This window comes from Pseudomonas sp. RIT-562, assembly GCF_026241895.1.
Lineage (GTDB): Bacteria > Pseudomonadota > Gammaproteobacteria > Pseudomonadales > Pseudomonadaceae > Aquipseudomonas > Aquipseudomonas mandelii_F.
The window spans coordinates 171,770-228,879 of sequence record NZ_JAPJIV010000003.1; the positions used below are offsets into that span (position 1 = coordinate 171,770).

At 60.6% G+C, this 57,110-nt stretch carries 52 protein-coding genes and 1 riboswitch (2 of these 53 running past the window's edge); of the genes, 17 read left to right on the top strand and 35 right to left on the bottom strand.

From position 1 onward, the window contains the following. From ORL50_RS05680 to ORL50_RS05730, 11 genes are all read right to left on the bottom strand, one after another. A protein-coding gene (locus ORL50_RS05680) for an adenylosuccinate synthase (protein ID WP_266010940.1) crosses the window boundary here: on the bottom strand, positions 1-427 show its beginning. Its footprint begins 863 nt before the window's first position; the window shows 427 of its 1,290 coding nt (coding positions 1-427); it begins with the start codon at positions 425-427; its stop codon lies beyond the left edge, outside the window. 54 nt (positions 428-481) lie between these two features. Continuing rightward, positions 482-1,669, bottom strand: coding sequence for an ATP phosphoribosyltransferase regulatory subunit (locus tag ORL50_RS05685; protein WP_266010942.1), 1,188 nt, complete (start codon positions 1,667-1,669; stop codon positions 482-484). 316 nt (positions 1,670-1,985) lie between these two features. After that, on the bottom strand, positions 1,986-2,855 hold the full coding sequence (gene hflC / locus ORL50_RS05690) for a protease modulator HflC (RefSeq protein ID WP_266010944.1): 870 nt from the start codon (positions 2,853-2,855) through the stop codon (positions 1,986-1,988). After that, entirely contained in the window at positions 2,855-4,027 is a 1,173-nt protein-coding gene (gene hflK / locus ORL50_RS05695; protein ID WP_122841560.1) for an FtsH protease activity modulator HflK, read from the bottom strand. The genes hflC and hflK overlap by 1 nt, the downstream gene beginning before the upstream one ends. A gap of 96 nt (positions 4,028-4,123) precedes the next feature. Beyond that, a complete protein-coding gene (gene hflX / locus ORL50_RS05700; RefSeq protein ID WP_266010946.1) occupies positions 4,124-5,425 on the bottom strand; it encodes a ribosome rescue GTPase HflX in 1,302 nt (433 codons plus the stop codon). A gap of 12 nt (positions 5,426-5,437) precedes the next feature. Beyond that, positions 5,438-5,698, bottom strand: coding sequence for an RNA chaperone Hfq (gene hfq, locus ORL50_RS05705; protein WP_007902656.1), 261 nt, complete (start codon positions 5,696-5,698; stop codon positions 5,438-5,440). Between the two features lie 94 nt (positions 5,699-5,792). Next, positions 5,793-6,764 carry a tRNA (adenosine(37)-N6)-dimethylallyltransferase MiaA gene (gene miaA / locus ORL50_RS05710; RefSeq protein ID WP_266010956.1) on the bottom strand — a complete coding sequence of 324 codons (972 nt, stop codon included), beginning with the start codon at positions 6,762-6,764 and terminating at the stop codon, positions 5,793-5,795. Next, a complete protein-coding gene (mutL, locus tag ORL50_RS05715) occupies positions 6,764-8,671 on the bottom strand; it encodes a DNA mismatch repair endonuclease MutL (protein WP_266010958.1) in 1,908 nt (635 codons plus the stop codon). Before mutL ends, miaA begins: the two co-directional genes overlap by 1 nt. After that, positions 8,668-10,095 (bottom strand): N-acetylmuramoyl-L-alanine amidase, encoded by a 1,428-nt coding sequence (locus ORL50_RS05720; protein ID WP_323055220.1) that lies wholly within the window; start codon positions 10,093-10,095, stop codon positions 8,668-8,670. The genes mutL and ORL50_RS05720 overlap by 4 nt, the downstream gene beginning before the upstream one ends. Further along, the gene (gene tsaE / locus ORL50_RS05725) at positions 10,096-10,566 is read right to left on the bottom strand and encodes a tRNA (adenosine(37)-N6)-threonylcarbamoyltransferase complex ATPase subunit type 1 TsaE (protein WP_266010960.1); all 471 of its coding nucleotides are present in this window, start codon (positions 10,564-10,566) and stop codon (positions 10,096-10,098) included. Then, complete coding sequence (locus ORL50_RS05730) at positions 10,554-12,053, bottom strand: NAD(P)H-hydrate dehydratase (RefSeq protein WP_266010962.1); 1,500 nt, start codon at positions 12,051-12,053, stop codon at positions 10,554-10,556. The genes tsaE and ORL50_RS05730 overlap by 13 nt, the downstream gene beginning before the upstream one ends. Before the next feature lie 63 nt (positions 12,054-12,116). Here ORL50_RS05730 and queG point away from each other — a divergent pair, with 63 nt between their 5' ends. Next, entirely contained in the window at positions 12,117-13,181 is a 1,065-nt protein-coding gene (gene queG, locus ORL50_RS05735) for a tRNA epoxyqueuosine(34) reductase QueG (protein WP_266010964.1), read from the top strand. A gap of 78 nt (positions 13,182-13,259) precedes the next feature. Here the strand turns inward: queG and ORL50_RS05740 are convergent, their stop codons facing one another. Beyond that, positions 13,260-13,871, bottom strand: a complete 612-nt coding sequence (locus tag ORL50_RS05740; protein ID WP_266010965.1) for a trimeric intracellular cation channel family protein — start codon at positions 13,869-13,871, stop codon at positions 13,260-13,262. Positions 13,872-14,082: 211 nt separating this feature from the next. Beyond that, positions 14,083-14,625: an oligoribonuclease gene (gene orn / locus ORL50_RS05745; protein WP_045061845.1), complete on the bottom strand. Its 543-nt coding sequence runs from the start codon at positions 14,623-14,625 to the stop codon at positions 14,083-14,085. A 107-nt stretch (positions 14,626-14,732) separates the two neighbouring features. Between orn and rsgA the strand changes: the two genes are divergently transcribed. The 4 genes from rsgA (at position 14,733) to ORL50_RS05765 (ending at position 17,825) form a co-directional block, all read left to right on the top strand. Next, complete coding sequence (gene rsgA / locus ORL50_RS05750; protein ID WP_045061846.1) at positions 14,733-15,764, top strand: small ribosomal subunit biogenesis GTPase RsgA; 1,032 nt, start codon at positions 14,733-14,735, stop codon at positions 15,762-15,764. Positions 15,765-15,963: 199 nt separating this feature from the next. Further along, positions 15,964-16,371, top strand: a complete 408-nt coding sequence (locus ORL50_RS05755) for a TIR domain-containing protein (RefSeq protein ID WP_266010969.1) — start codon at positions 15,964-15,966, stop codon at positions 16,369-16,371. Positions 16,372-16,374: 3 nt separating this feature from the next. Next, positions 16,375-17,334 carry a caspase family protein gene (locus ORL50_RS05760; RefSeq protein WP_266010971.1) on the top strand — a complete coding sequence of 320 codons (960 nt, stop codon included), beginning with the start codon at positions 16,375-16,377 and terminating at the stop codon, positions 17,332-17,334. Further along, positions 17,334-17,825 carry a toll/interleukin-1 receptor domain-containing protein gene (locus tag ORL50_RS05765; protein WP_266010973.1) on the top strand — a complete coding sequence of 164 codons (492 nt, stop codon included), beginning with the start codon at positions 17,334-17,336 and terminating at the stop codon, positions 17,823-17,825. The genes ORL50_RS05760 and ORL50_RS05765 overlap by 1 nt, the downstream gene beginning before the upstream one ends. Before the next feature lie 52 nt (positions 17,826-17,877). On the opposite strand, the gene motB is transcribed toward ORL50_RS05765, so the two are convergent. Beyond that, the gene (motB, locus tag ORL50_RS05770; protein ID WP_266010975.1) at positions 17,878-18,906 is read right to left on the bottom strand and encodes a flagellar motor protein MotB; all 1,029 of its coding nucleotides are present in this window, start codon (positions 18,904-18,906) and stop codon (positions 17,878-17,880) included. A gap of 3 nt (positions 18,907-18,909) precedes the next feature. Further along, positions 18,910-19,761, bottom strand: a complete 852-nt coding sequence (gene motA, locus ORL50_RS05775; protein WP_266010977.1) for a flagellar motor stator protein MotA — start codon at positions 19,759-19,761, stop codon at positions 18,910-18,912. 166 nt (positions 19,762-19,927) lie between these two features. Here motA and ORL50_RS05780 point away from each other — a divergent pair, with 166 nt between their 5' ends. From ORL50_RS05780 to ORL50_RS05795, 4 genes are all read left to right on the top strand, one after another. Further along, on the top strand, positions 19,928-21,466 hold the full coding sequence (locus ORL50_RS05780) for an HDOD domain-containing protein (RefSeq protein WP_266010979.1): 1,539 nt from the start codon (positions 19,928-19,930) through the stop codon (positions 21,464-21,466). Positions 21,467-21,508: 42 nt separating this feature from the next. Next, entirely contained in the window at positions 21,509-22,324 is an 816-nt protein-coding gene (locus ORL50_RS05785; RefSeq protein WP_266010981.1) for a rhodanese-like domain-containing protein, read from the top strand. 18 nt (positions 22,325-22,342) lie between these two features. Beyond that, positions 22,343-23,203 carry an archaetidylserine decarboxylase gene (asd, locus tag ORL50_RS05790; protein WP_045061852.1) on the top strand — a complete coding sequence of 287 codons (861 nt, stop codon included), beginning with the start codon at positions 22,343-22,345 and terminating at the stop codon, positions 23,201-23,203. A 121-nt stretch (positions 23,204-23,324) separates the two neighbouring features. Further along, a complete protein-coding gene (locus tag ORL50_RS05795) occupies positions 23,325-25,103 on the top strand; it encodes a cyclic-di-GMP receptor FimW-related protein (protein WP_266010985.1) in 1,779 nt (592 codons plus the stop codon). A 132-nt stretch (positions 25,104-25,235) separates the two neighbouring features. On the opposite strand, the gene serB is transcribed toward ORL50_RS05795, so the two are convergent. Beyond that, on the bottom strand, positions 25,236-26,450 hold the full coding sequence (gene serB, locus ORL50_RS05800) for a phosphoserine phosphatase SerB (RefSeq protein ID WP_266010987.1): 1,215 nt from the start codon (positions 26,448-26,450) through the stop codon (positions 25,236-25,238). A gap of 135 nt (positions 26,451-26,585) precedes the next feature. On the opposite strand from serB, the gene ORL50_RS05805 reads away from it, so the two are divergent. Further along, complete coding sequence (locus ORL50_RS05805) at positions 26,586-28,106, top strand: AhpA/YtjB family protein (protein WP_266010989.1); 1,521 nt, start codon at positions 26,586-26,588, stop codon at positions 28,104-28,106. Positions 28,107-28,329: 223 nt separating this feature from the next. On the opposite strand, the gene ORL50_RS05810 is transcribed toward ORL50_RS05805, so the two are convergent. The 9 genes from ORL50_RS05810 to ORL50_RS05850 form a co-directional block, all read right to left on the bottom strand. After that, on the bottom strand, positions 28,330-29,043 hold the full coding sequence (locus tag ORL50_RS05810; RefSeq protein WP_266010991.1) for a PqiC family protein: 714 nt from the start codon (positions 29,041-29,043) through the stop codon (positions 28,330-28,332). A 176-nt stretch (positions 29,044-29,219) separates the two neighbouring features. Continuing rightward, complete coding sequence (gene parC / locus ORL50_RS05815; protein ID WP_266010993.1) at positions 29,220-31,487, bottom strand: DNA topoisomerase IV subunit A; 2,268 nt, start codon at positions 31,485-31,487, stop codon at positions 29,220-29,222. A gap of 7 nt (positions 31,488-31,494) precedes the next feature. Next, positions 31,495-32,019, bottom strand: a complete 525-nt coding sequence (locus ORL50_RS05820) for a retropepsin-like aspartic protease family protein (RefSeq protein ID WP_266010995.1) — start codon at positions 32,017-32,019, stop codon at positions 31,495-31,497. After that, positions 32,016-33,002 (bottom strand): esterase-like activity of phytase family protein, encoded by a 987-nt coding sequence (locus ORL50_RS05825; protein WP_266010997.1) that lies wholly within the window; start codon positions 33,000-33,002, stop codon positions 32,016-32,018. Before ORL50_RS05825 ends, ORL50_RS05820 begins: the two co-directional genes overlap by 4 nt. Next, positions 33,002-34,906, bottom strand: coding sequence for a DNA topoisomerase IV subunit B (parE, locus tag ORL50_RS05830; RefSeq protein ID WP_266010999.1), 1,905 nt, complete (start codon positions 34,904-34,906; stop codon positions 33,002-33,004). Before parE ends, ORL50_RS05825 begins: the two co-directional genes overlap by 1 nt. Before the next feature lie 48 nt (positions 34,907-34,954). Next, positions 34,955-35,563 (bottom strand): YqiA/YcfP family alpha/beta fold hydrolase, encoded by a 609-nt coding sequence (locus tag ORL50_RS05835; protein WP_266011001.1) that lies wholly within the window; start codon positions 35,561-35,563, stop codon positions 34,955-34,957. Between the two features lie 67 nt (positions 35,564-35,630). Further along, positions 35,631-36,446: a 3',5'-cyclic-AMP phosphodiesterase gene (gene cpdA, locus ORL50_RS05840; RefSeq protein ID WP_266011002.1), complete on the bottom strand. Its 816-nt coding sequence runs from the start codon at positions 36,444-36,446 to the stop codon at positions 35,631-35,633. A 99-nt stretch (positions 36,447-36,545) separates the two neighbouring features. Next, positions 36,546-36,998 (bottom strand): DUF1249 domain-containing protein, encoded by a 453-nt coding sequence (locus ORL50_RS05845; RefSeq protein WP_045061863.1) that lies wholly within the window; start codon positions 36,996-36,998, stop codon positions 36,546-36,548. Then, entirely contained in the window at positions 36,989-37,606 is a 618-nt protein-coding gene (locus ORL50_RS05850) for an NUDIX domain-containing protein (RefSeq protein WP_266011006.1), read from the bottom strand. Before ORL50_RS05850 ends, ORL50_RS05845 begins: the two co-directional genes overlap by 10 nt. Before the next feature lie 205 nt (positions 37,607-37,811). Here ORL50_RS05850 and ORL50_RS05855 point away from each other — a divergent pair, with 205 nt between their 5' ends. Continuing rightward, positions 37,812-38,558 (top strand): RsiV family protein, encoded by a 747-nt coding sequence (locus ORL50_RS05855; protein ID WP_266011008.1) that lies wholly within the window; start codon positions 37,812-37,814, stop codon positions 38,556-38,558. On the opposite strand, the gene cytX is transcribed toward ORL50_RS05855, so the two are convergent. Together cytX and thiC are read right to left on the bottom strand one after the other, a co-directional pair. Further along, a complete protein-coding gene (gene cytX, locus ORL50_RS05860; protein ID WP_266011010.1) occupies positions 38,527-39,819 on the bottom strand; it encodes a putative hydroxymethylpyrimidine transporter CytX in 1,293 nt (430 codons plus the stop codon). The two genes, ORL50_RS05855 and cytX, sit on opposite strands and share 32 nt — an antisense overlap. 158 nt (positions 39,820-39,977) lie before the next feature. Next, positions 39,978-41,867, bottom strand: coding sequence for a phosphomethylpyrimidine synthase ThiC (gene thiC, locus ORL50_RS05865; protein WP_266011012.1), 1,890 nt, complete (start codon positions 41,865-41,867; stop codon positions 39,978-39,980). Between the two features lie 168 nt (positions 41,868-42,035). Further along, a riboswitch (TPP riboswitch) is annotated at positions 42,036-42,141 on the bottom strand. Between the two features lie 202 nt (positions 42,142-42,343). Here thiC and ORL50_RS05870 point away from each other — a divergent pair. Beyond that, positions 42,344-43,789: a TolC family outer membrane protein gene (locus tag ORL50_RS05870; RefSeq protein WP_266011014.1), complete on the top strand. Its 1,446-nt coding sequence runs from the start codon at positions 42,344-42,346 to the stop codon at positions 43,787-43,789. Between the two features lie 233 nt (positions 43,790-44,022). Here the strand turns inward: ORL50_RS05870 and waaA are convergent, their stop codons facing one another. Then, positions 44,023-45,300 carry a lipid IV(A) 3-deoxy-D-manno-octulosonic acid transferase gene (gene waaA, locus ORL50_RS05875; protein ID WP_266011016.1) on the bottom strand — a complete coding sequence of 426 codons (1,278 nt, stop codon included), beginning with the start codon at positions 45,298-45,300 and terminating at the stop codon, positions 44,023-44,025. A gap of 11 nt (positions 45,301-45,311) precedes the next feature. Then, a complete protein-coding gene (locus ORL50_RS05880) occupies positions 45,312-46,214 on the bottom strand; it encodes a LysR family transcriptional regulator (RefSeq protein ID WP_266011018.1) in 903 nt (300 codons plus the stop codon). A 102-nt stretch (positions 46,215-46,316) separates the two neighbouring features. On the opposite strand from ORL50_RS05880, the gene ORL50_RS05885 reads away from it, so the two are divergent. The 4 genes from ORL50_RS05885 (at position 46,317) to ORL50_RS05900 (ending at position 49,744) form a co-directional block, all read left to right on the top strand. Continuing rightward, a complete protein-coding gene (locus ORL50_RS05885) occupies positions 46,317-46,649 on the top strand; it encodes a DMT family transporter (protein WP_015093202.1) in 333 nt (110 codons plus the stop codon). 109 nt (positions 46,650-46,758) lie between these two features. Then, positions 46,759-47,934 carry an NAD(P)/FAD-dependent oxidoreductase gene (locus ORL50_RS05890; protein WP_266011024.1) on the top strand — a complete coding sequence of 392 codons (1,176 nt, stop codon included), beginning with the start codon at positions 46,759-46,761 and terminating at the stop codon, positions 47,932-47,934. After that, positions 47,931-48,743: an aldo/keto reductase gene (locus ORL50_RS05895; protein WP_266011026.1), complete on the top strand. Its 813-nt coding sequence runs from the start codon at positions 47,931-47,933 to the stop codon at positions 48,741-48,743. Before ORL50_RS05890 ends, ORL50_RS05895 begins: the two co-directional genes overlap by 4 nt. Positions 48,744-48,775: 32 nt before the next feature. Next, on the top strand, positions 48,776-49,744 hold the full coding sequence (locus tag ORL50_RS05900; RefSeq protein ID WP_266011028.1) for a metal ABC transporter ATPase: 969 nt from the start codon (positions 48,776-48,778) through the stop codon (positions 49,742-49,744). Positions 49,745-49,808: 64 nt separating this feature from the next. Here ORL50_RS05900 and hldE read toward each other — a convergent pair whose 3' ends face one another. The 3 genes from hldE to ORL50_RS05915 form a co-directional block, all read right to left on the bottom strand. Next, positions 49,809-51,230: a bifunctional D-glycero-beta-D-manno-heptose-7-phosphate kinase/D-glycero-beta-D-manno-heptose 1-phosphate adenylyltransferase HldE gene (gene hldE / locus ORL50_RS05905; RefSeq protein ID WP_266011030.1), complete on the bottom strand. Its 1,422-nt coding sequence runs from the start codon at positions 51,228-51,230 to the stop codon at positions 49,809-49,811. 111 nt (positions 51,231-51,341) lie between these two features. Continuing rightward, positions 51,342-53,147 (bottom strand): lipid A export permease/ATP-binding protein MsbA, encoded by a 1,806-nt coding sequence (gene msbA / locus ORL50_RS05910; protein WP_266011032.1) that lies wholly within the window; start codon positions 53,145-53,147, stop codon positions 51,342-51,344. A 15-nt stretch (positions 53,148-53,162) separates the two neighbouring features. Next, on the bottom strand, positions 53,163-54,335 hold the full coding sequence (locus ORL50_RS05915) for an O-antigen ligase family protein (RefSeq protein WP_266011034.1): 1,173 nt from the start codon (positions 54,333-54,335) through the stop codon (positions 53,163-53,165). A gap of 150 nt (positions 54,336-54,485) precedes the next feature. Between ORL50_RS05915 and ORL50_RS05920 the strand changes: the two genes are divergently transcribed. Next, on the top strand, positions 54,486-55,052 hold the full coding sequence (locus tag ORL50_RS05920; RefSeq protein ID WP_266011036.1) for a lipopolysaccharide kinase InaA family protein: 567 nt from the start codon (positions 54,486-54,488) through the stop codon (positions 55,050-55,052). Here ORL50_RS05920 and ORL50_RS05925 read toward each other — a convergent pair. The 3 genes in view from ORL50_RS05925 to ORL50_RS05935 are tightly spaced (at most 55 nt apart) and all read right to left on the bottom strand, a layout consistent with a single transcriptional unit that may run on beyond the window. Continuing rightward, on the bottom strand, positions 55,047-56,141 hold the full coding sequence (locus tag ORL50_RS05925) for a glycosyltransferase (RefSeq protein ID WP_266011038.1): 1,095 nt from the start codon (positions 56,139-56,141) through the stop codon (positions 55,047-55,049). The two genes, ORL50_RS05920 and ORL50_RS05925, sit on opposite strands and share 6 nt — an antisense overlap. 48 nt (positions 56,142-56,189) lie before the next feature. Next, a complete protein-coding gene (locus ORL50_RS05930; RefSeq protein WP_266011040.1) occupies positions 56,190-56,951 on the bottom strand; it encodes a glycosyltransferase family 2 protein in 762 nt (253 codons plus the stop codon). A 55-nt stretch (positions 56,952-57,006) separates the two neighbouring features. Further along, positions 57,007-57,110: the final stretch of a glycosyltransferase family protein gene (locus ORL50_RS05935; RefSeq protein WP_266011042.1), read on the bottom strand. 853 nt of this gene lie beyond the right edge of the window; only the last 104 of its 957 coding nucleotides appear in the window; its start codon lies off the right edge, out of view; its stop codon occupies positions 57,007-57,009.

The following is a 57,110-nucleotide window of genomic DNA, read 5'->3' on the forward strand; positions in this document are numbered from 1 at the left end:
CGACCTTGTCTTCGTACGCCGGGCCGATGCCGCGACCGGTGGTACCGATCTTCAGCTCGCCACGGGCCTTTTCACGGGCCTGGTCCAGCGCTACGTGGAAGGACAGGATCAGCGGGCAGGAGGGGCTGATGCGCAGGCGCTCGCGCACCGGCACGCCCTTCTCTTCCAGCTTGGTGATCTCACGCAGCAGGGCGTCCGGTGCAACTACCACACCGTTGCCGATCAGGCACTGCACGCCTTCGCGCAGCACGCCCGACGGGATCAGGTGCAAGACGGTTTTTTCGCCGTCGATCACCAGCGTGTGGCCCGCGTTGTGGCCACCTTGGTAGCGCACTACGGCGGCAGCATGTTCGGTCAGCAGATCAACGATCTTGCCTTTGCCCTCATCACCCCATTGGGTGCCCAGGACTACGACATTCTTACCCATAACACTTGTCCTCTTCGCGCAAACTTGGTGCCGGCCACGGGCCGACAGGAAAACTCAAGAAGCCAGTGGCGATACTTGCCACAGCCCGTTCTGCTGAATCAATTGCCGGTCGCAGTCCGCTTCACGGGCGGCGGCCAAAGGTTGTCCAGGCAAGGCCTGAACGACACGCTGACCCTCACTGCGCAACTGGCAAACCTGCTGCCAGAGTGCCGCATCCGTACTGTCAGGCATCCAGATACCGCCAGACGGTAGCTCGATCTCAGCACGCCCCAGGGTCACCAGGGTTTTCAAATCGGTAGAGAAGCCGGTAGCCGGACGAGCGCGACCAAAGTCAGCACCGATATCGTCATAACGGCCGCCCTGGGCGATGGACTGACCAACACCCGGAACGAACACGGCGAACACCACACCAGTGTGGTAGTGGTAACCGCGCAACTCGCCCAGGTCGAAGTACAGCGGCAAATCCGGGAAGCGCACGGACAGCCGCTCGGCGATTGCCAGCAGATCATCCAGCGCCGCCAGTACTGGCGCCGGCGCATGGGCCAGGCGCTCACGAGCAGCTTCCAGCACTTCACGGCCGCCGCACAGGTCAACCAGTGCCCGCAGCAGGCCCGACAAATCGGCAGGCAAACCTTCGGTCAAGGTAATGACCTCGTCGATGGCCTTGCGCTGCAGCGCATCGAACAACTGCTGCTCGACTTCACCGGACAAACCGGCGGCGCGCGCCAGGCCACGGTAGATGCCGACATGCCCGAGGTCCATGTGCACATCCGGCACATCGGCCAGTTGCAGCATGGCCAGCATCAGGCTGATGACTTCCACGTCGCTGCTCGGACTGCCGTCGCCATACAGCTCGGCGCCCAGCTGGATCGGGCTGCGTGAGGACGACAAGGCGCGCGGCTGCGCATGCAGGACGCTGCCGGCATAACACAGGCGGCTCGGGCCTTCGCGACGCAGGGTGTGCGCATCGATGCGCGCCACCTGCGGCGTGATGTCGGCACGAAAGCCCATCTGCCGGCCCGACTGCGGGTCGATGACCTTGAAGGTACGCAGATCGAGGTCCTGGCCCGCGCCGGTCAGCAGGGATTCCAGGTACTCGATATGGGGAGTCACGACAAACTCGTAACCCCAGCTCTGGAACAGATCCAACACCTGGCGGCGCGCTACTTCAATGCGCGCTGCCTCCGGTGGCAGTACTTCTTCGATGCCATCTGGCAGCAGCCAGCGGTCTACCGTTGCCATTACGCCATTCCCCTATGATCCGGGCGGCCAGCCGTTGGGCGAGCCTTGAGTGAAGCAGAAAATGGCCGGCCCATGCGCAAACCAGCGCGCATGGACAACAGGGCGAAAAGCCTGCAATCGGCTTCGCCTGCCATTTCCCTCGAAAAACCTGTCGAGTTGTTCAACTCGAGTGCCTGCATAAAAACCGCAATCAAACGTGCAGACGCAAAAAAGCCGGGAATTTCCCGGCTGCCGCATCATACACACGTTTTCCGAAAGGATCACCCCGCCCGAGGTTTTAGCCGCCAGGCGGGGGATGATTCAGGTCAACGCCGTATCAAGGCTTGGCTTTTTCCAGGTAACGGAAGAAGTCGCTGCTTGGGTCGAGGACCATGACGTCGGATTTGTTCGCGAAGCTTTCACGGTACGCGCGCAGGCTACGGTAGAAACCGTAGAACTCCTGATCCTGGCCGTAGGCCTTGGCGTAGATCGCTGCCGCCTGGGCGTCACCATCACCGCGAACCTCTTCAGATTCACGATAGGCTTCAGCCAGCAACACGCGGCGCTGACGATCGGCGTCTGCACGAATGCCTTCAGCCAGCTCGTTACCTTTGGCGCGGTGCTCGCGAGCTTCACGCTCACGCTCCGAACTCATGCGCTCGAACACGCTGCGGTTAACTTCCTTCGGCAGGTCAATGGCCTTGACCCGAACATCGACGACTTCGATGCCCAGCTCTTTCTCGGCCATCTTGTTCAGCGAAGCGGTGATGTCAGACATCAACGCATCACGCTCACCCGAGACAACCTCGTGCAAGGTGCGCTTACCGAACTGGTCACGCAGGCCCGATTCCAGTCGACGGGAAAGACGTTCGTCAGCGATCTGCTTGAGGCCGGAAGTTGCGGTGTAGAAGCGCTCGGCATCTTTCACGCGCCACTTGGCGTAGGCATCAACCATGACGGCTTTCTTTTCCAGCGTGAGGAAGCGTTGTGTCGGTGCATCCAGTGTCATCAGGCGAGCATCGAATTTGCGCACCTGGTTAACATAAGGCACTTTCACATGCAGGCCCGGCTGAACATCAGCCTGGACCACGCGACCGAACTGCAGCAACACCGCACGCTCGGTCTGAGCCACGATGTAGAAGCAGTTCCAGGCAGCGATCGCCACGACGACCACGACAATAAGGGCGATCAGCGATTTATTGCTCATCAGCGACTCTCCCTGGTACGTGCCTGCTGTTGCTGCAGGTCAGCTGCGGCACGCGCATTCGCTTCATTGCTGGTGGCTGCTGCGCCAGTCACCGGAGCGCTGGTACTGCGACCACTGTCAATCATCTTGTCCAGCGGCAAGTAGAGCAGATTGCTCTGGCCATTCTTGTTGCCGGTCACGAGGACCTTGCTGGTGTTGCTGAAGACTTCCTGCATGGTGTCCAGGTACAGACGCTCGCGGGTAACTTCAGGAGCCTTGCGGTACTCGCTGACCAGTTTGGTGAAGCGATCGGCCTCACCCTTGGCGCGCGAGACGGTTTCGTCACGGTAGCCATTGGCATCTTCAAGGATGCGCTGGGCCTGACCACGGGCTTCCGGCACGACGCCGTTGGCGTAGGTTTCAGCCTGGTTGCGCGAACGCTGCTCGTCTTCACGGGCACGGATCACGTCATCGAAGGCTTCCTGCACTTCACGCGGTGCCGCTGCGCTTTGTACGTTGACCTGGGTGACAGTGATACCGGTGCGATAGGTATCCATGAAGCGTTGCAGACGCTCCTTGATCTCGCTGGCCATCAATTCACGACCTTCAGTCAGCACCTGGTCCATCGCGGTGGAACCCACCACATGGCGCAGGGCACTTTCAGTCGCGTGCTGCAGGCTGATTTCAGGCTGATCGACGCTCAGCACGAAGTCCTGCAGGTTGCTGATCTTGTACTGCACGGTCAGCGGCACTTCGACGATGTTCTCGTCTTCAGTCAGCATTTGACCCTGCTTGGTGTAGGCACGCTCGCGCGTGACGTTTTCCAGGTACTTGCGATCGATCGGCGGGAAATAGATATTCAGACCCGGGCCGACGGTTTCGTAATACTTGCCGAAGCGCAGCACCACGGCTTGCTCCTGCTCGTCGACTACGTAGACCGCGCTATACAGCCAAACGGCCGCCAGCACGACGAGAACGACACCAAGAATGCCGCCGAAGCCGCCACTCTTGCCCGAACCGCCGCCGTCATCACCACGTTTCTTACCACCACCGAACAACCCGTTCAGGCTTTCCTGCAGCTTTCGGAAGGCCTCGTCGAGATCCGGTGGTCCCTTGCGGTCGCCGTTATTGCGGCGCTTGCCACCCCAAGGATCCTGATTATTCGAGTTGCCACCCGGCTCATTCCAAGCCATAGCGCTCTCCATCTGATAAAGCAAAGACGCACCCACGGCGCGCCGACCAATGCTACAGAATGCCTGTCACCACGGCACAACCGCTTTCTCAGGCTTTTATTGCAAAGTGTGTTGTTCGATGAACTCTGTCGGCACAACGCCTTCACGGCTGACCAGCCGATTGAGCTCCGAGCGCGGCAATCGAACGGCCAGCAAGCTGACACCTTCTTCGTCGTGTTCTTCTTTCTGCACCGCTCCGAGTTCGAAGAACTGCGCACGCAGTCGAGCGAATCGTTGCGGCAAGCGCAAGGTACCGATAAACAACTCACTGCCCAACAACTCGGCAATGGCTTGCTCAAGCAATTCCAGGCCACTGCCATCACGCGCCGAAAGCCAGACCCGTTGAGGCTTGCCGTTTTCGTCGCGCTGGATTTGTGGCTCAACGCCTTCAAGCAAATCGAGTTTGTTATAGACCTCGAGGATCGGCAAGTCCTGGGCACCAATCTCGCCCAGTACCACCATCACCTGCTCGATCTGCAACATGCGATCCGGTTCGGCCGCATCGATGACGTGCAACAGCAGGTCGGAGTTGCTCGACTCTTCGAGGGTAGACCGAAATGCCTCGACCAGCTTGTGCGGCAAGTGACGAATGAAACCCACAGTGTCGGCCAGGACAATCGGCCCCAGGTCGTCCAGTTCCAGACGGCGCAAGGTCGGGTCCAGCGTGGCAAACAGCTGGTCTGCCGCATACACGTCGGATTTCGTCACGTTATTGAACAGCGTGGATTTGCCGGCGTTGGTATAGCCCACCAGGGACACGGTAGGAATATCCGCGCGGGTACGGCCACGTCGCGACTGTTCGCGCTGGCTGCGTACTTTTTCCAGCCGTCCCTTGATTTGTCGCAGGCGAACCCGCAGCAGACGGCGGTCGGTTTCGAGTTGGGTTTCACCCGGGCCACGCATGCCGATACCGCCACCTTGACGCTCAAGGTGAGTCCAGCCACGAACCAGGCGGGTGCTCATGTGGTCAAGCTGGGCCAGTTCAACCTGGAGCTTGCCTTCATGGGTACGGGCGCGTTGGGCGAAAATATCGAGAATCAGACCGGTGCGGTCGATCACGCGACACTCGAAAACACGTTCGAGGTTACGTTCCTGACTGGGCGTTAGCGTGTGATTGAAGATCACCAGGTCTGCCTCTTCGGCATGGACCAGGTCGCGTAGCTCCTCGACCTTGCCGCTGCCGATAAGGAATTTGGCGGTTGGCCGATGACGCGGCACGTTAAAAAACGCAACGGTCTCGGCGCCGGCCGAATTAGCCAATTCCTGAAACTCCTGCGGATCTTCGCGCGCCTCAGGGTCCTGTCCATCCAAGTGAACGAGGATTACTCGCTCACCACCACCGTGGCGCTCAAAGAACAAAGGAGACTCCTATCAGGCGTTACCTGGCTCAGCGTCACCCGCTTCGGATTCGGTTGCGCTAGGCAGACGAATTGGACGAACCGGCACCACTGTAGAGATAGCGTGTTTGTAGACCATCTGGCTTACGGTGTTTTTCAGCAGGATGACGAACTGGTCGAAAGACTCGATCGTGCCTTGCAGTTTGATCCCGTTGACCAGGTAGATGGAAACCCCAACTTTCTCTTTACGTAAAGTATTCAGGTAAGGGTCTTGTAGCGAATGCCCTTTTGACATGTGCCGCACTCCTTTAAGGATTCAATATAAAAAATAGGTAATCAGATGGCTTGTGGCCGTCACACCCCCAAGGATAGACGGCAATTGCAAGGACTCAGCTCAATATGGAGATGGTCCCCAGGTATTTCAAGGCGCGCGGCAGATTGTCGCAATCCAGGCTGTCCAACCAGTGTAAATCAGCCCAGCTGCGCAGCCAGGTGAACTGGCGCTTCGCCAACTGGCGCGTGGCAATGATTCCACGCTCCTGCATCTCGGCTTGCGTCAGCTTGCCATCCAGGTAATCCCAGACTTGTCGGTAGCCTACTGCACGTATAGACGGCAACCCGGCATGCAGGTCACTTCGCTTACGCAGGGCTACGACCTCGTCAATGAATCCCTGTTCCAACATTAATGTGAATCTTTGTTTAATCCGCTCATGCAGTACTTGGCGATTTGTTGGAGCAATGGCCAAGTTCGCGACAGTATAGGGCAATTGTTGCCGCCCCGAAGCGGCTGCTTCAGTACTTTGCGCAGATTGTTGCAAGCGTAGCGCAGTCATGCTCTGACCGCTCACCCGGTAAACTTCCAACGCTCGACTGAGGCGCTGAGGATCGTTCGGATGAATACGCGCTGCAGACTCCGGATCGATGATCGCCAACTGGTCGTGCAAGGCTTGCCAACCCAGGCGCGCGGCCTCTTCCTCGATCTGCGCGCGAACTTCAGCATCGGCCGCTGGCATGTCTGCCAAGCCGTCCACCAAAGCCTTGTAATAGAGCATCGTGCCGCCGACCAGCAGGGGAATTTTTCCGCGAGCAGTTATGTCAGCCATGGCCTCGAGGGCGTCGCGACGGAAATCTGCAGCAGAATAGCTCTCGGCCGGATCAAGGATATCGATCAGGCGGTGCGGGTATTGGGCCAGTAATTCCCTGGAAGGCTTGGCAGTCCCGATGTCCATGCCGCGGTAGACCAACGCCGAATCGACGCTGATCAGTTCACACGGCAAGACCTTGGTGAGCTCGATGGCCAGGTCGGTTTTGCCGGCAGCGGTCGGCCCCATGAGGAAAATCGCAGGAGGGAGCTGGCTCATCAACGACCGCGCAAGAACAGTTTGTCCAGATCGTCCAGGCCCAGCTGGGTCCAGGTCGGTCGGCCATGGTTGCATTGACCGCTACGCTCGGTATTTTCCATATCGCGTAGCAGACCGTTCATTTCCGGGAGCGCCAGGCGCCGATTGGCGCGAATAGCGCCGTGGCAGGCCATGGTGCCGAGCAATTCGTTCAGGTGCGCCTGGATGCGGTCACTGGTGCCGTACTCCATCAAGTCGGCCAAGACATCGCTGACCAGCCGATTGGCTTCCGCTTGCTTGAGCAAGGCTGGAATCTGCCGAATGGCCAGTGTTTCCGGGCCAAGGCGCTGCAATTCAAAGCCCAGGCGTTGGAACCAGGCGATGTTCTCTTCCGCGCAATCGCCTTCGCGCTCACTCACCGCCAGGGATTCGGGAACCAACAGCGGCTGGCCACTCAGGCCTTCGCTGGCCATGGCAACTTTCAGCCGTTCGTACATGATCCGCTCGTGCGCGGCGTGCATGTCCACCAGCACCAGGCCCTGGGCATTTTCGGAAAGAATGTAGATGCCTTTGAGCTGGGCCAATGCATAACCCAGCGGAGGGATATCGTCCTGCCCGGCCGGCAGGGCAACAGCATTGGCTTCCGGCAACGGCGCAAAAAACTCACGATACGCTGCCTGGGCTTCAGCTGCAGGCACGCCGGACTGCGGCCGCGGGGTGTATTGATACTGATAGCCGGCGCCAGCGCCGGAGCCCGCCGTATTGAACGCCGGTTGCGCCTGAGGTTGCTCCAGCAGCGCATTGGCGGCCAGGCGCATTTCGCCTTGCGGACCGAATTCGCCGGCATCAATACCGCTCGGGCGAACGCTGGCCGTCGCCAACGGCGCTGCCAGATGGTCATCCGGGCGCACGTCGCCCAAGGCGCGGTGCAACGTGCCATAGAGGAAATCGTGAACCATGCGCCCATCGCGAAAGCGCACTTCGTGCTTGGTCGGGTGCACATTGACGTCAACGCCAGCCGGATCGACTTCGAAGAACAGCACGAAAGTCGGATGCCGGCCATTGAACAGCACGTCGCGATAAGCCTGGCGTACGGCGTGAGCCACCAGTTTGTCGCGCACCGCGCGGCCATTGACGAAGAAATACTGCAGGTCGGCCTGGCTGCGGTTGAACGTCGGCAAACCGACCCACCCCCACAGATGCAGGCCATTGCGCTCGATTTCGATCGGTAGAGCCTGCTCGAGAAAGCCCGAACCACAAATTGCCGCCACCCGACGCGCACGGGCCGCGTCGTCGTGGGCCTCGTGCAGGCTGAGGATGGTCTTGCCGTTGTGGCGCAGATGGAATGCCACGTCGAAACGCGCCAACGCCAGGCGCTTGATCACTTCCTGCAGGTGATCGAATTCGGTTTTTTCGGTCTTGAGAAACTTGCGGCGGGCCGGGGTATTAAAAAACAGGTCGCGCACTTCCACCGAAGTGCCCACCGGATGTGCCGCCGGCTGCACCCGGGGCGACATGTCGCGACCTTCGGTCTCCACCTGCCAGGCCTGATCGGCTTCGCGGGTGCGCGAGGTCAGCGTCAGGCGCGCCACGGAACTGATCGATGCCAGGGCCTCGCCACGGAACCCGAGGCTCATGACCTGCTCAAGGTCTTCCAGGTTGCGAATCTTGCTGGTGGCGTGGCGAGCCAGAGCCAAAGGCAGGTCATCGGCCGATATCCCGCGACCATCGTCACGCACCCGCAGCAACTTGATGCCACCGAGCTCGACATCGACGTCAATGCGTTTGGCGCCGGAGTCGAGGCTGTTTTCCAACAACTCCTTGATTACCGAAGCCGGGCGCTCGACCACCTCGCCGGCGGCAATCTGGTTCGCCAGGCGTGGGCTGAGCAGCTCGATACGAGCATCGTTGGCGACGACCTGATTCATTCCTTGGCCGCCAGTTCGGTGCCAGGAATGGTCAGGTGCTGACCCGCCTTGAGGTCGTCAGTCTTCAGATTGTTCGCGCTGCGCAAGGTGGCCGGGGACACCTGGTAACGCACGGCAATCATCGCCAGCGTCTCACCGGGGTTGACCCGGTGATCGCGTGGTCCTTGGGCGATCCCGCCGGAATCACGCAACCAGGCGATGTAAGTGCCTGGCGGAGGATTCTGCTGGAAGAACTGGCGTACGCCGCTGCTGATAGAGCGGGCCAGCGCTTGCTGATGGCTCGACGCGGCGAGTTTCGATGCTTCGTTGGCATTGGAGATAAACCCGGTTTCCACCAGGATCGACGGAATGTCCGGAGATTTCAGTACCATGAACCCGGCCTGCTCCACCCGCTGCTTGTGCAGCGGGGTGACGCGACCAATGTTGCTCAGGACTTTCTGGCCGACGTTGAGGCTGGAGGTCAGGGACGCCGTCATCGACAGGTCGAGCAATACGCCAGCGAGCATGCGGTCCTTGTCGTCGAGACTCACGTTGCCGGCACCGCCGATCAGGTCGGAACGGTTTTCGCTGTCGGCCAGCCAGCGGGCCGTCTCGGAAGTGGCTCCGCGATCAGACAGGGCGAATACCGAAGCGCCGAATGCCGCCGCCGATGGGGCCGCGTCGGCATGGATCGAGACGAACAGGTCAGCACCCTTCTTGCGGGCAATTTCGGTTCGGCCGCGCAGCGGGATGAAATAGTCGCCCGTACGGGTCAGTTCGGCGCGGAAGCCCTTCATGCCGTTGACCTGGCGCTGCAGCTCGCGGGCAATGGCCAGCACCACGTCTTTCTCGCGCTGGCCACGAGAGCCCGAAGCGCCCGGATCTTCGCCACCGTGACCGGCATCGATGACCACAATGATGTCGCGCTTGCCTGCCGGGGCTGGCGGTAACTTGACTGGCGGATCGATTGGCGTGACCGGCACCGGAGCTACCTTGGCGACGTTGGTCTGTACGGGAATAGGCGCAGCGTCGGCGGCGTCATCGAACAGGTCGACCACCAGGCGATTGCCGTATTGGGCATTCGGCGCCAGGGTGAAGCTTTTCGGCGTGACGGCTTTCTTCAGGTCGATAACCACCCGCAGGTCGGTCGGCGTGCGCTGGGCCGAACGCATGGCGGTAATCGGCGTGTTCGCCGAGTTGACATTCAGCGGGGCACCCAGGGATGCGCCATTGATATCAATGACCAGTCGGTCTGGCGCAGTCAGCGTGAAAACGCTGTGCTGCACCGGCCCTGTCAGGTCGAACACCAGCCGTGTGTTGTCCGGCGCTCGCCACAAGCGAACACTGTTGACCTTCGATTCGGCCACAGCGTTGACGGTTACCGCCAAAAGCAACAATCCTACGGCAGCTACCATCGCGCGAAAGCGCATACCTGACCCCATCATCTAATTGGATTCCAATGCCAAAGCGGCACACCACGACTCGCCGCGCGAGCCTTGGGACAAAATTTTCAGCGAACGCCCGCTGTCTTGCGGGCTAATGGTAATGGTCAGGTCGGGCTTTGGCAAAAAGCCTGCACCCTTTTCGGGCCATTCAATAAGACACAGAGCGTCATCTTCGAAATAATCCCGAATGCCCAGGTACTCCAGCTCTTCCGGATCGACCAGCCTGTAGAGGTCGAAATGGAAAGCCCGGACCTCGCCAATCTCGTAAGGCTCGACCAAAGTGAATGTCGGGCTCTTGACCGCACCGACATGTCCCAGCCCCCGAATGATGCCCCGCGACAGCGTGGTCTTGCCCGCCCCCAGATCACCCTCGAGAAAAATCAGACCATGCCCACCAGTGGTTCGTGCGATGCGTGCACCCAATGCAGTCATCGCCTCTTCATCAGCCAGGTACAGGGTTACTTCAGACACGGTGCTTGCTCCTCCAACAACTGACGAATGGCCGGGATCAGATCACTGGCCGCCAGCCCACGGCCCGATTTACCTTCCTGCGCGCCAGCATTGGCGTGCAACCACACCCCCAGGCAGGCCGCGTCGTATGCGTCCATGCCTTGGGCCAGCAAAGCGCCGACCAAACCGGCCAGCACATCGCCCAAACCCGCAGTAGCCATCGCCGGATGGCCCTGATGACACACCGCCAGACGCCCGTCGGGGTTAGCGATCAGGCTGCCGGCGCCTTTGAGAACGACGACGGCTGTATATTTTTCACTCAATGCACGGGCCGCCGCAGGGCGGTCAGCCTGAACCTCGGCCGTCGACAGGCCCAACAAGCGCGCAGCCTCCCCCGGATGCGGAGTGATCACGCAACCCTTGGGCAAGCGGACATGCGCCTCGGCCAGCAGGTTCAGCGCATCGGCGTCCCAGACTTGCGGCAGCGGTGCGTTGGAGGCAGCGGACAATAGACTGCGTCCCCAGGCGGTCTGCCCCAAGCCTGGCCCCACCACCAGCACTGACACCTTGCCCAGCAATCCCATCAGCTGATTCGCCGACGAAGTACCCAGCACCATCGCCTCGGGAATCCTCGCCAGGGCGGCGGGCACGTGTTCGCTGCGTGTTGCCACTGAGACCATCCCCGCGCCACTGCGCAGCGCGCTTTGCGCACTCAGGAGAATAGCCCCGCCGAAGCCGCGATCACCGCCGATCAGCAGCACGTGGCCAAATTGACCTTTATGGGCAACAGGCGCCCGGGATGCCAGGCGCGGCAGATTCGCGGTGCTCAGGCGCCGGGCACTGATAGCCGCGCCAGCCAATAGTTGAGGATCTGCCTGCAGATCATTGAATACCAGGTCGCCCACGTTATCCGCTGCATCGCCAGTGAACAGCCCCAGTTTCAGGGCGATGAAGGTTACCGTCAGGTCAGCACGGACCGCGCAGCCGAGGATTCGCCCCGTGTCGGCACACAAGCCTGAAGGAATATCTACCGCAGCGACTGGCAGGCCGCTGGCATTGATGGCGGCGATAGCACTGGCGTAGGGCTCACGCACTTCACCGCTCAGCCCGGTCCCCAGCAAGGCGTCCAGCACTATTGCGCGCAAGGTGGACTGCGGACTCCAGGCTTCGATGGACACATTTTCCGCAACCGCCTCGGCATGAGCCCGCGCCGCATCACCCTGCAAACGCTGGGGATCAGCCACGGCCAATACGCGTACCGACCACCCTGCGCGCCTGGCCAACACGGCCACCAGATAGCCGTCACCGGCATTGTTGCCATGCCCGGCCAGCACACTCAGTTCGTTCGCCGACGGCCATTGGCGCACCAGCGCGCGCCAGGTCGCCCGGGCCGCACGCTGCATCAATTCGAAGCCTGGAGTGCCCGCCGCGATCAAGCTCGCATCAAGCCCACGGACTTGCGCGGCGCTGTACAGCGCGTCGGGTAATTCATCTTTAGTGTGCGGCATGCGTCTTCGGGCTCCGATGTCTGGCAGAATTATACTCACCTCAGCTCCGGTTTCTCTCGCCTCATGCCCGCTATTACCACAGACCTGTCCGCCCTCGCCCAATCCATCAAGGACTGGGGCCGCGAGCTGGGCTTCCAGCAAGTCGGCATCAGCGGCCTCGACCTGGCCGAGCATGAACAGCACCTGGAGCGCTGGCTGGCAGCCGGCTACCACGGCGAAATGGAATACATGGGCGCCCACGGCAGCAAACGCTCGCATCCAGAACAACTGGTACCCGGGACCCTTAGGGTGGTTTCCCTGCGCATGGACTACCTGCCGGGGGACACCGAAATGGCCAAGCGCCTGGCTGAACCTGAAAAAGCTTACGTCTCGCGTTATGCCTTGGGCCGCGATTACCACAAATTGATCCGTAAACGTGTGCAACAACTGGCAGAAAAAATCCAGGCGGTCATCGGCCCCTTCGGTTATCGCGCCTTTGTCGACAGCGCCCCGGTGCTGGAGAAGGCCATTGCGGAAAAGGCCGGCTTGGGCTGGATCGGCAAAAACACCCTGGTATTGAACCGCAAGGCTGGCAGCTATTTCTTCCTCAGCGAGCTCTTCGTTGATCTGCCGCTGCCCGTAGACCCACCCCACAGCACCGAACACTGCGGCCGCTGCACCGCGTGCCTGGATATCTGTCCCACCAATGCGTTTGTCGGCCCCTATGTGCTGGACGCCCGACGCTGCATTTCTTACCTGACCATCGAGCTCAAAAGCGCGATTCCGGAAGAACTGCGACCACTGATCGGCAATCGGGTGTTTGGTTGCGACGACTGCCAGATGGTCTGCCCATGGAATCGGTTTGCCCGCCCTTCGGGGGAAAGTGACTTCAAGCCGCGGCACAATCTGGACAATGCCGAACTGGCCGAGCTGTTCATGTGGGATGAAGAAAAATTTCTCGGCAGCACCGAGGGCTCGCCGTTACGTCGGGCGGGTTATGAGCGCTGGCTGCGTAATCTGGCGGTGGGCTTGGGCAATGCGCCGTCGAGTATTCCGGTGCTGGAGGCGTTGAAGGCTCGACGCGAATATCCATCCGAACTGGTTCGCGAACACGTGGAATGGGCCCTGAAACAACACGGCCTGGCGTAGGAGCTGCCGCAGGCTGCGATCTTTTGATCTTAAAAATCAAAAGATCGCAGCCTTCGGCAGCTCCTACAGGGGACCGCGTCACGCCTCGTCGTTATAGACGAACTTGGGCATTTCCCAGTGGAATCTGATCGCCAGCAACCGCAGCAGAAACCCGCCAAACAGCGTCACCAGGATGGCCTGCTCGCCTGGCATCTGCAGATAAATGCACAGCATGTAGCACCAGGCCGCCGCGAACGAAACGCTGGCGTACAACTCCCGGCGGAAAATCAGCGGTATATCGTTGCAGAAGATGTCCCGCAGGATGCCACCGAACACCCCGGTGATTACTCCGCTGACCGAAGCCACCAGCATGCCGTGGCCCATTTCCAAGGCGGTCATGCAGCCGATCAGGGTGAACGCCACCAGCCCCACGGCATCCAGCACCAGGAATAACGAGCGCAGGTGACGCATCCAGCGGGCAGCGAAGACAGTGAACATGGCGGCGAACGAGGTCAGCACCAGGTATTCCGGGTGTTTGACCCAGGTCAGCGGGTAATGACCCAGCAGCACATCGCGCACCGAGCCACCGCCCAGGGCCGTGACGCAGGCGATCAGCACCACGCCAAACCAGTCCATGCCGCGACGCCCGGCGGACAACGCGCCAGTCATGGCTTCGGCGGTGATGGCGATCAAGTAGAGCATCAGCAACATGGCAGCGGTCCTTGCGGGAAGGCGCGCAGTCTAGCCACTTCGGCGCGGCACCAAAAGAGGGCACTGGTTACATAAGACTGCGTCGCCTGCATCGCGGGCAAGCCTTGCTCCCACAGGCATACGCAGATCCCGTAGCAGCCTGCTTGCTGGCGATGGTGTCCTCAAGGGCCCTATCGCCGGCAAGCCGGCTCCTACAGGTCGATTTCCAGCTTTAGAATTTTATAAAATGCTTGCGGTAGTGCTGCAGCTCGGCGATGGATTCGCGGATATCGTCCAGGGCCAGGTGAGTGCTGCCCTTCTGGAAGCTGTCACGCACTTCAGGGGCCCAGCGCGCAGCCAGTTCCTTGAGCGTCGACACGTCAAGGTTGCGGTAATGGAAATAGCTTTCCAGGGATTTCATGTGGGTGTACAGGAAGCGACGATCCTGGCAAATGCTGTTACCACAGATCGGCGACTTGCCTTTTGGCACCCATTTCTCCAGAAATGCGATGGTCTCGGCTTCGGCTTCGGCCATGCTGATACGACTGTCGCGAACCCGTTGAGTCAGACCCGAGCCGCCATGTTGACGGGTATTCCACTCATCCATGCCGGCGAGAATTTCATCACTGTGGTGGATGGCGATCACCGGGCCTTCGGCCAGGGTGTTCAAATCACTGTCAGTGACAATGGTGGCCATCTCGATGATGACGTCCGTATCAGGGTTCAGACCGGTCATTTCCAGGTCGATCCAGATCAGATTCTGTGGGTTTTGCATGTGTCGGCTCCTAGGCAATGCTGCGCAGTTTAGCTTAGAGAGGTGGCCGGGCGTGCTAAACTCGCGACCGTTTTACCTAATCGCTGCATTCTTGATACGGAACACCCATGGCCAAACGCCAACTCAATCGTCGTCAAAACTGGCGCATCGAAAAGATTCAGGGCGAGCGCGCTGCCCGCGCCGCCAAACGCGAGTCCTCGGCTGTCGAGGCACTCGAAGGTGGCGACCTAGGTCCGGAACAAACCGGCCTGGTGATCGCGCACTTCGGCGTGCAGGTCGAAGTCGAGGCCCTTGATGGCGATTTGGCCGGCCAGGTATTCCGCTGCCACTTGCGGGCCAACCTGCCTGCGCTGGTAACCGGCGACCGGGTTGTGTGGCGGGCCGGCAACCAGGGTATCGGCGTGATCGTCGCGCAACTGCCGCGCAACACCGAGCTCTGCCGCCCCGATAGCCGTGGCCAGCTCAAGCCGGTGGCAGCCAACGTCGACATGATCGTGATTGTCTTCGCCCCGCTGCCCGAGCCTCACGCCAACCTCATCGATCGTTATCTGGTCGCCGCCGAGCACGCGGGCATCCGTCCGTTGCTGCTGCTGAACAAATTCGACCTGATCGACGAGCAGAACGCCCCGGCGCTGAATGCTTTGCTGGCGGTCTACCGCACGCTGGGTTATCCGGTGCTGGAAGTCTCGGCCCACCACGGCAACGGCATGGAACAGCTGCAGCAACAGCTGGACGGGCGCATCAGCGTGTTCGTCGGCCAATCCGGCGTCGGCAAGTCCTCGCTGGTCAACAGCCTACTGCCGGAAGTCGACACCCGCGTCGGCCCACTGTCGGAGCTGTCCGGTCAGGGCACCCATACCACCACCACCGCGCGCCTGTTCCACTTCCCCGGTGGCGGTGAGCTGATCGACTCACCGGGTATCCGTGAGTTCGGCCTGGGCCACGTCAGCCGCGCCGACGTCGAAGCCGGCTTCATCGAGTTCAATGACCTGATCGGCACCTGCCGCTTCCGCGACTGCAAACACGACCGCGAACCCGGTTGCGCCCTGCTCAAGGCCCTGGAAGACGGCCGCGTGCAACAGCAACGGATGAACAGCTACCGCTCGATCATCGCCAGCTTGCCTGAAAGCACCTACTAAACAGCCGCCCCCGCCCCCTCGACACCGAGGGGGCGGGCTTGCTGCTGCCTGCCTGTAAAATCCGAAGACCATTAAACGTCAGACATTTCTGTAGGGCTTGCACACGCCCGCTGTAGGACATTTCTCTTTATCCACCAAGACCTTGTTACCGCCCAGCTGTTGCCTACATTCAAGCCCTCTGCAATCTGAGGGATCTTTCATGCAAACCTATCACCTGTTCATCAGCCACTCGTGGAACTACGCCGACAAACACGATCGCCTGGTTGAAATGCTCGCCGCGCACCCGACTTTCACTTTCAAGAATTTTTCGGTACCACCGCACAATCCGATCATTGGCGCGCTGAATGACCAGCAGCTGGAAGCGGCCATCGAAAACAAGATTCGGCCATGTTCGGCTGTGCTGATCATGGCCGGCATGTATTCCACCTATAGCAAGTGGATCAACAAGGAAATCGCGATCGCCAAGCGCATGGGCAAGGTCATCATCGCGATCAAGCCGTTCGGCGCCGAGCGCATTTCCACGGTAGTCCGCCAGGCCGCGCATGCGGAGTGCGCGTGGAATACCCTCAGCATCATCAGTGCCATCCGCACTCACGCGGCGGATTGAAGCATGCGTAAAGGCCTGTTTATTGGAATCAACAATTACCAGCATGTCTCCTCGTTGAACGGCTGCAACAACGATGCAATGGCCATGGCTTCGGTGCTCAAGACCAATGCCAATGGCGATCCGAATTTCAAGAACGTCGTGCTGACCTCGGCCGAGGACTACCTGAGCCGCGAGAAGATCGAAGATCAGATTCGCGAGTTGTTTTCCGGCGATTGCAACGTTGCCCTGCTGTACTTCGCCGGTCACGGCGCCTACGACTCGGATACCGACGAGGGCATGCTGGTGCCCCAGGACTACAAGTCCGCCAAGGACGGAATCCGCATCAGCGACATCCTCAACTGGGCGTCCAAAGCAACCAAGATCAAAAACAAGGTAGTCATCCTCGACTGCTGCCAGGGCGGCTCCGCCGGCGAGGTCCGCGCCTTGCGCAGCGAGAGCAGCATGGTTGGCGAGGGCATGACCATTCTCACCGCCTGCAAGAAAGAGGAGCCGGCCATGGAGGGCGCAAATCATGGCGTGTTCACCGGCTTGCTGCTCCAGGCCTTGCACGGCGGCGCCGCCAACATCCTGGGCAAAATCACCCCCGGCAGCCTTTACTCGTTCGTCGACAATGCACTCGACGCCTGGGAGCAGCGACCGGTGTTCAAGACCAACGTGTCGCAGTTCATTTCACTGCGGGAAGTCTCACCGCTCATCCCCAAGGAAATCCTGCGCAAGCTGCCCGACTGGTTCGCCGAGGCCGAGTCGGTCTTCGCGCTGGACCCGAGCTACGAACCCACCGAGGCCAGCTTCGATCCCGCCCACGGCGAAGTGTTCGCCCAATTGCAGAAGTGCAATCGCCACAGCCTGGTCGAGCCAGTGGACGCCGAACACATGTACTACGCCGCCCTCCACTCCACCGGCTGCCGCCTGACAGCGCTCGGCGCCTATTACCGCGAACTCGCGATCAAGGGACATTTCTGATGCCAGTGTTTATCAGCTACCGCCACGTGGATCGCGCCCATGCGATGCACATCAACACCCGCCTGATGCAGGCAAACATCAAGACTTATCTGGATGTGCTGGACCCGGAATCCCAGACCACCGAGGACATTACTGAGGTCATCACCAGAAATATCAGCGAATGCACGCATCTGCTGGCCGTGGTCTCGGAAAGAACCGCACAGTCGTGGTGGGTGCCTTTTGAAATCGGCGAAGCAACTATCAGCAACCGGCGCATCTGCTCGTTCAAGACCGGACCCACCGAGTTGCCGCTGTACCTCGACAAGTGGCCGAAACTGACCACCGGCAAAGACATCGACTTCTTCATTGAGGCGTATAAAAACGAAGTGATACTCAAACGCTCGGCTGCGCTGGATTCGATCACCGGCAACCAGTCCACACGCAGCTTCAATAAAACCAACGCCGAGCGCTTCCACGCTGACCTCAAGAACCGCATCCGCCGCGGTATTTGAGCCAGGCAACAGCGACAAAAAAGCCGACATAGATGGTCGGCTTTTTCGTGGTTTATGGTTTGGCCGGTTCAGCCGGCTTGGGCGCGGCATCCTCGAACAGATTCAACCGTTCGCGAATCTCATGCGCCGGTATCGGCTGCTTGTCCGCCGGCAAGGCATTCGGGTCGACCGGGGTGGGCGGGACTTCGCCCGGTGCACCCTGGCCCTGGGGTAGCGCGCCTGAAGGGTCGGCACCTTGCGCTCCTTCAATCGCTTCCTGGGCCTTTTTGGTCAAGACCACGATGTCGATACGGCGGTTGACCGGATTGAACGGTTTCTCCCGATCGAACAGGGCCGAAGACGCATAACCGACCACGCGTGCCACCTGCGACTCCGGATAACTGCCGGCTACCAGTGCGCGCCGCGCAGCGTTGGCGCGGTTGGCCGACAGTTCCCAGTTACCAAACTCGCCGGTGCCAGTGTACGGCGTGGCATCGGTGTGGCCGCTGATGCTGATCTTGTTCGGCACCGCCTTGATGGTGTCAGCCATGGCCAGCAGGATGTCTTCGAAGTAAGGTTTCAAACGGGCGCTGCCCGAGTCGAACATCGGCCGGTTTTCCGCGTCCATGATCTGGATGCGCAAGCTGTTCGGGGTGATCTCGAACAGGATCTGATCCTTGAATTTCTGCAGCTGCGGGTTCTCGTCGACCTTGTTCTGCAGCTCTTGCAGCAACAGTTCCAGGCGCTCTTTCTCGACCTGCTCGGCCATGCCTTCGACCTGCTCGGTATCGATGGTCACCTTGTCCGGCTGCGGCTGAGACTTGACTTCAGGATTGAGGGTGTTCTCCGGCGCCAGGGTCGGCGAGCCGCCCAGGTCGATGATGTAGGGCGTGCCGCTTTCGGAAAAACCGATCGGGTCCTTGAAGTAGCCGGCGATGGCGATTTTCTGCTCAGGCGTCGCCGTGGACAGCAGCCACAACACCAGGAAGAACGCCATCATCGCCGTCGCGAAGTCGGCGAAGGCGATTTTCCAGGCGCCGCCGTGATGCCCGGCGGCGATGCGCTTGACGCGCTTGATGATTATCGGCTGGTTGTTTTCCATGACTCAGCGTCCGCGAACCGCTTGTTCCAGCTCGGAGAAGCTCGGACGGTGCGCCGGATACAGCACCTTGCGCCCGAACTCCACCGCCAGCGATGGCGGCATGCCGGAGGCCGAAGCGACGAGCGAAGCCTTGATGGCCTCGTATACGTTCAACTCTTCCTTGGCATCGTGAGCCAGGGAATGGGCCAATGGGCCGAAGAAACCGTAAGCCGCGAGAATACCGAAAAAGGTCCCCACCAGCGCCGCGCCGACGTGCATGCCGATGGCTTTCTGGTCGCCTTCACCGAGGGAGGCCATGGTCACCACGATGCCCAATACGGCAGCCACGATACCGAATCCCGGCATGGCGTCGGCGATGCCGTTGACGGCGTGGGACGGGTGTTCAAGGTCTTCCTTGAGACTGTAGAGCTCCATGTCGAACAGACCTTCGAGCTCATGGGGCGCCATGTTGCCGGAGGACATGATGCGCAGGTAGTCACAGATGAACGCGGTCATGCGCTCATCTTTGAGAACAGTCGGGTATTTGGCGAAAATCGGGCTCGCCGCCGCATCCTCGATGTCGCCTTCGATCGCCATCATGCCTTCACGGCGGCTCTTGTTGAGGATCTCGTAAATCAGACCCAGCACTTCCAGGTAGAAGGCATGACTGAAGCGCGACCCGAACATGCTCAGGGACTTCTTGAGCACGTGCATCGTCATATAGCCAGGGTTGGCCTGCAGGAATGCGCCAAGCGCTGCACCGCCAATGATCAGTACCTCGAAAGGCTGGATCAGGGCGGCGATTTTGCCGTGGGAAAGCACGTATCCGCCGAGCACGCTCGCGAATACGACAATGATGCCGATTATTTTAGCCATAGGTAGGAGAGCACTTACTGAGTCGGGTTCAAGGTCATATTCGGAAGTTAAAAAATCTCTTCTTCTACTTATCGGCAAAACTGCGCCAGACTATAGCCCGTTCAGGCGAAAAGCCACTTTGGCTCATTCAGCGCGCAGGTAATGCAGACGATGATTACGTCCAACCATGGCTAATGAAACGCACGTTCCAACCCCACAACCCACGACTCTCGAAGGCTGGACCAAGCTTCTCGATAGCGTGCGCCTGCCCGTTCCGCAAGCCAGTCACGACCGGGTGTGCCAGGCGATTCGCAATAACCGCAGCTCGTTGCGCGATATCGCCGAACTGATCCAGGGCAGCCCGGCCCTGGCGCTGAGCGTGATACGCGAAGCCAACCGGCAGGCGCGCAGCGGCATGAGTGAACCGGCGGAAAACCTCGAGGTGGCGATCACTCGGCTCGGCCTGAAACGTACTGAAGAATTGCTCGCCCGCCTGCCGACGCTGCCCCAGCTGGAAATACCCCCGGCCTTGCGCCAGTTGCAGCTGATCAGCCAGCACGCGAGCCAGCAAGCCAATGGCTTTTTTGCCAGTCGCCTGGCGCGGCTGTGGCAGGACATTCATTGGGGCAGCCTGCTGTTTTTGTCACCGCTTTGGCCGATGGCGCTGACCTCCCCGCAATTGCTTGAAGAGTGGGAACGGCGGGTGATTCATAAAGGCGAATCGGCGCGCAAGGTCGAACTCCAGCTGTTCGGCGTGCGTTTGCTGGAAATCTGCCAGGCTTTGGTTGATCTGTGGCGTCTGCCGATCTGGGTCGAGCAGGGTTACCGCCTGTTGCTCAATGAGCAGCGGGAACTGGTCAAGGTCCTGCGCATTGCTCGCGACAGCGATCATCCGTTGCGCCAGCAGAATCGCCTGGACGACGACCCAACCCTGCGTCGCTGGCTCAATCAGCCTGCCAACACCGTACTGCTAGCCAATGGCCTGGCGCTGTCGGCGCAACAGGCCTGGGACAGTCCCCACAGCAAACGCTGGCAGTACCTGACCAGCCTGTACCTGCAAGAATCGATGGACGAGGTGCAGCAACAATTGCACCAGCAAGCCGCCAACAGCGCCAGGCTGCATGCCATGCCTGACCTGTGGCACCCGGCGGTGTCGCTGATCTGGCCGTGGGACACCAGCCGCCTGCAGGCAGGTTTGCAGCCGACCGCCCCGCCGACTGCGCAAGACCTGGCCAAGTGGCGCAAGGTGTGTGCCGAGTTGCTGGTGGAACCGAGTCGCTTCGCCAATGCGATGCACCTGACCACGTCCGCCAGGGATGCACTGCTCGCCTGCGGCATGCGCCGGGTGCTGATCCTGATGGCCGATCGCAGCCACGCCAATTTGCGCGTGCATCAAAGCGCCGGACTACCCAAGGACGTCGCCAGCCTGAACCTGCAGGTCAGCCAGAGCACCGTGCTGCAACGCCTGCTCGCCCAACAGGCCCAGGTGCGCCTGACTCCGCAAAACAATGCCCAGCTGTCTGGTTTACTGCCGGCCAGCCTGCGCTCGCTATTTTCCGGCGAACACTTGCTGCTGCGCTCACTGGTCAATAACGGCCGGGTGATTATGCTCGTGGTGGCGGACCAGGGTGGCGGGCCTTTCTCGGACATCACCGTGCAAGCCTTCGGCAAAACCGCGCAATGTATCGAGAAGGCGCTGCACAGCTTTAGCCACCGTGGCCAATGAGGCTGCGTTACAATCCTCCTTTTTGTGCTCTGGAGACCTCACATGTCTGACTTCTCTGGCTTGGCGCTGGTCATCGAGCCAGGCGACCTGCTCGCCCGTCTCGACGCGCGCAATCTGATTCTGGTGGACCTCACCAGCAGTGCCCGCTACGCCCAAGGGCATATACCTGGGGCGCGCTTTGTCGACCCCAAGCGCACGCAACTCGGTCAGCCTCCCGCTCCGGGCCTGATGCCGCCGCACGCTGCACTTGAAGCGTTGTTTGGCGAACTGGGCCACAACAAGGATGCGGTGTACGTGGTGTATGACGACGAAGGCGGCGGCTGGGCCGGGCGCTTCATCTGGTTGCTCGACGTGATCGGTCACAAGAACTACCACTACCTGGATGGCGGCCTGCTGTCCTGGCTGGCGGAAGGCCTGCCGGTCTCGACCGAGGTCCCGGTTTCGGCGGGGGGTCCGGTAAGCCTGACCTTGCACGACGAGCCCACCGCTACCCGTGAATACCTGCAAAGCCGGGTTGGCGCCACCGACCTGGCGATCTGGGACGCGCGCGCCCCGCAGGAATATTCCGGCCAAAAGGTCCTGGCGGCCAAGGCCGGACACATTCCCGGCGCGATCAATTTCGAATGGACCGCCGGCATGGATCAGGCGCGCAACCTGCGCATCCGCACTGATATGCCGCAAATCCTCGAACAACTGGGGATAACCCCGGACAAAGAAGTTATTACTCACTGCCAGACTCACCATCGCTCTGGCTTCACTTATCTGGTGGCCAAGGCGCTCGGTTATCCGCGGGTCAAGGGTTACGCCGGCTCCTGGGGCGAATGGGGCAACCATCCCGACACCCCCGTAGAGATCTAAGGTTTTTAAGGACAGTTAATGAACAAGCGTCTGTTTATCCTCAGCCAATACCTGCTGCCTCATCACTTGCTCTCGCGACTGGCCGGCTGCATTGCCGAATGCCGCGTGCGCTGGTTCAAGAATGCGTTCACCGCCTGGTTCGCCAAGCGTTATCAGGTGGACATGTCCCAGGCGCTGGTCGAAGACCTGACAGCCTACGAGCATTTCAACGCATTCTTTACCCGCGCCCTGAAAGAGGGTGCGCGCCCACTGGATGAAACGCCCGGGGCGATCCTCAGCCCAGCCGATGGCGCAGTCAGCCAGCTTGGCCCGATCGAGCACGGTCGCGTGTTCCAGGCCAAGGGCCACAGTTTCAGCGTGCTCGAATTGCTGGGTGGCGATGCGGCCAACGCTGCGCCGTTCATGGGCGGTGATTTCGCGACCATCTACCTGTCGCCGAAAGACTACCACCGCGTGCACATGCCACTGGCCGGTACCTTGCGTGAGATGGTCTACATCCCGGGTCGCATCTTCTCGGTCAACCAGACCACCGCCGAAAACGTTCCGGAGCTGTTCGCCCGTAACGAGCGCGTGGCATGCATCTTCGACACCGAGCGCGGGCCGATGGCCGTGGTGCTGGTGGGCGCGATGATTGTGGCGTCGATCGAAACCGTCTGGGCCGGCCTGGTCACTCCGCCGAAGCGTGAGCTGAAAACCTTCCGCTACGACGAAGCCGCCCGTGCGCCGATCCACCTGGAAAAAGGTGCGGAATTGGGACGCTTCAAGCTGGGTTCGACTGCTGTCGTGCTGTTCGGGCCGGATCAGGTGAAATGGGCTGAAGGCCTGGGCGCGCTGTCCCCGGTGCAAATGGGTCAGGCGTTGGGTTTGCCTAAGGCCTGATAGCCAACCTATCCCCGTAGGAGCTGCCGCAGGCTGCGATCTTTTGACTTTGTTATTAAAATCAAAAGATCGCAGCCTCCGGCAGCTCCTACACGGTCTGATTCCTGCTATGGTTTTTGCCATGAATGAGACCAGCCCACTCCAGTTGTTACGTGCCCCGCTTCCCCAGCAGTCGCGCCTGTCGTTCTGTGAACCGACCCCGCGTGACCTCAAGCGCTGGATCGCCAACCTGCCCAAGGCCAACATTGGCGAGACCGCCCGCCTGCTCTATCAGGGCCTGGGCGAACTCAACCAGCTGCTAACCCCCAGCGACAATCGCCTGCAACTGCTCGAGCTGTTGCGACCCGAGGTGTACTACGTCTGCAAACACCTGGAGCGGCACTTCCTGCACCAGGCGATCGTGCTGGACGAGCGCTCGCGCAAGATCGCGAATCTGTGCCAGGCACTGCAAAGCCACCTGGCGATTGGCTACAAACAGATCGTCCTGCGCATTTCGCCGCGTTTCAGCAAGGACCGCGCCCCGCTCCTGACTCAGGCACTGCAACGAGCGATTCATTGCCTCAACGGTCCACTGATGCGAGCGACGCAGCTGTATTGCCCGGCGCCGGAAGGTCTCTGGCTGGAGCTGCATCAACTGTATCGAATCGCCTGCTCGCACCAGCTCCAGCGCCAGAGCGTGCGCGACGAACTGGCCAGCCAGACGCAAAACCTGAGCGTCGAGCAGACTTATGTTACGGCGCTGCTGATGGGTGCCGCACGCTGCAATCAACTGCGCCAGAACCAGATCGCGCGCCTCGCCGAGGTGCTGGAGTCATGGAGCTCGCTGATTACGCTGCAGCCACGCAAATCGGTGGAGGGGCTGTTCGCCGTCGCGCCGATGCTCGATACGGCACCGCGGTATCGCTCCAAGTTCAGGAGCGAACAACAGGGCGAGTTATTGGCGATTGATACCCAGCCGCTGGTGACTGCCCTCGACGCTCACCTGCTCAAGACCGTCTCGGCGAAACCGCTGCTGGTGCCAACCGGCTTGAGCCTGGATACCTTGCAACACCTGAGTGCCGCCTGGGGCCAGGCAGCCGAGCGCAGTTTTCAGCGCACGCCCAGCCAGGGCCAGTTGACCCTGTGCGTTGGCATGAGCGCCCTGCACTTCTATCTGGGCGGGCAGCGCTCGTTCAGTGACTTGCTGAAAAACCACGGTGGCCGCCAGGCGAAATTTTCCGCGCAGGCGTCGGCAAACAAGGGGCAGGACCAATGGACTCACGCCTTTGATGCCGCCCCTGATGGCAACGGCCAAGACTTGCTGCCCTACGAAGAAATCGAATATCCCCAGCTGCAGAACGATGACAGCAATGAGGCTGCAGACAGTAACCGACATTTCCCAACCTATGTCTTGCCGGTGGTCAACCACAGCCCTGGCGGCTATTGCCTGGCCTGGCCCGGCGAAGTGCCCGCCGAGCTCCAGGCGGGCGAGATGGTCGGCATCGAGGACATCGCCGGCCAGGGCTGGAGCATCGCAGTGGTACGCTGGATTCGTCAGGTGCGTGGCGGTGGAACACAGATGGGGATCGAGCAGGTTGCCCCCTATGCCGAGCCATGCGGCCTGCAACTGGTGCGCACCCGTGATGACCACAGTCACTACCTGCGCGGCCTGTTGCTACCCGCGATCAGCGCGGTCGACCTGCCAGCCACGCTGCTTGCGCCGCGCCTGCCGTTTCAGGAAGGACAGAAGGTGATGATCAATACCAACGGCGAGGAACACCGGGCAGGGCTGGATCGACGGGTGGCGAGTACCAACAGTTTCAACCAGTTTGCTTACCGGTCTTTGGAGGCGGGCAAGAGCGACAACGCCGCGGGTGGCGGCACTGAGGAGGATTTTGATTCTTTGTGGAAGTCGCTTTGAGCATAGGCATGAAAATAGTGGTGCGGCCATCGCGGGCAAGCCTTGCTCCCACAGGTCAGTGAAGCTCCCAGGTGGGTGATTTTGTGGGAGCAAGGCTTGCCCGCGATGAGGTCTGATCAGGCGACTAAAATCTCAGAGCTGCCCATCACGATCCCGAAAGCCCAGCAGATACAGCACCCCATCCAGCCCCAGGGTGGAGATCGCCTGTTTCGCCGACTGCTTGACCAGCGGCTTGGCGCGGAATGCCACGCCCAACCCGGCAATCGCCAGCATCGGCAAATCGTTGGCGCCATCGCCGACGGCAATCGTCTGTTCCAGCCGCAGGCCCTCTTTGTGCGCCAGCTCCTTCAACAGGTCCGCCTTGCGCTGAGCATCGACGATCGGCTCGACCGCCACGCCAGTCACCTTGCCGTCGACCACTTCCAGTTCATTGGCGAACACGTAGTCAATGCCCAGCTTGGCTTGCAACTGCTTGGCGAAATAAGTGAAGCCGCCGGACAGGATGGCGGTCTTGTAACCCAGGCGCTTGAGTTCGGCGAACAGGGTTTCGGCGCCTTCGGTCAGACGCAGTGACGCGCCGATCGAATCCAGTACGCTAACATCCAGCCCCTGCAGCAAGGCCAGGCGTTCCTTGAAACTTGCGCGAAAATCCAGCTCGCCGGCCATCGCTCGTTCGGTGATCGCCGAAACCTGCTCGCCGACACCGGCGGCCTTGGCCAGCTCGTCGATGACTTCGGCCTCGATCAGCGTCGAGTCCATGTCGAATACCGCCAGGCGCCGGTTGCGGCGGAACAGCGAGTCTTCCTGGAAGGCAATATCGACGTTCAGGTCCTGCGCCACGCTCAGGAACTCGGCCCGCAGCGCCTGTGGGTCGGCCGCTTCGCCACGCACGGAAAACTCGATGCAGCCCTTGCCCTTGTCGGCCGGCGTATCCAGCGGCATGCGCCCGGACAAACGATCGATATGATCGATGTTCAGCTCATATTTGGCGGTGATCGAGCTGACGGCCTGCAGTTGCTCGGCCGTCACTTTGCGGGTCAACAGGGTGACAATGTGGCGTTTCTTCCCCTGATTGCCGACCCACTGCTGGTAATCCTCTTCGGAAACCGGAGTGAAGCGCACCTGCTGATCCAGCTTGTAGGCCGTGAACAGGATGTCCTTGAGGACCGACTTGCCTTGCTCGGTGTCGGGAATTTCAACCAGGATGCCGAACGACAGGGTGTCGTGGATCACCGCCTGGCCGATGTCGAGAATGTTTACACCACCCTGGGCCAGAACGCCGGTAATGGCCGCAGTCAGACCCGGACGGTCGACTCCCGTGATGTTAATCAGGACGATTTCGCGCAAGGCGCACCCCCGCAAGTGGAAAAAAACCGCATTCTACCCACATTCAGTGACCATCGGGCACCGTGAGCGCTTTGCCGGTCTGGGGCCTGTCGCTATACTGCGCGTCAACTTCACGGACAAAAGAGCCGAGCTCAAGTGAACCGGCCCACGCCAGTAAAAACCGATAACTTCTTTCTGCTGATCTTCCGGGCACTGCGCCATCGCCGTGTACCGATTGCATTACGCATTGCCAGCCATAACGTGATCCTGGTCGCTCTGGCCCTGGTCATCTACGCCTGCGTGATGGGTTTGCAGTTCAAGCAGGCCATGCACGAGCAGGCGGATGCGCTGGGCGAAAGCCTGACTACGCAAACCGCCACCTCCGCCACCGAGCTGCTGGTGTCCAACGACATCCTCAGCCTGAATGTGCTGCTCAACAACCTGACCAAGAACAAGCTGGTGGCTCACGCCGCCATCTATAGCGTGGATAACCGCATCCTCGCCGAAGCCGGTCAGCGCCCCAAGCACAGCCTGCTGGGCGAAGCCGAGGGCATGTACCAGAGCAAGATCACCTTTCAGGACGTGACCGCCGGGCAACTGCGCATCAGCCTGGACATGGATCAATTTCAGCAACCGATGACCATCAGCCTGCAGAGCATGGGCATCCTCAGCGCCATTCTGCTGGCCTTGTCCCTGGCCCTGAGTCTGCGCCTCGGTCGGCACATCTCCACGCCGCTGCTGCAACTGCGGGTGTGGCTGCGCAATATCGACGAATACACCCCGGCCACCGAGCGTCAGGACGAGATCGGCGACCTGGCGCGCCAGCTGCACGCCAACTTCGCCCCGGAGCCTGTTGAACCCGAGCCCGAACCAGAGCCCGAGTTCGACGAGGTAGAAGAGGACGACGAACCGGCTTTCGAGGTCCGCAACCTGCGCGACCCGAGTTTCGACGAAACCCGGCCAGTAGCCGGCTTGAAGCCTGCACCTCGGCAGATCGTCAGTACTGTGGAAGATGATGACGACGAAGACCCTTTTGCCGATCTTCGTGACGAGACAGTCACCAGCGAACCTGCACCAGTGGTTAAAGCGCGGGCCTCCAACGTGCCGCAGCACAGCGCCGTACTGGCCGTGCAACTGGGCGCCCAGGATCAACTGCGTCGCCTGCCCCGCACTCGTCTGGAGGAGTTGCTCAAGCGTTATCGCGACTGCCTCGACCAGGCCGCTTCGCTCTACCAGAGCGAGCTGCATACCCTGAACGACGGCAGCACGCTGATGCTGTTCCACACCGAAGACAGCGGCGAAGACTACCTGACCAATGCGATTTGCTGCGGCGAGTTGCTGCGTGCGCTGGGTCATCAGTTGCAGATCGAAGTGGCCGACTCGGGCATTACCCTGCAACTGCAGCTGGGTCTCACCTTGGGTGACGAGCTGTACGGCCTGAGCCAGATCGACCTGCTGCTGACCGAGTCGGCCCAGGATGCCCTGGCCCTGTCACAACACAGTCGTAATCTGCTGCTGGTGGAACGCAAGATCAGTGACGACGTGCTGATCCGCCAACGTGCGCGGATCCGTCCGATCGCCAGCCCCGAGGGCGCCTGCTGCGTGGAGCGGTTGATGGAGCCGTACCCATCGATGCTGGAGCGGCAACTGGCGCGGATGCATGAACGCCGGGCTTAAGCCCTGATGTGAAAAAGCCCGCAGATGAGTGATTGTCTGCGGGCTTTTTTGTTGGCTGTAAGGGCCTCATCGCGAGCAGGCTCACTCCTACAGTGGGGGACAACACCGATCCAATGTAGGAGTGAGCATGCTCGTGATGAGGCCGGCAGCAACACCGTAAATCTCCAGGGCAAAAACAACAAAGCCCGCACAAGGCGGGCTCTGTTATGGGTTCACCCAGGCTTCAGAACCTGAATACTTCCATATCCGTGCGAATCGGCGAAGCCATCGGGATCTTTGGCTGCTTGTCCTTTTCTGCCGCAGGCGCCACCGGCTTGGCTGCCGGTTTCTTCGGCGCCTCGGCGATTGGCGGCTGGTTAGCCAGGGGCTTGAGCGCTACCGACAACTGCTCCGCCAGCTTCTGCAGCAACACGCCCTGGGCCTGGACCTGAGCCGCAGTACCACCAGCGTGCTGCTCTTGCAGATGAATGATGCGATTGTCACGAACCTGGCCGCGACGGTCGATCAAGCGCCATTGCGCATCGAGGATCGCTGGCTGCGACTCACCCGAGTCCAGGCGCGTAATGGTCAGCAGCACCTGCACATCCGGCGTGAAACCCAGGGTCGCCGGCGCCAGCACTACGCGCTGGCTGTCCAGATGACCAGATACCTGGCGCAACAGCAATTGGTCGATGTCCGAAGACAGGCTCCCGGCCCAGCGACCATCGGTCGAAGCCTGGAGGCTGCCATCGGGTTGACGCTGCAGCAGGGTTTCCCGTTGCAGGTAGTCGGCAATCGTCACCGGCCCCAGCAATACGGCCATGCCGGCACTTTGTGCGGGCTGAACCGGATTGCCACTGTCCAGCTGATACAGCGACACCGGTTGGTGAACGCTGCAACCCGCCAGGCCAAGAACGCCAGCGAGCATCAAGATAAAAGGAAGGCGCAGAGCAGTCATCGTCCCATCCAGGTGGTTGCCACACGGCTAACCACAGTGAAAATACTCAATAAATATGAAGATCGCTCGGCCACGCCGGCGCTTGAAAGGCCGTATCATCCGTGAATATGCGTCCCGACTCCAGCGCGAAAGCGTCGATCTACGCGTTAAATCGCAGATCGAGCGCTCTAGCACGCCTAATTGAGGTTTTCGACGAACAGCGCATCCACCCTCTGGAAGCCACGTGGCAGTTTGTTACCACGGCGCCCACGCTCACCTTTGTAGTGTTCGAGGTCGTCCGCCTTGAGCGACAAGGTACGTTTTCCGGCCTGCAGCACCAGTGTGGCGCCATCCGGCAGTACCGCGATGTCCGTGACATATTCTTCGCGACTGGCGACTCGCTCACCGGGAATACCGATGATCTTGTTGCCTTTGCCCTTACCTAATTGTGGCAGATCGCTGATCTTGAAGATCAGCAGGCGACCTTCGGTGGTCACCGAGGCCAGCCAGTTATGCTCACGATCAGCCACGGGCCTTGGCAGAATCACCTTGGCGTTGTTTGGCAGGCTCAACAGTGCCTTGCCCGCCTTGTTCTTGGCCTGCAGGTCTTCGCCCTTGACCACAAATCCATATCCGGCGTCCGAGGCGATCACGTACAGCGCATCGTCCTCAGGCATCATCACGCATTCGAAGGTGGCGCCTGGCGGCGGCGTCAGGCGGCCGGTCAGGGGTTCGCCCTGGCCACGGGCCGACGGCAAGGTGTGCGCCGCGACCGAGTAGCTGCGACCAGTGGAGTCGATAAAGACCGCAAACTGGTTGGAGCGCCCGGCGGCCAGGGCCTTGAAGCCATCCCCGGCTTTGTACGACAGCCCGGTGGCATCGATTTCGTGGCCCTTGGCCGAGCGTATCCAGCCTTTTTCCGACAGCACCACCGTGACTTTCTCGTTCGGCAGCAGATCGTGCTCGGTCAGGGCCTTGGCTTCAGCGCGCTCGACAATTGGCGAACGACGATCGTCGCCATAGGTTTCGGCGTCCTTGATCAGCTCGGTACGCACCAGTTTCTTCAGCTTGGCTTCGCTGCTCAACAGGGCTTGCAGCTTGGCTTGTTCTTTGAGCAGCTCATCCTGCTCGCTGCGCAGCTTCATCTCTTCCAGTCGCGCCAATTGACGCAGGCGGGTGTCGAGGATGTAGTCGGCCTGGATCTCGCTCAGAGCAAAGCGCTCGATCAGCGCGGCTTTCGGATGCTCCTCGGTGCGGATGATGTGAATCACTTCATCCAGGTTGAGGTAGGCAATCAACAAGCCGTCCAACAGGTGCAAGCGACGCTCAACCTTGTCGAGGCGGAATTGCAGGCGGCGCCGCACGGTCTGCACGCGGAATTCCAGCCACTCCACGAGCAACGCCCGCAGGTTCTTCAGCTGCGGCTTGCCGTCCAGGCCGATGATGTTGATGTTGACGCGGTAGCTCGACTCCAGCTCGGTGCTGGCGAACAAGTGCTGCATCAACCCATCGTGGTCAAAATTCTTCCGCGCACCCGGGATAATCACAATGCGGCACGGGTTCTCGTGGTCGGATTCGTCGCGCAGGTCAGCGATCTGCGGGGCCTTGGACGGCTTGGCCTGCATCATCGCGGCGATCTGCTCCAGCACTTTGGCACCGGAGACTTGATGGGGCAGTGCGGTGACGATGATATCGCCGTCTTCGATGTGATAAACCGCACGCATGCGCACGGAGCCGCGACCGGTCTCGTAGATTTTCAGCAGGTCAGCCCGCGGCGTGATGATCTCCGCTTCGGTCGGGTAATCCGGGCCCTGGATGTGTTCACACAGCTGTTCGACCGTGGCTTTGGGTTCATCCAGCAGGCGCACGCAGGCGGTGGCCACTTCACGCAGGTTGTGCGGCGGCACGTCGGTGGCCATGCCCACGGCGATGCCGGTGGTGCCGTTAAGGAGAATATTCGGCAAACGTGCAGGCAACACCAGGGGTTCGTCGAGAGTTCCGTCGAAGTTCGGCCCCCAGTCGGCTGTGCCCTGGCCCAGTTCGCTGAGCAGCACCTCGGAATAACGCGACAGCCGCGCCTCGGTGTAACGCATGGCGGCGAACGACTTGGGATCGTCCGGCGCACCCCAGTTGCCCTGGCCGTCGACCAGCGTGTAGCGATAGCTGAACGGCTGGGCCATCAGTACCATCGCTTCGTAGCAGGCAGAGTCACCGTGGGGGTGGAACTTACCGAGCACGTCACCGACGGTTCGCGCCGATTTCTTGTGCTTGGAATCGGCGTCCAGCCCCAACTCGCTCATCGCGTAGATGATGCGCCGCTGCACCGGCTTCAAGCCGTCGCCGATATGCGGCAAGGCGCGGTCCATGATCACGTACATGGAGTAGTTGAGGTAGGCACTTTCGGTGAAGTCAGCCAGCGATCGGCGTTCTACGCCGTCTAAGCTGTCTGCAAGGATGTCGCTCATGCGGGCCTCATCGGTTCGTTGTCTGGCGCAGCAGCATGGTGCCACCGCGCTGAGTAAATTCAAGTTTGTTCAGTGCGCTCATACCGAGCAGCACCTGATTGCCTTCCAGCCCGGGGGCGACCAGCGCGCGAACGTCACGCAGCACGATGTCGCCGACCTGCAGCCGGTCGATACGGGTTCGATAACCCTTGCTCAAACCGTTGGCGGTGCTCAGGGTCACCCCGAAGCCCTCTTCCAGTTTCAGCCGCTTGGCCATTTCCGCCGGGACCGAAACATCGGTCGCCCCGGTGTCGAGCATGAAATCCACCGGCTGGCCGTTGATCTGGCCGCTGGCGACGAAGTGGCCCTGGCGATTGCTGGCCAGCTTCACCTCGATAAAGCCCTCGCCCTGCTCGGAGTCGACCACGACATTGGGATTTTGCTGTCGCGCTTCCCATTCGCCGAAAAACTTCGTTGCCAAAAACAACGCAGCGCACCAGGCCAGCACCATCAGCACCCGACCTGCACGCTTTCCCGGCGTTTGTTGACTCATGATTTACCGCTCCAGCCGCCTTCGGGCGCGGCGAAGCGCCAGATGAACGGGCGAACCTCACCATCGACGCGGGCGCCGGTGTTGTTGTCGACGCCGATCCAGGCGCCTGTGGCGTCTACGACCAGTGCTTCTTCCAGCCCATAGTCCTGTGGATAACGACGGCCATCCTGCAACAACTCAGCCGCATACGACCAGCAACGCTCGACCTTGGCCGTCGATGCGTCGCGGCGACAGATTTCGTAGGCATTACGTTCCAGGGTGAACAGTTTGCCGTCGAACAGCGACAGGTCGGCGAAGTCCCGAGACACTGGCCTCGAGAGGTGAAACTGTGCCGGCTGCGGTCGCTGGCCGCCCTCGCTGAGCAAAACACAGCTGTCATCACAGTCCCATTGAGTCGATCCACGCTTGATCAGCAGCAGGCCACGTCGATCACGTTCGGCGGCCAACCATATCCGGTCGCCTTGCGGGCTGACCGCCAAGCCTTCAAACAGTGCATTGAAGCGCAGCAGCATGCCAGCGGCTCGCGACTCCCGCACTAGCCTGGGTGAGATCTGCAACCAGGACGCGGGCCCGGTTGCTGGCACTTTCAACACCGCTGCATGGGACTCGCTGACGATGTAACGATTGCCAGCGCTGTCGCAGGTGATGCCTTCAAAATCCAGGTCGCCGCCGCGCACGAACGACGCCGCCCAGCTGCGCGAACTCAAGCTCCAGGGCAAACCGCTGGCCGGAACCACGGGCACGTCGATGCGCACGGCTTCGGCCTGCCAGGTGTCCTGGCGGGTATCGAGGCGGTAGATCTGGTCATCGTCGCGATCGGACACCGTCCACAGCTCGTTGCCACACTGCGCCAGACCCGACAGGTTGCCGCCATGCATGCCGTCCACGGCATGCCCGGAAACCAGGCGCAACTCCGGGAGCGGATCGGCCAGGGCCGCCGTGCTCAGGAGTAACGCACACGCCAGGGCAAAGCCAACCCGCATCAGCCAAGAACCTCGGCCAGGTTGCCTTTGGATTCCAGCCAGGACTTGCGATCACCGGCGCGCTTCTTCGCCAGCAGCATGTCCATCATTTCTGCAGTAGCTTCGTAGTCTTCCAGCGTCAATTGCACCAGGCGCCGGGTGTTCGGGTCCATGGTGGTCTCGCGCAGCTGCGGCGGGTTCATTTCACCCAGGCCTTTGAATCGGGTGACCTGTGGCTTGCCGCGTTTTTTCTCGGCCACCAGGCGATCAAGAATGCCGTCACGCTCGGCTTCGTCCAGGGCGTAGAAGATTTCCTTGCCGAGGTCGATACGGTACAGCGGCGGCATCGCGACGTAGACGTGACCGGCATCGACCAATGGGCGGAAGTGCTGGACGAACAAGGCGCACAGCAGGGTCGCAATGTGCAGGCCATCGGAGTCGGCGTCGGCGAGGATGCAGATCTTGCCGTAACGCAGCTGGCTCATGTCCGCAGCGCCCGGATCAACTCCGATCGCCACGGCGATGTTGTGCACTTCCTGGCTCGCCAGGACTTCGCTGCCGTCGACTTCCCAGGTATTGAGGATCTTCCCGCGCAACGGCAGGATCGCCTGGAACTCCTTGTCTCGCGCCTGCTTGGCCGAACCGCCGGCGGAATCACCTTCCACCAGGAACAGTTCGGAGCGCATCGGGTCCTGCCCGGCGCAGTCGGCGAGTTTGCCGGGCAGTGCCGGGCCTTGGGTGATGCGCTTGCGCTCGACCTTCTTGCTGGCCTTGAGACGGCGGCCGGCGTTGTTGATGGCGAGCTCGGCCAGCAGCATGCCGGTTTCCGGGTGGGCGTTCAGCCACAGGCTGAACGCGTCCTTGACGACTCCGGAGACGAACGCCGCGGCTTCGCGCGACGACAGGCGTTCCTTGGTCTGGCCGGAGAACTGCGGCTCCTGCATCTTCATCGACAAGACGAAGGCGATGCGCTCCCAGACGTCTTCCGGCGCCAGCTTCACTCCGCGCGGCAGCAAGCTGCGGAACTCGCAGAATTCACGCATGGCGTCGAGCAGGCCCTGGCGCAGTCCGTTGACGTGGGTACCGCCCTGGGCTGTCGGGATCAGGTTGACGTAACTTTCCTGCACGCTGTCGCCGCCTTCGGGCAACCACAGCAGCGCCCAATCGACCGCTTCCTTGTTACCGGCCAGGCTGCCGCAGAACGGCTCGTCTGGCAGGCGTTCGAACTCGGTGACCGCATCGACCAGATAGGAACGCAGGCCGTCCTCGTAATGCCATTCGACTTTCTCGCCGGAGGCCTTGTCTTCAAAGCTGACCAGCAGCCCCGGGCACAATACGGCCTTGGCCTTGAGCACGTGCTTGAGGCGGCTGATGGAGAATTTCGGTGAATCGAAGTACTTCGGGTCCGGCGCGAAGAACACGCTGGTACCGGTATTGCGCTTGCCGACGGTACCGACCACTTCCAGCTCGGTTTTTTTGTAACCGTCGGCGAAAGTCATCTGGTATTCGCTGCCGTCACGCTTGACGCGTACCCGGACTTCGGTCGACAGGGCGTTGACCACGGAAATACCCACCCCGTGCAAACCGCCGGAGAACTGATAGTTCTTGTTGGAGAACTTGCCGCCCGCATGCAGCTTGGTGAGGATCAGCTCGACACCGGAAACACCCTCTTCCGGGTGAATATCCACCGGCATGCCGCGTCCGTCATCGCTGACTTCAAGGGAGTGATCGGCGTGGAGGATGACCTGCACCGAGGTCGCGTGCCCGGCCAAGGCTTCGTCGACGCTGTTGTCGATGACTTCCTGGGCGAGGTGGTTCGGCCGGCTGGTGTCGGTGTACATGCCAGGGCGTTTGCGCACCGGGTCGAGGCCCGAGAGGACTTCGATGGCGTCTGCGTTATAAGAGCTAGCGCCGGGAGTGGCCATGGGATCTCGTCGTCCTTTGAAAAAAGTGTTCGGTAGAAAAAGGGCCGGTCACAGTGCTGTGAAATCAATCATTTGATACAAATCTGCGCCGATACCGGCAAAACTCAACATGGCCGGCAGCTGCGTGGCAAAGCCCTGAAAACTGTGGTCGCCGCCGGCCTGGATGCGCAAGGCACAGGCCCGGTAGTACTGCTGGGCGAGGCGGTAGTCCAGGGTTTCATCACCGGTCTGCAGCCACACCTGATAGCGCTGGGGGTCTAGCGGTGCCGGCACTTCCAGCTCGGCCAGGGCCGTCACATGATCGTGGGTCAGCTCCCAGGTTTCATCGGTGTACAGGTTGGTCTGCGTCCCCAGGTGCCCGTCGAACATGCGGTGCGGGCTGACGGCGGGGTTGATCAGCAGGGCCTTGAGGCCATAGCGCTCCGCCAGGTGAGTCGCATAGTAGCCGCCGAGTGAGCTGCCGACCAGCAGTGGCCGCCCGAGCTCGGCAATCGACTGCTCAAGCTGACCGATGGCTTCACGCGGATGATGATGCAGGGCCGGCACGCGCAGCTGATCGCTCAACCCCAGGCGTTCCATCACTTTCATCAGCTGAGTGGCCTTTTTCGAGGAAGGCGCGCTGTTGAAACCATGAATGTAGAGGATCGAGCCGGACATTGGAGCTCCCTGTGCGTCGGGTAAAGAAGGCGGAGTTTACAGGGTGCCAGGGGGTGTTGGGCCAGCATCAATAGCCGTCAGAGTGGTAATCAACCTGGAACTCGAATCCTGTTACTCGCTCGACGCCTGTCTCAATCTGCCCGTCGGGCATCAACCGCAACCACCGATACCCTGGGGCCTGCTCCCCCACCGCGAAATCATCGCTCCCCGGTTCAAACTGAATGCAGGTCGAAGGCGAAGCCATCAAGCGCACCCCATTGCGCTCGCGGTCAATCTCCTGATGTACATGCCCCCAAAGCACCGCGCGCACTTGCGCAAAGCGGTCCAGCACGGCAAACAGCGCATCTGGATTGCGCAAACCTATCGGCTCCATCCAGGCACAGCCGATCGACACCGGATGGTGGTGGAAACACACCAGATGATGGCGTTCCGGCGCTTCGCTCAACGAGCGGGCGAGCAACTGCAGTTGTTCATCCTGCAAATACCCCGGCACCGAGCCCGGCACCGCCGAATCCAGGAGCGTCACGCGCCAGTTGCCGATATCCACCACCGGCTCCAGCAAGGCGCTCTGCACCGCCGCCTCGGCCATGACCTGCGGCTCATCGTGGTTACCGGGAATCCAGCGCGCCGGCGCATCGAGTTGGCGGGTCAGGTCGCGAAACAACTGATAAGACTCCAGCGATCCGTCCTGGGACAGGTCACCGCTGGCAATCACCAGGTCGATCTGCGGCTGCTGCAGGCGCACCAGTTCGAGGACCTTCATCAGGCTGTGCCGGGTATTCATCCCCAGCAACGTGCGATCCGCCTCGGCGAACAGGTGGCTGTCGGAGAGTTGCACCAGCAACGCCGGGTCGGCGGCGGTCAATTTGGATACGCTCGGCAAGGCGTTCTCCCAAGGCGAAATCACGGGGATGGACAAGTGCCGCAATTATGCTGGGGGACGAGCGAAAGAGGAAAGCCGCTAACTGAACGCAGTTCACAACTAGCGAACGACTTCGTACTCATGTCCCAACGCCAGACAATGGCTCAACCACTCCCCCAGGAACATGTTCAGCTGGGCTTTTTCATCGGGTTGATGCATTGAGGCGTTCGGATAAGGATAGATGCCGCGAAAGCGTCGTGCATGTTCGGCACTGACCACTTCGGCCATGCAGGCATCGTGATACACCTGAACTTCCAGCTGCGGCACCGGCAGCCACGGCAGGCTGTGTTCCTGGCGCACTTGCAGGGTCGTGGTGTACGGGCACACCTGCAGCACTTCGAGCGCCAGTACGCCGAGCATCTGGTCACCGTGGGTCACGGCAATGCGCCGCGCCGCCGGCTCGCTGCGCATGTCCGGCAACAGTCGCATCAGGCGCGCATAGTTGGCCTCACAGGAAGCTTGCAGCCCCGCAAGGTCGACTCGATAGCGATCGCGCAACTTGTTTACGACCATAACCCCCTCACTTCAGCGCGGTTCAAAGCGAGCCATTGCAAGGCAATGATGCTGGCCGCGTTGGCAATTCGTCCGTCGCGTACGGCTTGCAGGGCATCTTCGAACGCCCAGACCGTAACGCGGATATCTTCTGCTTCTTCCTCCAGCCCATGCAGGCCGCCGGCCCCGGTTGTTTGGCAACGCCCCAGGTACAAATGCACGAACTCATTGCTGCCGCCCGGCGATGGAAAATATTTGGTCATCGGCCAGAGCGCCCCGAACACAAGCCCAGCTTCCTCCTGCGCTTCGCGGTGAGCAACTTCTTCCGGCAGTTCATCCTTGTCGATCAGACCAGCGACCAGTTCGATCAGCCACGGGTTGTCGGTCTTGCCCAAGGCGCCGACACGAAACTGCTCGATCAGCACCACTTCGTCGCGCTGCGGATCGTAAGGCAGCACGCAGACAGCATCATGGCGAACAAACAGTTCTCGATTGATTTCGCGACTCATGCCCCCGGCGAACAATTCGTGGCGCAAGTGCACACGTTCGAGCTTGTAGAAGCCCTCGTAGCACTTTTCGCGCCGAACGATCTCAACGGCGGTCGGAATGGCGTTGGCAAAATCAGTCATGACAATCCTCGAGTCTGCACCGAGGCTCCAGCCTCGACTTCGCGCCATCCTAACGCGCCCGCCACGTTTGATGCAGCCCCTTTCCAGCCAGCGGGATAGACGGTGAGGGCGAAACCAACTCTAATTAGCTTAGTGGCGAACTGATTACCGCGCTGGCAGTCGAAGCGGGTAACTTTCGCCTTTCCCTGTTTCATGAAGGACGCCCATGTCGCTTTTCAAAATCGCCTCCGTGGCCGCAATCGCGTTGACCCTGGCCGCTTGCCAGAGTCTGTTCCAGCCCAATTACCGGACTCCGCTGGAAACCACCCGTGACGCCTCCGAGCAACTGAAGCCAGGCTGCACGACGGCCGATTGCCCGCTGGTCAATATCGACACCCTGCGCTTCCCTGCCGAGCCGGCGCTCGACGGCATCATTGAAAAGCGCTTGCTGCAAATGACCCGCACCTCGCCTGACGCCCCGGTGGCGCCGACGCTTGCAGCCTATCGCGATGAGTTTTTGCGCACCGCCGGCCCGCGCTACAGCAGTTACTTGCAGGCCAAGGTACGGGAGCAGCATGACGGCTTGGTGATCATCGAATTTTCCAGCTACCTGGACACTGGCGGCGCGCATGGCACGCCGGGGCGCAGCTTCATCAACTATTCGCGCCAGCAACACAAGGTGCTGACGTTGTCGGACATGCTGCTGCCAGGCCAGGAAGACGCCTTCTGGAAAACCGCCCAAGTGGCTCACAACAGCTGGTTGATCAGCACCAAGCTCGATCAGGAAGCTGAGTTCGTGAAGAGCTGGCCGTTCCAGAAGACCCAGAACGTGGCACTGACCTACGGCGGGGTGATCCTCAAGTACGAAACCAGCACCATCGCGCCGTACGCGCTGGGCCATGTCGAACTGAAGATCCCCTACCCGCGCCTGAACGGCATTCTCAGACCCGAGCTGTTTCCCGGCCGTAACTGAAAGCCCGACCCAGCACCAGCTGCAGCAACCCTGCCAGAATCAACGACGGCAGGGTTGCGCCGATGTCCGGGTACAGATTCGCCAGCAAGTGATAAGTGCTCACCCCGCCCAACCAGGCGAGCAACGCCGGCCAGCGCAATGCGGCTGACGCAACATGGGCGCTGCGCTTGCGCAGGATGAAGTGATCCACCAGCACCACGCCGAACAGCGGCGCAAACACCGAGCCGATCAGCAGCAGGAAATTCTGGTACTGGGCCAAAGGCGCCAGCAAGGCGATCAGCGTGCAAACCACACCGATAGCCAACGCCAGGTGTTCGACTTTCAGGCGCACCAGCACCCCGCTGGAGACTGCCGCCGAATGAATGTCGGCAAAGGCGTTTTCTGATTCGTCCAGCAGGATCAGCAGCAGCGGAATCCCCAGGCCAGCACCGGCCAGGGCCAACAGCAGGGCATTGACTTCACCACTCGGGGCGAATGCCAGGGTGTAAGCCACGCCAAGGCTCATCAGCCAGAAGTTACCGATAAAAAAGCCCAGGGCGGTCCCACCGAACACATTTTTTGCGCGCTTGCCGAATCGCGAGTAGTCGGCGATCAGCGGCAGCCAGGACAATGGCATCGCAATAGCGATGTCAAAGCCCACGGCGAACGGCATCGAACCGTCACCAGCCTGCGCCCACAACGCCGCCAGGTCGGCTTTGGCGAACAGATTCCAGGTCAGCCAGATACACGCGGCGAGCAGCAGCCAGATGCCCCACTTGCGCAGGATCTGCCGTACGAATGTCAGTGGTCCGCTGACTGCCAACAGAGTGGCCAGGCCACCAAAGAACAAGGTCCATAGCAGTGGACTCGACAGCAGGCTGCCTTCGTTGAAGGCCCGTGCCCCCAACAGACTGGCAGCGTCACGCATGACGATGATTTCGAACGAACCCCAGCCGATCAGTTGCAGCAGGTTCAGCACCGCCGGCAGGCTTGCGCCGCGGATGCCGAGGCTGAGTTTGAGGGCAGCCATCGACGACAGGCCGGTGTCACTGCCGATCACGCCGACGGCCGCCAGCAGCAGCACGCCGACCAGGGTGCCGAGGAAGATCGCCAGCAGTGAACCGGACAAGCCTAGGCCAGGCGCGAGCAAAGCGCCGGTCTGCAAGACCATCAGGCCGATGCCGAGGGAGAACCACAGGGAAAACAGATCGCGACCACCGAACACTCGCTTTTCAGCGGGCACCGCGATGTCGGGAGAATAAGTGCTGGGTTGAATGCTCAAGGGTGTTATCTCAGAGGGATAAGTGTGTCATTGAGATCTTGGCTGTCCGCACTGGCGCCTTCGCGAGCAAGCCCGCTCCCACAGGTGAACGCATTCCAATGTGGGAGCGGGCTTGCTCGCGAAGACGGCAGCACAGCCACCGTCAATCACAGGTCAGATCAAACCTTTTTGTACAGTTGACTACCTTCCTGCTTGAACCGCTCGGCCTGTTCCGCCAAGCCCTTGGCTATGTCGATATCGACCGGTTCGTTGCGCTGCTTCGCGGCGTATTCGCGCACATCGTGGGTGACTTTCATCGAGCAGAATTTCGGTCCGCACATGGAGCAGAAATGCGCGACCTTGGCCGAATCCTTCGGTAGGGTTTCATCGTGATATGCACGAGCGGTATCCGGATCAAGGCCCAGGTTGAACTGGTCTTCCCAACGAAACTCGAACCGCGCCTTGCTCAAGGCATTGTCGCGAATCTGCGCACCCGGATGCCCCTTCGCCAGATCGGCGGCATGCGCGGCGATCTTGTAAGTGATGATCCCGGTCTTCACGTCATCTTTGTTTGGTAGGCCCAAGTGTTCCTTGGGCGTTACGTAGCAAAGCATCGCGCAGCCAAACCAGCCGATCATCGCCGCCCCGATACCGGAGGTGATGTGGTCGTAGCCCGGCGCGATATCGGTGGTCAGCGGGCCGAGGGTGTAGAACGGCGCCTCGTCGCAGCACTCCAGCTGCTTGTCCATGTTTTCCTTGATCAACTGCATCGGCACGTGACCCGGGCCTTCGATCATGCACTGCACGTCGTGCTTCCAGGAGATTTTGGTCAGCTCGCCGAGCGTTTCCAGCTCGCCAAATTGCGCCGCGTCGTTGGCGTCGGCAATCGAGCCCGGACGCAGGCCATCGCCCAGCGAGAAGCTAACGTCGTAGGCCTTCATGATTTCGCAGATCTCTTCGAAATGCGTGTAGGCGAAGTTTTCCTTGTGGTGCGCCAGGCACCACTTGGCCATGATCGAACCGCCACGGGAAACGATGCCGGTCACACGATTGGCGGTCAACGGCACGTAGCGCAGCAACACACCGGCGTGGATGGTGAAGTAGTCGACGCCCTGTTCGGCCTGTTCGATCAGCGTGTCGCGGAACAGCTCCCAGGTCAGGTCTTCGGCGACTCCGTCGACTTTTTCCAGCGCCTGGTAGATCGGCACCGTACCGATTGGCACCGGCGAGTTGCGGATGATCCACTCACGGGTTTCGTGAATATGCTTGCCGGTGGACAAGTCCATGATGTTGTCCGCGCCCCAGCGAATGCCCCAGGTCAGTTTCGCCACTTCTTCTTCAATGGACGAACCCAAGGCGCTGTTGCCGATGTTGCCGTTGATCTTCACCAGGAAGTTACGGCCGATGATCATCGGTTCCAGTTCAGTGTGGTTGATGTTGGCCGGAATGATTGCGCGACCGCGGGCGATCTCGTCACGGACGAATTCGGGAGTGATGATTTTCGGCACGCTGGCGCCAAAACTGTAGCCGGCGTGCTGCTGGTCCAGCAGGCCGGCAGCGCGAGCCACTTCGAGTTTCATGTTTTCGCGGATGGCGACGTATTCCATCTCGGGCGTAATGATGCCCTTGCGCGCGTAGTGCATCTGGGAGACGTTGCCGCCAGCCTTGGCGCGGCGCGGGTTGTTCACGTGAGCGAAACGCAGCTTGGTCAGTTGCGGATCGGCAAGGCGTTCCTTGCCGAAGTTCGAGCTCAAACCCGGCAGGCGCTCGGTGTCGCCACGGGCTTCGATCCACGGCGAACGCACGTCGGCCAAGCCTTTACGCACGTCGATGATGACATTGGGATCGGTGTAGGGGCCCGAGGTGTCGTACACCACCACCGGAGCGTTGATCTCGCCGCCGAATTCGGTCGGGGTCACGTCCAGGCTGATTTCTCGCATCGGCACGAGAATGTCCGGACGAGAGCCCTGGACATAGATTTTTTGCGAGCGGGTAAACGGTTGAACGGACTGTTGATCGACTTGGGCCGAATCACTCAGGTTCGTGGTGTCTTTTAGTTTTATCTTCATCACGGGCTCTCCAGACAGCATCCAGGCAGTGGATTTTTGTCGGAGCGAACCTGTAACGAATGGACGCGACCAATCAGCCATGACAAAGCTGTTGGTGCTGTGCTCAGTGCTCGAGGGCTGTTCGATTGTCGAACAACATCCCGGACGAAGCACAAGAGGACTCGCCGGGTGACGAGAAATCTTGTTCCCTACGCAGGCGTTAACCTGATCAGGTTCAACGGGATCCGAAATTATTCGATCTCAGCCTCATAGCAAGGCACCCCGACAAGAACCCGGCCAGTCTAGACATATCCGGCAAAGAACGCCAACCCCGCAGTAAACACCTTGATGAATGGCGTAATTACAGGATTGTTGCCGAACGTGCGCGCAACTACACTCGCTACGCCGCATCGCGTCTCGACGTTGTGCGTTGACGATCTACAACATCGCGCCGTACCTTGGCGCAAATTATCAGCGTAATTTTTAGGGATGGCCGCATGCTGCGCAAACTTTCACTGGCCCTTGCCGTGTCTTGTGCTTCGAATGGAATGGCCTGGGCAGCGGAAGCGCCCTTATCGACCAGGACTGACCTGGTGAGCGTCTATCAGGAAGCCGTGGACAACAACGCCGACCTGGCCGCTGCTCGCGCCCAGTACGGTGCACAGAAAGAAGTCGTACCCCAGGCCCGGGCCGGGCTGTTGCCGAATCTGTCCGGCGGCGCCCAGGTTGCCAATGTACGTACCGACATCAATCAGCCGTCGGCCGTTACTACCCGCAGCGCCAACTCCTATCAGGCAACACTGGCCCAGCCACTGTTCCGTGCCGATCGCTGGTTCCAGTACCAGGCGGCCAAGGACGTCAATGAACAGGCCGCGCTGCAACTGTCGGCGACTGAACAGAACCTGATCCTGCAGACTGCCGAAAGCTATTTCAATGTGCTGCGCAGCCAGGACACCCTGGCCTCGACCAAGGCCGAGGAAGCGGCATTCAAACGCCAGCTGGACCAGTCCAACGAACGCTTCGATGTCGGCCTGTCGGACAAGACCGACGTGCTGCAATCGCAAGCGAGCTACGACACCGCACGGGCTAACCGCATCGTTGCGCAGCGCCAGGTGGATGACGCGTTTGAAGCGCTGATCACCCTGACCAACCGCCAGTACAACTCGATCCAGGGCATCGTCCATACGCTGCCAATCCTGCCGCCGGCGCCGAATGATGCCAAGTCGTGGGTTGATACCGCTGCTCGGCAGAATCTCAATCTGCTGGCCAGCAATTACGCGGTCAGCGCGGCTGAAGAAACCCTCAAACAGCGCAAGGCCGGCCATGCCCCTACGCTGGATGCGGTGGCGAAATATGAAAAAGGCGATAACGACAACTTTGGTTTCAGCAACCCTAATCTGTTTCCGCAGGCCTACCGTGGCCCTGTCGAGCAACAGACCCTGGCCCTGCAACTGAACATCCCGATCTACAGCGGCGGGCTCACCAGCTCCCAGGTCCGGGAGTCTTATTCGCGCCTGGACCAGACCGAACAACAGCGCGAAGGCCTGCGCCGTCAAGTCGTGGAAAACACCCGTAATCTGCACCGCGCGGTGAATACCGATGTCGAGCAGGTGCAAGCTCGCAAGCAGTCGATCATCTCTAACCAGAGCGCGGTGGAAGCCACGGAAATCGGCTATCAGGTAGGCACGCGCAACATCGTCGACGTACTCGATGCCCAGCGCCAGCTGTACACCTCGGTGCGCAACTACAACAACACCCGGTATGACTACATTCTCGACAACCTGCGCCTGAAACAGGCGGCCGGCACGTTGAACCCGGGCGACCTGGAAGACCTCAAGCGCTACCTCAAGCCTGACTACAACCCGGACAAGGACTTCCTGCCGCCGGATCTGGCGAAGGCTGCGGCTGAGCAGCTGAAAGCCCGACCTGACTCAACGCAATGATGTGATGTGAGGCACGGGAAGCTGCAGGGAGTGCGGGTTTCCGTGCGCAAGGATGCGGGCTTTAATATTTCCCTGTGATCTCATTTTTCACGGCGACGCAAACCCGTAGGAGTCCGGCTTGCCGGCGATGGCGATCTTCAGGACGCCATCGCGGGCAAGCCTTGCTCCCACAGATTCAGATTCAGATTCAGATTCAGGTACAGATTCAGACTCAGCTCGGTTCGCTCGAATAGCTAGCGATCCATTAACCGCCCCAACCCATCCAGCAAGCGCTGCAGCGCGCCCTGATTGGCGCGCATCACGCTCAATCCGGCCTGGGACATCTTCTGTGCATCCCGGGGCAATTCGAATAAGCGTTGCACCGCTACCGCCAACCCTTCGGCATCTTCCACCTCCTGCAGCGCGCCGGCATTGCGCAGTTGCGCGGCTATCTCTAGGAAGTTGAACAGGTGCGGGCCGCTCAGGACCGGCTTGGCCAGTGCTGCCGGCTCCAGCAGGTTGTGCCCGCCGTTCGGTACAAGGCTGCCACCGACGAATGCGGTATCCGCCAGGGCGTAAAGGAACAGCAATTCGCCCATTGTGTCGCCCAGCAGTACTGAAGTACTGGCGCTGACCGTTTCGCCGGTCGAGCGTCGAACCGTGGCGAAGTCCTGCCGGGTGCACAGCTCGAACACCGAATTGAACCGCTCCGGATGGCGGGGTACCAGGATCAGCAGCGCATCGGGATGATTGGCCAGCAGCTGGCGATGGGCAGCCAGCACCACTTCGTCTTCACCTTCGTGGGTACTGGCGGCTATCCACACCGGACGCTCCTGAGCGTGCCATTGCGCGCGCAACTCGGTGGCACGCTGGAGTAGCTGCGGGTCGATCGTCAGGTCGAACTTGATCGAGCCGGTGACTTCGACAGTTTCCGGGCGCGCACCCAAGTCGCGAAAACGCTGGGCCTCGGCCTCGGTCTGCACCGCAAACAGGCTCATCTGGGCGAGCATCGGCTGGGTCAGTTTGCGGAAACGACCGTAGCCCCTGGCCGAGCGTTCGGACAGTCGAGCATTGGCCAGCGCCACGGGAATGCCCCGTTGGGCGCACTGGTGGATATGGTTGGGCCAGAGCTCGGTTTCCATGATCACTGCCAGCTTAGGTCGGACTCGATCCAGGAATCGCTTCGCCGCACAGGGCAGGTCATAGGGGAGATAACAATGTTGAATTCGCGGTTCATCAGCGAACAGTGCCCGGATGCGCTCGGAGCCGGTCGGCGTCATGCAGGTCACGGTGATCGGCAACTGTGGATAACGTTGCAACAGGGCACGGATCATCGGCGCAGCAGCGATGCTCTCGCCAACCGACACCGCGTGCACCCAAATGCCGCCGGGCTGCATCAGCGGCAGGCCATAGGAAAATCGCTCGCCGACACGTTTGGCGTAAGCCGGCGCCTTGCGCGCCCGCAGCCACAGCCGAATCGCTACCAATGGCAGCCCCAGGTAAAACAGCGCGGTGTAGAGAGTTCTATTCATGGCGGCGGAGTTTATCGGCTTTTGTCGCCGATCGCCCGCAAGTGCACGGCAAAACGTTCCGCCAGCCAGCGCGCAGCCGGGCCCAGTGGCTCGTCCCGGCGCCAGACCAACTCCACGACCAGTTCGGGTGGGGTCCATTCGCTCACCAGCTCGACCATCTGACCGTGATAAGCGGGGTACTGCACCACATGCCGCGGCAGCCAGGCCCAACCAAGGCCCCGCACCAACCATTCGGCCATCACGTAGAAACTGTCAGCCCGCCACACCTGCGGGCTGGCGGCTTCACTGCCGGGGTAGACACTGGATTGAGTGGACATCAGTAACTGGCGATGTTGCGCCAACTGCTGGCAGTCGACTTCGGTTTTGCCTGCCAGCGGATGCCCGCTGCCGCACACGGTGACCATTTCGACGCTACCCAGGACCCGACGTTCAAGGGACTCGGGAATCTGGTCGTGATAAAACAACAGCCCCAGGTCGGCCCGGCGTTCCACCAATTTGCGCGCCACATCACCTTGGGCAGCACTGGTCAGCTGCACCTCAAGACTGGGAAATTGCTGCGCCAGTGCCTCGAAGCTATCCACTACCGCCTGATAAGGCATGGCCTCATCCTGGGCCACTCGCAGCCGCGCTTCCTGGCCGCGCATCATTGCCAGTGCGCGGCCATTGAGACGCTCACACTGGCGCAGCACTTCCCTCGCCTCTTCCAGCAAGGCGTCGCCAGCTTCCGTCAGCTTCGGCTGACGCCCGCTACTGCGGTCGAACAGGCTGACCCCAAGGTCTTCTTCCAGCAGCGCGATCGAACTGCTGACTGCCGACTGTGCCTTGCGCTGAACACGCGCAACCGCCGAGAACGAGCGTTGTTCCGCTACGCTCACAAACAAGCGCAGCTGTTCCAGATTCCATTGCATGCTCATTGGTAACCCATCTCCACAACAGATAGGTAATGACTTTACCGCATCTGGAGAGTCTCTAAAATGCACGCTTGATAAAGCAACACATCACTTGAGGATGCACCTATGACCGCTTACTACTACCTGGCCATTGCCATCTGCGCCGAAGTGATCGCAACTGTTTCAATGAAAGCCGTCAAAGGCTTCAGCACGCCTCTGCCGTTGGTGCTGGTGATCGTTGGTTACGGCATCGCCTTCTGGATGTTGACCCTGGTAGTGCGCAGCGTGCCGGTTGGAGTGGCCTATGCAGTGTGGGCCGGCATGGGCATCGTGATGGTCAGCGTCGCCGCGCTGTTTATCTATGGGCAGAAGCTGGATGTGCCGGCGATGCTGGGCATGGCGCTGATTGTGTTGGGGGTGGTGGTTATCCAGCTGTTTTCCAAGACTGCAGGTCACTAGGCGCAGCTGCAAGCTGCAAGCTGCAAGAGGGATAAACTTGGACTCTTGCTTGCAGCTTGAGGCCTGAAGCTTGAAACTTGCAGCTTTGCTTAGACACTGAGGTCGCTGCATGCCATCCGTTATTTCCACCGACGTTTTGATTGTCGGCGCTGGTGTCGCCGGCCTCTGGCTGAACGCGCGCCTGCGCCGCCAGGGTTTTTCGACCGTACTGGTGGAAAGCGCCACTCTCGGTGGCGGGCAGAGTCTGAAGTCCCAGGGCATCATTCACGGCGGCGCCAAGTATGCGCTGCATGGCGCCCTGACCGGCGCCTCGGAGGCGATCGCCGACATGCCGCGACGCTGGCGCGAAGCGCTGGCCGGCACCGGCGAACTGGACCTGAGCGGCGTGCGCCTGCTGTCCGAAGCCCACTACCTCTGGTCCCCGGGCACCCTGGCCGGCAACCTCACCAGTTTCTTCGCCAGCAAAGCTGTGCGCGGCCGAGTCGACCAGGTCAAGGGCGAGCAATTGCCACCGGCTCTGCAGGATAAGCGCTTCAAGGGCAAGGTCTATCGCCTGGCCGAACTGGTAATCGATGTCCCCAGCCTGATCCAGCGCCTCGCCGAACTGGCAGGCGAGGGCCTGCTTGCTGGACACGAGATACAACCATTGCTCGAGGGCGGCTTGCTGGTCGGCCTTAAGGTCGACGGCCGCGATATCCGCGCCCAGCGCATCGTTCTTAGCGCCGGGGCAGGTACCGCAGCGCTGCTCGAAGCGTTGGGGCTCACTCAGCCGGCCATGCAACGCCGACCGCTGCACATGATCATGGCCAAGGGCCCAGGCTTAAAGCCGTTATATGCCCACTGCCTGGGAGGCGGGACCAAGCCGCGCATCACCGTCACCACCCACCCGGCTGCCGATGGCCAGTGGGTCTGGTACCTGGGTGGCGACATTGCCGAGTCCGAAGGCGTAGCCCGCGAGCCCGCCGAGCAGATTGCTACCGCGCAAAAAGAACTCGGCCAGCTTTTGCCATGGATCGACCTGAGTACCGCGCAATGGGCCACTTTGCGCGTGGATCGTGCTGAGCCCTTGCAGTCCGGCCTGACGCGTCCAGACAATGCCTTCCTGGCCGAACAGGGCCGCCTGCTGGTTGGCTGGCCGACTAAACTGGCACTGGCACCAGACTTCGCAGACCGGGTCATCGCCGCTCTCCAACGCGATGGCATCCAGCCGAGCCACAGTGCCGAGTTGCCCGAATTGCCAAAACCACCGATGGGCATTCCTGCCTGGGAGCAACTGCTGCCATGAGCCAACCGACCCTGCACGAACTGCACCGCCCACTGGGCAGCACTGGCCTGATGGTTTCGCCTCTTGGCCTGGGGACCGTGAAACTGGGCCGCGACCAGGGCGTCAAGTACCCGAACGGCTTCCAGATCCCGGGCGATGAAGAAGCCCGGATGCTGCTCAAGCTCGCGCGCGACATGGGCATCAATCTGATCGACACCGCACCGGCCTACGGCCACAGCGAGGAGCGCCTGGGTCCGTTGCTGCGCGACCAGCGCCAGGACTGGGTGATCGTCAGCAAAGTCGGCGAAGAGTTCGCCAATGGCCAGTCCAGCCACGATTTCAGCGCCGCCCACACCCGGCTGTCAGTGGAGCGCAGCCTGAAACGTCTGGAAACTGATTTCATCGACCTGGTGCTGGTGCACTCCGACGGCAATGACTTGGCAATTCTCAATGACAGCGAGGTCTACGCGACCCTGGCCGAGCTTAAGCGCGAGGGCAAGATCCGTGGATTCGGCTTTTCCGGAAAGACCGTCGAAGGTGGTTTGAAGGCTCTGGAGCAAGGCGATTGCGCAATGGTCACCTACAATCTGAACGAATTGAATGAGAAAGCCGTCATTGACTATGCTGCTGCTCACGGCAAAGCCATTCTGGTCAAAAAAGCCCTGGCCAGCGGCCATGTCTGCCTGAGCCCTGGCGTCGATCCGGTACGCGCCAGCTTCGAGTTGTTGTTTGAACATCCCGGCGTTGCCAGTGCTATTGTCGGGACCATCAATCCGCTGCACCTCGCCCACAATGTCGCGACCGTTGCCAAGGTCCTTCGTAGAAACTGACGCCGCCGACGCGGCCTTAAGCAGGAGCCGACATGCCGCGTACGCTCATAAGAAAGAACCCCAGCAACTTCAAGACCCTGCCGTTATTCGTCGAAGCGACTCCCGAAGGCCTGAGCTACCAAAGCGTCGGGATGCCACTCAATTTTTCGCAAACCCTGCAACGTCGCCGGCCAGTTGCCGTGGCTGATGCCGAACGGTTCGCCGTGGAACTGGCCAATCTCGGAGTCTCGGTACGCCTGACCCTGCACTGGCAGAACCGCGACTACTGGGTATTGGTGCGCCAGCGTCGGCAAGATCGCGGCGACGTGGTGCTCAAGCTGATTTCCGGTTACGTGCCTGCCCACGAGCTGAACCTGCCATTGCACACGGCCATTCAGGAAATCGCTGAAGAATGCCTGCTGGAGACGCCGGAAGGCTGGCTTGGCGGGCGTTTCAATGACACCTGGCTGCCCGCGCCCTACTCGTCCGCCCTGCATTATCGGGAAGCCTTGCCGTTTCGCTTGACGCCATTGTCGGGAGCCGCCCGACCGGTGCGCTGCGCCAACATGCAGTTGATCGAGCGTCCGCGCGCTTATGTGCACCTGCCCACTGCCTCGTTGCAGTTGATCTACGACTTGCGCCTCGACGTGCCAAAGGAAGCCAAGTCACTCAGCCTGTTTCATGTCGATGAAAGGCTGGAAGGTGACCAACTGGTGGCGCGCCTGGATCGCAAGCGCCCCGACCTCTATCTGATGCCCTTGCAGGACGGCCTGCCAATGGCTGAGCTCTACACCTTGAAGAAAGATCATCTGTACGCGGCGAGCACTCGCGGGTTGTACCTGGCAGAGAGTTTTGCCCTGCAGGAAGGTTGGCTGGTGCGCGACGAGCGGATCAAGTGGAAGGATTGGGTGAAGCAACAAGGATTGAGCCCGCCGGGGAAGGACTCGGGTTTGGCGCGGTTGCGGGGCAAGGCCAAGCAATTACTGAAGAGGATCGTGCCTCGCAAGAAAGTCAGTTCCTGAAATCAAAAAATCGCAGCACCGACAGCCCGTAGGAGCTGCCGAAGGCTGCGATCTTTTGACAGGCTTACGACTTGCGGATCTTTTCCACAATCGCAGTAGTCGAGCTGTTTTCCACCAATCCCAGCACCTTCACCGTGCCGCCGTAGGCTGCCACGATGTCTGCACCCACCACCTGCTCGATTCCGTAATCACCGCCTTTGACCAGCACGTCGGGCTTGACCTCGCGCAGCAGGTTTTCCGGGGTCCCTTCCGAGAAGCTGATAACCCAGTCCACAGCACCCAGGCCTGCCAGGACGGCCATGCGCCGGTCGACACTGTTGATCGGCCGTCCAGGGCCTTTCAGACGACTCACCGATGCATCGTCGTTTACCGCGACGATCAGGCGATCGCCTTGGGCCCGAGCCTGCTCCAGGTAAGTCACGTGGCCGGCATGCAATATGTCAAAGCAGCCGTTGGTGAACACAATCTTCTCTTTGTGCGCACGGGCATCGTCAACCGCCAGCAGCAGTTGCTCCAGCCCCAGCACACCACGCTCGGAGCCTTCTTCGCGCTGGATGGCGCGGCGCAGCTCCGGTGCGCTGATGGCGGCAGTACCCAGCTTGCCGACCACGATACCCGCAGCCAGGTTGGCCAAGGCAACTGCATGAGGTAGTTCTTCACCAGCGGCAATCGCGGCTGCCAGGGTGGAAATCACCGTATCACCGGCGCCCGTGACGTCGAACACCTCGCGCGCCCGCGCTGGCAGGTGCAGCGCTGGATGATCCGGGCGCAACAAGGTCATGCCATGCTCGCCGCGAGTCACCAGCAAGGCGCCGAGGTCGAGATCCTGCATCAGGCTCGCGCCCTTGGTCACCAGCTCGTGCTCATCGTGGCATTTGCCGACGATGGTTTCGAATTCACTGAGGTTGGGCGTGATCAGGCTGGCACCACGATAGATGGAGAAATCCTTGCCCTTGGGATCGGCCAACACCGGAATACCACGGGCGCGGGCAGCCTGGATCAGCACCTGATGGTTCTTCAGCGCGCCTTTGCCGTAGTCGGACAACACCAGCACCTTGATACCTTCAAGGAGCTCGTCGACTTGCTCGCCCAATGCCAGTGCATCGGTAGCGAAGGGCTCTTCGAAGTCGATACGCAGCAATTGCTGGTGACGACTCATCACCCGCAACTTGACGATGGTCGGCTGGTGCGCAATGCGTTGGAACAATGCCCGCACGCCAGCGCCCTGGAGACTGTTGGCCAGGCTGTCGGCAGCTTCATCGTCGCCGGTGACACCCACCAGGGAGGCTGGCGCACCAAGCGCGGCAATGTTCAACGCAACGTTGGCGGCACCGCCTGGGCGGTCCTCGATTTGCTCGACCTTGACGACTGGTACCGGCGCCTCCGGGGAGATCCGTGAGGTACCACCATGCCAGTAACGGTCGAGCATGACATCGCCGACCACCAAGACAGGGGCTTGATCGAATCGCGGCATGGACAACTTCATGGAGCAACCCACATACAAAATGAACAGGGGCGCGATATTAACACAGGGTTGCCGTGGGCTTGCGCCACGGCTGCAACCGAATGAGTCATCGTTATTCGCCCCCGGCCTGGATCAGGCGATATTTTCCGTCGGTGCGTCGAGCCCCATGGCATGCAGGCGCGAGTAGTAGCCATTTTGTGCAAGGAGCTGCGCATGGGTGCCACGCTCGACGATTTCACCATGGTCCATGACCAGAATGAGGTCAGCCTTCTCGATGGTCGACAAGCGGTGAGCGATCACCAGCGTGGTACGGCCCTTCATGACCTGATCCAGTGCCGCCTGGATATGGCGCTCGGATTCGGTATCCAGTGCCGAAGTCGCCTCGTCCAGGATCAGCAACGGAGCGTTCTTCAACAGAGCCCGCGCGATTGCCAGGCGCTGACGCTGACCACCGGACAACAGCACCCCGTTCTCGCCGACCTGGGTATCCAGGCCTTCTGGCATCTGCGAAATGAAGTCCATCGCATACGCATCGGTGGCCGCCTTCTCGATATCGGCACGCGGGGCGCCGGCCAGGTCACCGTAGGCGATATTGTTGGCGATGGTGTCGTTGAACAGGGTCACATGCTGGGTGACCTGTGCCACGTGTCGACGCAGGTTGCGCAGGCGGTAGTCTTCAATCTCGACATCATCGAGCAGAATCTCGCCGGTCTCGTGATGGTAGAAACGAGGGATCAGACTCGCCAGGGTCGACTTGCCACTACCGGAGCGACCTACCAGGGCAATCATCTGCCCCGGCGCGGCGGTGAAGCTGATGTTTTTCAACACTTCACGATCGGTATCCGGGTAGGTGAAGCTCAAGTTGCGCACTTCCAGGTAACCGCTGACGCGATCACGTTCGACAGTGCCGCTATCGACCTCTGGCTCGACGTCCAGCTGTTCGAAGATGCTTTCGGCACCGGCCACGCCTTTCTGGATGGTCGAGCTGACTTCCGACAACTGACGGATCGGCTTGGGCAGCAGGCCCGCCGCCGTAATGTAGGCCACCAAGTCGCCCGCCGTAGCATCGCCCCGCAGGAACAGCACCAGGAACATCAACACGGCCATGGCGGTATAGATCACCAACTGCAACATCGGCGTGTAGACCGCGCCGGTTTTGGTCATGCGCAGCTGCTTGTCGGTGTTGCCCTGGCTGGCTTCGGCAAACCGACGCTCTTCATAGCTCTCGCCACCGAAGCTGCGGACCACGCGATAACCCTGGATGGTTTCGGAGGCGACGTGAGTCACGTCGCCCATTGCCACCTGGATCTTCTTGCTTTGTTTACGGAATTTCTTGCTGGTGTTGCCCACCATGAAGGCAATCACCGGCAGGATCGCCAGCATCACGATCGTCAACTGCCAGTTCATCCACAACAGATAGGCGAACAGGAACACCACGGTCAGGCCTTCACGGATCACCACCTTGATGGCGTCAGTGGCCGCACCCGTGACCATGGTCACGTTGAAGGTGATGCGCGAAATCAGATGTCCCGAGTTGTGGGTATCGAAGTAGCGGTTGGGCAATACCAGCAACTTGTTGAACAGCTCGACGCGCAGGTCATGCACCAGCCCCAGCGACACCTTCGCCAGGTAGTAGTTACCCAGGAACGAGCCCAAACCCTGCCATGCGGCGATCAGGATGATCAGCAGCGGCACGGCCATCAGCAGTTGCAGGTCCTTCAGGTAGGGAACATTGGGAAAGAGCACCGCTTCGGGGTTGCTCAGGCCGTCGACGAAATATTTGAGAATCCCCGCCAGCATTGGCTGGGTGGAAGCAAAGATCACGAAGCCCACGATACTCAGCAGGAAAAGGCCAACGTAGGGTTTTACATACCCCAACAGCCGAAGATAGATTTTCAGGCTGGAGTCCTGTCCCGCTTTGGGCGGTGCGTCACTCATCGTAGAGCTCACTTGTTAGGAAGAACGCGAAATTTTATCACAGGCATCGGAGTTGGCCCGCGCCCATACCAAAACACTGGCCAATCCGATCGGTAGCCAGCTGATGAACCACTCGGCCCTGGGTGTTCCGGTCAGGCTGGCCGCATCGAATTGCATGGCCAGGGTAGAAAACAGCCAGATGCCGATGATGCCCTGGCCATACAGCGAGCCCCTGGCTTTCCAGGCCTCACGCAGCACGCCGAACCAGACCGCACACCACAGCAGCAGGCCAGGCAATCCCAGCTCGATGGCCACGTGGCTGAACAGATTGTGAGCATGGTCAAAATACATGCCCGCTGCGAATACTTTGTAGTCGCCACCCAATCCGAGGCCGCGCCATGGATGGTCGGCGATCATATTGAGGCTCGCGACCAGGATTTCCGGGCGAAAGGACGCGCCGCGGGCCAGCACCATGGATTCTAAAAACCAGAAAGCCAGCGCCGCCGAGACCAGCGAGGTGATCGCGATGACGCAGCTACGCCGGTCCCGGCACCAGATCGGCATGGCAACCAGGGTGAAGAATAGGGCCAATGCCGCACCACGGCTTTGGCTCATCACCACAAACGCACCGAGCAAACCCAGCGCTATCGTCCAGATGACTTGCATCCAGCGCTCGCGGGGAACCCAAAGCAACAGCCACACGGCCGCGACTCCGATGACGTAGCCGCCGAGAATCGGGTGGGACAGTTCACCCAGGCCTTCAAGGCGTGCCCACCAGGCATTGTTATTGAGACCGTAGAATTTGATCGTAGCCACCAGCGCAGTCAACGCCAGGCCGAAACCACCCCACTGCATGAGGCGAATCACGCGCTCGGGCCGACCATTGGCCAACACTGGAAAAAACAGCAGGAACACCACTATGTACAACAGGCGCTTGGCCTCACGTGCGGGCTCTTCGACGTTCGTCCATGACAGGCTGATCAACGACCATACGAGCAAACCCAGCAGGGGCAGGTAGATCCAGCGCTGTTCGTAGAGCAGTTCTTTGAGTCGAGCTCGAGCAGGCCAGGCGAACACCAGGGCCGGGAGCCAGAGCAGAGCGACCAGGCCCTGTTGATAGGCCTTGTTGGTAGGCGCTACGGCAATGGCCAGTAAAAACCAGATCAGCCCTGCGGACATCCATAGTTGCGCCCAGCGTGTTTCCTGCATCGATTTGCTCCTTGGATAGTTCACCCTGCCTCACCCGGCATGGTTAAAACTGAAACTTTTCGGCATCATTGCCCGCCACGGTGCCCCGCAATTCCGACAAGGCTTTCTACGATGCAATGTTCCCGACTTCCGCAAGACGCTTTAAATCAGATGATTGAAGGCGCCCGAGTATTGGAGGCTGACAGCTACGGTCCGAAAGTCTACCTGTTGCAGGACGGGAATATCCTCAAACTGTTCAGGCGCAAGCGACTATTTTCGTCCGCAATGTTTCGCCCGTACTCGAAACGGTTCATCGACAATGTCCTGGAACTGCAAAAACGCGGCGTGCCTACCCTTCAGGTACTGCAGTTCTACCGCCTGCAAGCCCCAGGCATGACCGCGGTTCTATATGAGCCATTGCCGGGAGAGACCCTGCGCCAGATCGCGGCAAAAGAAGGCTTCGACTGGCAGCAGAACCTGCCCGCGCTGGCGGAATTGATACGCAGCCTGCACAAGTCGGGGATTTATTTTCGCTCGTTGCACCTGGGCAACATCGTGGTGACGCCAGATAACCGGATGGGTTTGATCGATGTCGCAGACATGCGCTTTGTGCGTGGTCCGCTGCCCAAGCATCTGATCAAGCGCAATTTGCAGCACTTCGCGCGCTATATTGCACGCGAGAACCTGAACGGCAGCTTTCCAATGCAAGCGTTGGAACAGGCCGTCATGCCGTCATGACAACAATTTGCGCACGGCCTGACTGAAGTCCAGCCAGGCCTGGTCTGGCGCCAGCTTGCGGTACTGGCCCGCTGCGATGGTTGCTGCAGAATCGTTGAATGCAGCCAGGATAGCCGCGCTCCAGGCGTTGACGTCGGCTGCGGCGGCGTACACGCCCCGGTCATCCAGTTGTTCGCGAAACACCGGCAATTCGCTGGACATCACCGGTACGCCCGCCATCACGGCCTCTTGCATAATCAGCCCGAGGCCTTCGCTCAACGACGGGATCGCGATCCAGTCGAAAGCTCGGTACAGCTGCGCGGCGTCGTTCAAATGCCCCGGCAACAAGACATTAGAGCCCAGGCCCAGGCTGTCAATGCGCGCCTGTAGTGCGGCCCGATTCGAGCCCTCGCCGATAATTACCAGGCGCAGATCGGCGCGCTGCTTCAGGGCCAACGCGAAGGCGTCTAGCAGGCATGCGAATCCTTTCTTGTCTTCAAGTCGACCGACCGCACCCAGTACCGGCGTCTGGTCCAGCGGCAACCCCAGTCGAGCACGGGCATCCTCTCGCGAGAGCACCTCGGCGCGAAAGGCGACGGGGTCGAATGCGCTGCGCAGCGTTAGCACCGGCAGCTGCAGGTCCTGGCCGAGCTTGGTCGCCAGCGTGCCTGACACCGCGACCAACGTCAGTTGGGCAGGCGAGAAATGCTGGAACAGCGCCCTGTCTTCGGGACGAAGTCGAGTGGACCCATGAAATATGACGATGGCACGCACATGCGGCAGTTTCTTCAGCAGCGGCAACAAAGTGCGCGCGACGCCCAAGCCGTCGAGCAACAGCAGGTCCGCTTGGCTTTCCACCAGTGCCTTTTGAAAGCCGGCCTGCATCCACGGCTTGGTCAGCCGCCAGAAATGTCGGCCTTTCAATTGAGCGGAGGACAGGTTCCACTCCCTGGCGCCAGCCACATTCACGCCGCAATCGGATGCACCGCCCTGTAACAACCAGGTCTTGACCGGTGATGTGCTATCGACCTGGGACAGAATCTGCTGGTGCACTTTGTGAATCGACGCAAACGGAGCACCGCCGGACCACATCACATTGAGAATGCTCATAGCGACACATGCCGTTTCAGGCGTTTGCCGGGTTCTCTCCTGGTGCACTTAATTGATGAACCAGCCAATGCATACTCCCACCAGTAGAAACAATGCGAACTTGATCTGTTCGCGCCGACTGCGCCGCGCCTTGCGTTCACGCTCGACAGAAGTCTGGACGTGCAAGCCAAAACCCGTGTGCCGAACTGCATCGCCCTCAAGCGTCACTGCAGTCAGATTCAGCTGCGCGTAACGCTTGGACAGCGCCTTCTCCCCGTCGTGCGAGGCATAAGGCGCGCACAGCCGATATTCCTTGATTCGGCGCAGCCCCGGGTTCAGGGAAAAACTCTGCCACTCGGGCTTGTCCGAGATCAGCGGGTAGCACGCCACACCACCAATGAATTCCCGGGCACCCAGGCGGATATACGGGCTGTGAACACTCAGATCGTAAATATAGCTGCGCATCCAGACCTGGAGGATTTCCGGACGCAATTCAAGGATTGCCAGGGAGTCCTCCACGAAACCTGGGCGATAGAATTCCCAGTCGTCTTCGCAGTGGAAAATGTACGACGTGGTGACATGCTCATAGGCCAGGTCAATGGACGCCAATTGGCCGAGCTTAGGACGATTGACGAACACTGTGCAGTGCTCTTTCCAGCCAGCAGGGATGGCCGAATGCACTGCATCGTCACCGGCATCTTCAGTAATGAAGACTTCGCGGATGGGCGCTGTGTTAAACCGGTCAAAACTCTCGAGAGTGGTTTTGAGCAAGTCCAGGCGGCCACAGCTGGTGACCACCAAAGTGATGTTACTTTCTGTTGAAAACTGCACTTGATTCTCGTTTAAAGTCAAAGTGCCAGCAATATCAATGGCTGACCTGCCCTTGTCAAACGCCCAGTTTCAGGCGCACTTTTTCCAGCAGACTCAATGGCGCACGCGGACGCAATGGCGGCTTGAGCGCCTCGACGATGCGTTCGCCGATGCGCGCAA

Bases quoted from the DNA above. Each gene is read 5' to 3' on its own strand.
- queG (WP_266010964.1), top strand. From the start codon at position 12,117: ATGCCCGCTATTACCACAGACCTGTCCGCCCTCGCCCAATCCATCAAG.
- parE (WP_266010999.1), bottom strand. From the start codon at position 34,906: ATGGCCACTCCCGGCGCTAGCTCTTATAACGCAGACGCCATCGAAGTC.
- rsgA (WP_045061846.1), top strand. From the start codon at position 14,733: ATGGCCAAACGCCAACTCAATCGTCGTCAAAACTGGCGCATCGAAAAG.
- ORL50_RS05925 (WP_266011038.1), bottom strand. From the start codon at position 56,141: ATGAGCATTCTCAATGTGATGTGGTCCGGCGGTGCTCCGTTTGCGTCG.
- parC (WP_266010993.1), bottom strand. From the start codon at position 31,487: ATGAGCGACATCCTTGCAGACAGCTTAGACGGCGTAGAACGCCGATCG.
- motA (WP_266010977.1), bottom strand. From the start codon at position 19,761: ATGGCTAAAATAATCGGCATCATTGTCGTATTCGCGAGCGTGCTCGGC.
- msbA (WP_266011032.1), bottom strand. From the start codon at position 53,147: ATGAGTGACGCACCGCCCAAAGCGGGACAGGACTCCAGCCTGAAAATC.
- ORL50_RS05850 (WP_266011006.1), bottom strand. From the start codon at position 37,606: ATGACTGATTTTGCCAACGCCATTCCGACCGCCGTTGAGATCGTTCGG.
- ORL50_RS05900 (WP_266011028.1), top strand. From the start codon at position 48,776: ATGCCGCGTACGCTCATAAGAAAGAACCCCAGCAACTTCAAGACCCTG.
- ORL50_RS05820 (WP_266010995.1), bottom strand. From the start codon at position 32,019: ATGAGTCAACAAACGCCGGGAAAGCGTGCAGGTCGGGTGCTGATGGTG.
- hldE (WP_266011030.1), bottom strand. From the start codon at position 51,230: ATGAAGTTGTCCATGCCGCGATTCGATCAAGCCCCTGTCTTGGTGGTC.
- hfq (WP_007902656.1), bottom strand. From the start codon at position 5,698: ATGTCAAAAGGGCATTCGCTACAAGACCCTTACCTGAATACTTTACGT.
- ORL50_RS05810 (WP_266010991.1), bottom strand. From the start codon at position 29,043: ATGACTGCTCTGCGCCTTCCTTTTATCTTGATGCTCGCTGGCGTTCTT.
- ORL50_RS05730 (WP_266010962.1), bottom strand. From the start codon at position 12,053: ATGCCGCACACTAAAGATGAATTACCCGACGCGCTGTACAGCGCCGCG.
- miaA (WP_266010956.1), bottom strand. From the start codon at position 6,764: ATGAGCCAGCTCCCTCCTGCGATTTTCCTCATGGGGCCGACCGCTGCC.
- ORL50_RS05780 (WP_266010979.1), top strand. From the start codon at position 19,928: ATGGCTAATGAAACGCACGTTCCAACCCCACAACCCACGACTCTCGAA.
- ORL50_RS05785 (WP_266010981.1), top strand. From the start codon at position 21,509: ATGTCTGACTTCTCTGGCTTGGCGCTGGTCATCGAGCCAGGCGACCTG.
- ORL50_RS05915 (WP_266011034.1), bottom strand. From the start codon at position 54,335: ATGCAGGAAACACGCTGGGCGCAACTATGGATGTCCGCAGGGCTGATC.
- ORL50_RS05685 (WP_266010942.1), bottom strand. From the start codon at position 1,669: ATGGCAACGGTAGACCGCTGGCTGCTGCCAGATGGCATCGAAGAAGTA.
- motB (WP_266010975.1), bottom strand. From the start codon at position 18,906: ATGGAAAACAACCAGCCGATAATCATCAAGCGCGTCAAGCGCATCGCC.
- ORL50_RS05765 (WP_266010973.1), top strand. From the start codon at position 17,334: ATGCCAGTGTTTATCAGCTACCGCCACGTGGATCGCGCCCATGCGATG.
- hflC (WP_266010944.1), bottom strand. From the start codon at position 2,855: ATGAGCAATAAATCGCTGATCGCCCTTATTGTCGTGGTCGTCGTGGCG.
- ORL50_RS05795 (WP_266010985.1), top strand. From the start codon at position 23,325: ATGAATGAGACCAGCCCACTCCAGTTGTTACGTGCCCCGCTTCCCCAG.
- ORL50_RS05845 (WP_045061863.1), bottom strand. From the start codon at position 36,998: ATGGTCGTAAACAAGTTGCGCGATCGCTATCGAGTCGACCTTGCGGGG.
- ORL50_RS05880 (WP_266011018.1), bottom strand. From the start codon at position 46,214: ATGAGCATGCAATGGAATCTGGAACAGCTGCGCTTGTTTGTGAGCGTA.
- ORL50_RS05835 (WP_266011001.1), bottom strand. From the start codon at position 35,563: ATGTCCGGCTCGATCCTCTACATTCATGGTTTCAACAGCGCGCCTTCC.
- mutL (WP_266010958.1), bottom strand. From the start codon at position 8,671: ATGAATCAGGTCGTCGCCAACGATGCTCGTATCGAGCTGCTCAGCCCA.
- ORL50_RS05870 (WP_266011014.1), top strand. From the start codon at position 42,344: ATGCTGCGCAAACTTTCACTGGCCCTTGCCGTGTCTTGTGCTTCGAAT.
- ORL50_RS05740 (WP_266010965.1), bottom strand. From the start codon at position 13,871: ATGTTGCTGATGCTCTACTTGATCGCCATCACCGCCGAAGCCATGACT.
- ORL50_RS05760 (WP_266010971.1), top strand. From the start codon at position 16,375: ATGCGTAAAGGCCTGTTTATTGGAATCAACAATTACCAGCATGTCTCC.
- ORL50_RS05855 (WP_266011008.1), top strand. From the start codon at position 37,812: ATGTCGCTTTTCAAAATCGCCTCCGTGGCCGCAATCGCGTTGACCCTG.
- ORL50_RS05825 (WP_266010997.1), bottom strand. From the start codon at position 33,002: ATGCGGGTTGGCTTTGCCCTGGCGTGTGCGTTACTCCTGAGCACGGCG.
- waaA (WP_266011016.1), bottom strand. From the start codon at position 45,300: ATGAATAGAACTCTCTACACCGCGCTGTTTTACCTGGGGCTGCCATTG.
- ORL50_RS05720 (WP_323055220.1), bottom strand. From the start codon at position 10,095: ATGATGGGGTCAGGTATGCGCTTTCGCGCGATGGTAGCTGCCGTAGGA.
- hflK (WP_122841560.1), bottom strand. From the start codon at position 4,027: ATGGCTTGGAATGAGCCGGGTGGCAACTCGAATAATCAGGATCCTTGG.
- ORL50_RS05890 (WP_266011024.1), top strand. From the start codon at position 46,759: ATGCCATCCGTTATTTCCACCGACGTTTTGATTGTCGGCGCTGGTGTC.
- asd (WP_045061852.1), top strand. From the start codon at position 22,343: ATGAACAAGCGTCTGTTTATCCTCAGCCAATACCTGCTGCCTCATCAC.
- ORL50_RS05755 (WP_266010969.1), top strand. From the start codon at position 15,964: ATGCAAACCTATCACCTGTTCATCAGCCACTCGTGGAACTACGCCGAC.
- ORL50_RS05895 (WP_266011026.1), top strand. From the start codon at position 47,931: ATGAGCCAACCGACCCTGCACGAACTGCACCGCCCACTGGGCAGCACT.
- ORL50_RS05885 (WP_015093202.1), top strand. From the start codon at position 46,317: ATGACCGCTTACTACTACCTGGCCATTGCCATCTGCGCCGAAGTGATC.
- thiC (WP_266011012.1), bottom strand. From the start codon at position 41,867: ATGAAGATAAAACTAAAAGACACCACGAACCTGAGTGATTCGGCCCAA.
- orn (WP_045061845.1), bottom strand. From the start codon at position 14,625: ATGCAAAACCCACAGAATCTGATCTGGATCGACCTGGAAATGACCGGT.
- ORL50_RS05920 (WP_266011036.1), top strand. From the start codon at position 54,486: ATGATTGAAGGCGCCCGAGTATTGGAGGCTGACAGCTACGGTCCGAAA.